Source organism: Photorhabdus australis DSM 17609, assembly GCF_000711895.1.
GTDB classification, from domain to species: domain Bacteria; phylum Pseudomonadota; class Gammaproteobacteria; order Enterobacterales; family Enterobacteriaceae; genus Photorhabdus; species Photorhabdus australis.
Genome location: NZ_JONO01000030.1, coordinates 1 through 57671 on the forward strand (window position 1 = coordinate 1; position 57671 = coordinate 57671).

The following is a 57671-nucleotide window of genomic DNA, read 5'->3' on the forward strand; positions in this document are numbered from 1 at the left end:
ATCCTGACTATCATCAAAAAATTCATCTTATTGTGGATGGGGCGGGTTACAACAAAGCGCATCTGGTGAAGGACTGGGCTTATATCAGCAATATTGAGTTACATTACCTTCCTCCCTACAGTCCCAATTTAAACCCGATAGAGCGATTATGGAAGGTCATGAATGAACAGGTTCGAAATAACCGTTATTTCGCTAATAAACAGGAATTTCGAGACAAAGTGTTCAAATTTTTCACTACAACGCTACCTGATATAGCGGACTCGCTGACATCGAGAATTAATGACCATTTTCAGGTGCTAAAAACTGCATCTTGAAGTTTCTTGGGTATATACCCAATAGATTTCAAGATGCATCGCGACGGCCAAGGAGCGAATCCCCGGGAGCATAGAGAACTATGTGACCGGGGTGAGTGAGTGCAGCCAACAAAGAAGCAACTTGAAAGATGACGGGTATAAGTATTTATCTATTAATCCAGATACAATTCCCAGTAAAAATTCATCAGGTCGTGATATCTTAATTAATCATATTTAGGTAGTTGGTCAATTTATCTTTATTAAAAACCTTGTATATTACTCAGGTATTCTGTTTCCCACATTATGCGAGGCCAGGTTTAAATAAAATTCTAATTCCATCTATGTTTTTATTTTTCTGACAAGTCAGATTTTTATTATTAATGATGATCAAGTGAAAAATAAGACAAGTACGAAAATTCATTTTAATTATAATATATTAATTTTGGTTTTCTCATTAAATACAACTAATTAGACAATATGACTAAATTCATGGCATGATATTTTACTCTGATAAGCTTGCATTAAGATAATATACGTGAGAATTTATTTACCAGCCGACACACGGTGGGTTTTAAATATCATTAAATGTGCTACAGCATATTAAGTTGTTATAAATAATAGATGTTAATTGATATCTTCGTCTATCTCATCTTGTTCGGTTATTTAATCAGGTTTGGTGCGGTTTAACGTAAGTAAGTTTGCACTTCCTGTCATATATAAAGGTAAAAAGGTGCCATGAATACTCAACGTAAGCTTGATAAAGTCAGGCCGCCCCGTGTTCAGATTACTTATGATGTCGAATTAGGTGGTGCGGTCGAGAAAAAAGAATTGCCTTTGGTTATTGGTGTGATTGGGCAATTTGCTGAGCAATCAATTCCGATGCGTGAACGTCGTTTCATGCATGTTGATAAAGATAATTTTAATGCTGTGATGGAAGGTTTATCACCTTCGTTGGAATTACAGGTTGAAAGTGCTCTGCCGGGTCAGAGTGGATTTATTAATGTCGATTTGCAATTTCAATCAATGGCTGATTTTTCCCCGGAGAATTTGGCGAAGCAAATTGAGCCACTGCGTAATTTACTGGAAATTCGCAACAAACTGAGTGATTTGAAAGGTCGTGCATTGAGTAATGAAAAATTGCGTGACCGTCTGGCGGAAATTCTTGCTGAACATGCGGATAAATTACCGCAGGTAAATGAGGAAGCGGAAATTGTGGCGGATGACGTCACCCCGGAAAATAACAATATTCCGGAAGATAACAATGCACAGTGAGGACAATATGGAACAGAGCGTTGTTGAACAGCAAGAATTGAAAGCAACGGAAACCAGCGGTGATTTTCTTGATCAGATTATTGATAACACTCAGGCCATTCGTCGGGAAACGGATCGTGATCGGGTAAAAAGCCAACTCGACCAGTTTTTGTCAGAAGTGACTTCGGGTTCGCTCGTGGTTTCTGGGGATTTGGTAAATAGTATTGAGGAGCGTATCGCCGCGATTGATGCGCTGATGTCCGCTCAACTGAGTTTGGTATTGCATCATCCGGAATTCCAGAGTCTGGAATCTTCCTGGACGGGGCTTAAAGGGTTGCTCGATCAGAGCGAAACTGACAATACTCAGATTCGCATGTTGAACGCGACAAAAACCGATTTGATTAAGGACTTTAAATCGGCTTCTGATTTCGATCAGTCAATGCTGTTTAAAAATATTTATGAACATGAGTACGGTACCTTTGGTGGTGAACCTTACTCGGCATTTGTTGGTGATTTTGACTTTGATAACAGCCCAGAAGATCTTTATTTACTGGAGCAGATTTCTCATGTGGCGGCTGCGGCACATGCACCGTTTATTAGTTCAGCCAATGCAGGCATGTTGGGGCTGAATGATTTTGGTGAATTACCGCGTCCGCGTGATTTGTCCAAGCTGTTTGACACATCCGACTATTTGCGCTGGAAACGCTTCCGGGAATCTGATGACTCCCGCTATGTTGGCCTGACTTTACCAAGAGTAATTGGTCGTTTGCCTTACGGAGCAAAAACGATTCCGATTGAGCAGTTCTGTTTCGAAGAACAAATGAGAGAAGGGGATAGCAGCAGTTATTTGTGGATTAACGCCGCTTATGCATTGGCTGGCCGTATGGTGGCTGCATTTGAACAATATGGCTGGTGTGCTGCGATTCGCGGTGTAGAAGGTGGGGGATTGGTAGAGGCATTGCCGACTCATCATTACTCCTCTGTGTCCGGCGAAAAAATGCTGCAATGTCCGACTGAAGTGGCTATTTCAGATCGCCGTGAGAAAGAATTGGCAGAATTAGGTTTTATTCCTCTGGTTTATTATAAAGGGACTGACTACGCCGCATTTTTCTCGGTGCAATCGCCAAATAAACCCAGGAAATATAATTCTGACCTGGCAAATGCCAACGCAAAATTATCAACACAATTGCAATATATTATGACGACTTCTCGCTTCGCACATTATTTGAAAATGATTGTGCGTGACAAAGTGGGTAGTTTTATGTCCCGCGGAGAATGCCAAACTTATCTACAAAGTTGGATCAACCAATATATTGTTGGTTCTGATACTGTCGGCGCAGAAATTAAAGCCAGCCATCCGTTGCGGGAGGCAAGAGTTGATGTTGTTGAAGTTCCTGGCTCACCTGGAACATATCGCGCAGTGGCTTATTTAAGGCCGCACTTCCAATTAGAGGGATTAAGTATGTCTTTGCGGTTGGTTGCTGATTTACCACCATCCTCAGCGGCTTGATTTTTCTATTTATTAATATTCTTCTTATTCATTACAACTAACTGGAGTAATTAATTATGAGTTCTTCAATTTTTTTGCAAATTGATGGTATTAAAGGCGAGAGTACTGACAGCAAACATAAAGATTGGATTGAGCTGGAGCATGTGAATTTTGGTGCGTTCAACCACGCACGTATTGCAGACAGTGGTAAACGTAAGATTACCGTTGGTGCCGCGGATTTCCGCACTATCGATTGTGTGAAGGTGATGGACATCAGTTCTATTAAGTTGTTGTCAGCAGTGGCACAAGGAACTGCGATTAAGAAAGTGAAGTTGGAAATCTGTACGATTTTCAAAGGGGAAATGCACCCTTACGCGGAAGTTGAAATGGACGAATGTATTATCTCTGATGTCCATGAAACTTGTTCACGTGGCGGCGAATTCCCACAAGAGCAATTTTCCATTACCTATTCCAAAATTAAATGGACATTCACACCACTCAGCCCAGACGGCACCAAAGGCAGCAAAGCAGGTCCAGAAGGTTGGGATCTTATCGAAAACAAGAAACAGTAGTTTTTGTTGTTTACTGCCGGCCTTTGGCCGGCGGTTTTATCCAGAAAGAGATGACTTATGATTCAGCCTTCATTTCTCCATCGCTTGAAAGATGATTATCCACAAAATGAAGAACGTGGAGTAATGCCCATTTGGTCTCGTCAGGGAGTTGTGCAAAGCCTCATGTTCGATCTGAATATGTTATTTTCATCAAGACCGATTTCTGTAGTTTCCCCCTTATTTGGTGAGTTACCGAAATCAGTTTTAAATTATGGTGTTTCTGATGTGATTAGCGTTGATATTTCGGATGATGAGCGTATTGATGCACTGAATAATAATATTTACCAGGCTATTTCCTGGTTTGAACCACGCCTGAAAGATGTCGTTATTACATTACAAAAAAATACACCGGAGAATATTACTTTTTGGGTAAGTGGAATTTTTTTCAACGAACAGATTGTATTTTCTATCTCATGGAGCAGTACCGCTTATACCTATTCAATTTCATGGGACAGATCATAATATGATGTTATTACCACAGAAAATACTGACTTATTATAACCGGGAGTTGAGTTATTTAAGGCAATATGGCGCCGCGTTTTCTCAACGTTTTCCCAAAATAGCCAAACGTCTTGGATTCGCGGAGGGCGTTTCAGAAGATCCCCATGTAGAACGGTTAGTCGAATCTTTTGCTTTTCTGACGGCCAAGATTCACCAGCGTATTGATGAAGATATGCCGGAGCTGAACAATGCAATGCTGGAAGTACTTGCGCCGCAGTTCTTACGTCAGATTCCGTCAGTATCTCTGGTACAGTTTCAGCAAGACCCGTTGGCATCGGGTGTGACTGGTGTGATGACAGTAGCACGGCATACGCCGTTAATTTCTCAGACAGTCGGTGATGTAGCTTGCCGTTTCCGCACGGTATATCCGCTGGAAATGTTACCACTGGATTTAACCCACGCAGAATTGATGCCAGATCCTTATGATCGGGATTTTATCTTAACGCTGAATTTTACGCTGTGGCCAGGGGCCAGCTTTCAGGCGCGTCATATTCGGTTGTATCTACATGGCGCGCCGATACTAGCCCATGGCTTATATGAGCTGTTATCGGCGCAGGTTAAGCAACTGGAATGTCGGTTGGGTGAGCGTGTATTCAACATGGATAGCCGAGATATTCAGGTCGTAGGTTTCGATCCGCAAGATAACCTGTGCGCTGATGATCTGATGATAAATCCGACTCATCACCTGTTCCGCGATTATTTTAGTTTTCCTGAGCGGTTCCTATTTCTGGATATTCCGTTACCTGACGCAGGTTTGATCACCAAATTAGCGGGAGAACTGCATTATCGTTTCCGGCTTAAGGATTGTGCTGCGTTGCGTCGTATTGAGCGTATGAGCGATAAAGTTGATAACGAAACTTTTCGGCTAAATTGTGTACCCGTCGTGAATCTATTTTCCCATCAAGCGGAGCCGATTATCCCATTAGAAACCGAGCACGAATATCTGGTGCAACCGGATGCGCGTCGGCCACAAAGTATGGAAGTGTATACCATCAATCGGGTTGAGATTGTCAGCCGTCAGCAAGAGCAATTAAGTTCTAGATCAATACCGCCATTATTCGGCCTTGAACATGCACAAGATAGCGAACAACCTCAGTTGTTCTGGCAGGCGTCACCGCGTCCTTCACTCAGGCACAACGAAACGGGAATGAATATGTTTATCGGTTTTGCCGATAGCAGTGGTGAACAATTAAAGCCAGAAACTGATGTGGTGGTTCTGAGTTTAACTTGTACTAATCGTGATATGCCACGACTGTTGAGCAATGGTCATCCTGATGGGGATTTTGAATCAGAAGTTGCTTTACCGGGCGTAAAAATTCTGGGACTGATCCGCCCCCGGTTGCCGGTGCGCCCACAACCGAATTGCGCATTGAACTGGCGTTTGGTGTCACAACTTAATCTGAACCAAATGTTACTGAGTGGCTCACAAGGCGTTCAGTGCCTAAAAGAGACGCTGGAACTGTACAACTTGCAGGGTGATCCGGCTATATCGCGGTTAATTGCCCAGTTACGACAGGTTGCCATTGTCCCGGTGAGTGCACGTTTGAATCCTGCCGATCCTTATTCTCTGGCGCGTGGTTTGGAAGTGACGTTGACATTCCAGACACAAGCAGGTGAGTTTGTCGATTTTTATCTTTTTTGCAGCCTACTGGAACGCTTTATTGCTATGTATGCGCCAATTAACAGTTTCACGCAGACAGTGACTCAATTGGAATCGGTCAACAATAGTATGCGTCGTTGGCCACGTCGTAGCGGGAGGCTGACATGGCTTTAGAAAATAGGATACGTCTGGCCGGTGGCCGCTTTTATCAGAATGTTCGTCGTCTGCTGAAACGCTGTCACTATCGGCGGAGTGGCGAGACAGAAATGACTCCTGATGATGTGGTGCAATTTAGCTCAGTCCTTACGCTGGATGCGCCGGAAAGTGAAGTGAATGCTTTGTTACCACCGCAGCAAGAGGGTGAGCAGTATCGTATGGCAGTGTATCACTTTGGTTTGCTGGGAACGTTTGGTGCATTACCGTTGCGCTATACCGAATGGCTGATTGATCGGCGTTATCGCTATGGCGATGAATCAGCTCAAGCGTTTATTGATATTTTTACCCATCGTCTGCTCAGTCTGCGTTTTCAGGCATGGCAGAAATACCGGTTATTTGTTAATGCAGAATTGCAAGGCCGTCAGGCGTTACCCGCGGTCATTCCGGCAGTTGCCGGGCAATTTACGGCGAATGAAACGCAACATATTCGTCCTGCCTGTGTTGGCCTGTTGGCAACCTCTGTTCGTTCAATGATGAACTTGCAACATCTGTTACAGCGGGAATTTAACATGCCAGTCAGTATTCAGCCGTTTCGGGGACGCTGGCAGTATGCAGAGCAAATGCACTGTTGCTGTCTGGGTCGCAGTTTGCTGGGTGATAACCCGATGTTGGGTCGCGCTTACTGGGATATTCAGTCGGGATTTCATATTCAGTTGGGGCCGTTTTCAGCCCAGCAGCGCGCCGATTTTATGCCAGGAAATGAACGATACCGCAGATTGACGCAGTGGGTGAGGCAATTTGCCGGTCCGTTGCTCTCTTTCTCGCTGGAATTGTGGGTAAAGCACGATGGGCGGGGCAATAGATTAAACGGCAGTCGTCAATTGGGATGGGATGGTTGTTTGGGGGATACCGGCGATACCCATATTCAGCATGTGTATCTGGGAGAATGTGTAGGTCCTTATGCGGTTTGAACAAGAAATTTAGGTGAAAAAATATGCTGTTAGGGCAAAAGAATCGTTTTTTACAGGTTATCGGCAGTCTGTCAGACATTGTGGCACTGAATAAAATCAGCGGCGAAGAGCATTTGTCTCGTCCTTACGCCTTTTCTGCCCAACTTTACTCCAACTCAGACTGGAACAAGCTGGAATCGCATATTGGTAAACCACTGGCATTTCGTATTGGTGAAGCGCCAAATCATCGGATTGTGCATGGCATATTAACGGAATTACAGCAACAAGGTTTTACCGACGGTCAGTTTTGTTATCAGGCACGCGTTGAACCGTGGCTGAAAATGTTGACGTTAACCAGTAACCTGCGTGTTTATCAACGCATCAGTGTACCGGATATGGTGTGTGATATTTTCCGTAAACGTGGGTTTAACGATGTTGAATTGGCGTTAAAAAGCCGTTATCCGAAACTTGAATATTGCATGCAATACAAGGAATCAGATTTTGATTTTGTGACGCGTCAACTGGAACAAGCGGGTATTTTTTACTTTTTCCGCCATGAAGAAGGGCGTCATGTGTTGGTACTGGCTGATCACCCTTCGACGTTTGTTAACGCCCCTCTGGCAGTATTGCCGTATCAGTCGAAGCTCGGTAGTCAGCAAGGATATGGGCTGCGTGCCTGGCAGATTCATCGCACGATGATCCCCGGCATGGCAGAAATGAGTGGCTATAACGTTAAAAATGCCTCGACAGTCAGCGCCAGTGCTAAAGCGAATAGTGGTTATTCCATCAATCCGAAGCTTTCTATCTATGACGATCGGCGTCAGGAGGAACGTAATCAGTTGGAGGCGCAGGCGGCGCTGTGCATGGAGCAATGGGAATCACAGTCGCATTATGCAAATGCAGCTAATAGTCACCCCGGTTTGCAAGTTGGGCATCAATTTACGTTGAAAGGGCATGTCAGCGCTGATGGGCGTTATGCGGTGGGCAGTCAGCAGTTAAAAGCGGAAAGTAATTTGGAGGAAGGAGGGTTGTTGTTTTCGTCGCAGGTGACGCTGTTTCCGGCGAATAAAACGTTCCGCCCACGTCCTTCAGTTACGCGGCCCTATATTGCTGGTGTGTTGTCTGCGTTGGTTGTAGGCGCTGCATCGGAGGAGATCCATACCGATGCTCATGGGCGTATCAAAATTCAATTTCACTGGGATAAAGAGCACAAAAAAAATGATGATAGCTCTTGTTGGGTACGTGTGAGCCAGTTTTGGAATGGGGCAAAATTCGGTGCTCAATTTGTGCCACGTGTGGGGAGTGAAGTGCTGGTGAGTTTTGTCGACGGCGATCCCGATAGCCCACTAGTGACCGGAACAGTTTATAACGGAGTGAAAATGCCACCGTTTGCGTTGCCGGGACAAAAAACGCAAAGTGGCATTGCTACCCGCAGCAGTGCAAAAGGTACGGTGGAGCAAGGGCACCAATTTTGTTTCGAAGATAAGAAAGGTGAAGAATTTATTTTGCTTCATTCACAAAAAGATCTGCGTCTGAAAGTGAAAAATGATTTTTCGGCGAATATCGGCCGTAATGCCTCGTGGGAAATTGAAGAAAAACGCGATACAAAAATTAAAAAAGGCAACGATACGTTAATTCTGAGTGAAGGCAATGCTGTTACTGAGGTGAAAAAAGGCGATAAGAAGCAAACGCTGGATCACGGCAATTTCACCACGACGGTCAGTGCTGGCAATTATTCGCTAGAGGTATCCAGAGGCAACGCCAAAATTAATGCTGGACAACACTGCACGATTACGGCCAATCAGGGAATTGAGCTAAAAGTGGGTGCCAGTAAATTGTCGATTACCCCGGCGGGGATCACCATCAAAGCGCCATCGGTCACGGTGGAAGGATCAGGGAAACTGGCACTGAAAAGCAACGGTGTGGCGGAATTAACGGGAACTACCGTCAAAGTACAGGGCAGTGCAATGGCACAGTTAAAAGGCGGCATTGTTCAGGTGGATGCGACCGGTATTGCGATGGTGAAAGGGATCTTGACCAAAATTGGTTAATAGTGGAATCAACGGATAATGAGAGTTTGGAACAATGGCTAAATTACGACACTGTCAGCTTTCGTCACAGGCGGAGTTGGTATTACAGCAACACGTAGCACATGAGCAGAATCTATCGGCACTTAGTCAGGAAATGTTGTGGCAGGATGCTGTGTTCTACACCATTTTCATGTTGCCTTACACTCAGGCTTTGGAATTGGCACTGACATTTATCTCTCGTGTTTACGAACGGGATCTGAGGCAGGAGCAGCGGTTGTTGTTGCAGCAAGTGCGGCACTGGCGCGCGAATGGGGGAAACCTGTTACGTTATGAACTGTTCGATCAGGCACAGACTATTGGGTTTGATAACCCTATCTCGTGTCTGGCGCTATCAGTTTTCTGGAGCGAGGGCAGTATGACATCTCCGGAGCTGGAAGATGTTTATCCGCAGCCGTGGCAGTCACTGGCGGCATTGGCAGATACGCTGTGCCTGATCCTGCATTCTTATGGTGAACAGCCGGAACAACAAATGTTATATGTCGAACAGTTTTTTCAACTGGCGCATGGGCAATTGAGACAATTGCTGCCGTCACAGGATCAGGGCCGTAAAAACTACCTGTACCATGAAGTTAAGTTATCGGGAGAAAAATGATGCCAATGCCAGCTGCTCGGGTAGGTGATATGCATATTTGTCCAATGGTATCGCCTGCGGTACCTCCGGTGCCACATGTGGGCGGGCCTATTATGCCACCAGGCGTACCAACTGTTCTAATTGGTGGTTTGCCCGCTGCGACGATGGGGTCGTTGTTGGTGTGTGTGGGACCGCCGGATACGGTGGTGATGGGAAGTCCAACGGTGTTAATTGGCGGACGGCCTGCGGCCAGACTGGGCGACTTGTGCGCCCATGGCGGCACGATCACGACAGGCTATCCGTTGGTGATTATTGCCTGAAAGGGAAGCAAGCGTGAATTTAGCACAGACAGACATCGCACGTTTTTTACATCCTATCTCTGCGGATGCTCCCGCGGGATGTGATATCGAATATGAACCTCTTTTTGAACAGATAAGCGCTGCGCGTGAAGTTGATGAGGATCTCCCACAGGATGATGAGTGGGGATATGAAACACGCCAGGCTGATTGGCCTCAGGTTTCAGTGTTGTGTCAGGAAGTCCTGGAAAAGCACAGTAAAGACTTACAGATAGCTTGTTGGTTAACTCAGGCACAGGGGAAACTGTATGGTTTGGCAGGCATTGCCGGCGGCATGACATTAATTGCCAGCCTGCTGGAAACCTTTTGGTCAGTACTGTATCCACCGTTGGATGATGAAGAGGGGAATTGTGCTGATGCTCGTCTTGGTCGGTTGAGTTGGCTGGATAAACAACTGGTAAAACAGTTGGATAACCTGACACTGACGAGTGATGGTAAATTGAGTCTGAGCGTTTGGCAGCGGGTGCAGTATTTTGAACAACGTGTCGCGGCTAATAGTGAATTACGTGCTCCCCTGATCAGTGATGGCTATTTCGGTATTGCTGAATGTGATGACAGTATTCGCGCTACGCCTGCTGAACAATTTAATCAGTTATTGGCTCAGGCTGAACAAGTCAAGCAGGCATTGGAAAAACTGCACCAAATTATGGCGGGTCTGGTACCAGATACTGGCAACAGTATGAACGCCAGCGCCCAGCGATTAAAGGAGATGATGGCGTTAATCACTCGTTTTCATGAGATTGTTGCACCGGGAGCTGCGCAACAATACCACGGTGAGGAAAAGTCATCGGGAGGAAGAGCGTCAAACGGTATTAATACGACGTTAGCAGAAGATCGGTCACATCATGAAATACGCGCTATTGCTATTGGGCAGATGATCAATATCGCCAATTATTTTCGTAAAAATGAACCCACCAGCCCAGTACCCTATTTAATGGAACGGGCCGCGCGCTGGGCAAATATGGGAATGGCTGAATGGCTGGAGGAAATGATGGAAGATAATACCTCAGCGCTACAGGAAATTATGCGCGTGATAAAAGGACCAGACAAAAATAGAGAGCAAAATGAAGAATAAGATGAATTTTTATAATATTATTAAACGTAGTTTCTCGGTATTACTAATAATTTTTTTAATCAGTGGTTGCAGTGATTCAATTTCTAATAATGAAAAACGACTACAGGCAATCGAACAAGCCAGACCTATTTATGCCAGTAATGCTATTCGTTTAAAAATGACGGCTGATCCGCAGCTGAATGTTTTTAATAATATGCCCAATAGTTGTACGATATTAATTGCTCAGGCAGAGAAACGTGAACAATTGGATAAATTATTGGCTAATCCCACGCTATTACGGAATTTATTTGCTGGAACAGGTGCAACGGAAAATATATTACAGTTGGATAATTATGTGATGATGCCAGGGCAATCTGTATCTTTACATATTGATCGAGCGGAACAGGCGCGCTATATCGTGCTGATTGCTGGTTATTATCCGGCCCCAGGCAGTGCACATGTGCGGGTATTATCGCTACCGTTGCGTCTTGAGCAAAGTGGCTGGTGGAATAAATCCTGGCGTGCTGAGTTTGTTCCTATGAATATTGATTTAATGCTGGGGCGCTATGCCATTACCCGGAGTCATGTATCTGCGGGCAATGCGGGAGATGAGGTGATTTTCCCTGAACAGGCAGCCGAATCTGATAATAGGAATCTGTTAAGGAAGTAAACGCCATGTTTGAACATAAACCGATGTATTGGTATTCAGGATTGTATTTACAACCTCAACATTTTCAGGTTCATGAATTGCAACATGAATATTGGCGAGGACGTTATCAGTTATTGACTCAGCCTTATGCTTTTGGTGTTGTGAAGCTGGTGCTTAATCTAGCCGCGCTGAGTGATGAAGTACTCAGTGTTCATAAAGCCGCATTCGTTTTTCCAGATGGTTGTTATGTTGATTGTGATGTAAATGGTGTGCTCAGTGCCCGTTCACTGCGAGACTGCTGGCCGGAACGTGAAAAACCACAGCGCATTTATGTTGGCTTGCGGACGTTTAACCATAACCAGAGTAACGTCACCGGTGTCGCGGACGCTGGCAGTGTCGGTAATATCACTAGTCGTTGGGTAACATGGCCACAAGAGCAACGGATGCGGGATGCATTCGGTGAAGGACCCGAAGCAGAAGTACAACAACTTACCTATAACTTACGTTTTTTTCTCCATGATGAGATTGCACAAGCAACGGGCTATACGCTGCTACCTGTGGGTCAATTGCATTGTACTGGTGATGGTATTGAGCTGGATCACCGCTACTTGCCGCCATGTTTGACGTTATACGCCGTGCCACAACTGGGACAGCGTATTGAGCAACTTTGTCAGGAATTGACAGGACGAGTCCATCAACTGGAAGAGCTAAAGCGCCCGCAAACATTGGAGGCGGAAGTTTATACTCAGGAGAAAAGCACATTATTGCTGGCATTACGTACTTTAGTGCGTTATGTCGTGCAGTTGCATCACTGTCAGGAGACGCGTGATGTCCATCCTTTGCAGATTTTTGGACTATTGCGTCAACTGATCAGTGAGCTTTCCTGTTTTACCGACCGCTGCTCTTTTTTAGGGGAATGGAACGGACGAGAGGAGACGTTAGAGAAATATCAACATCAGGATCTGGCTTTGACGCTCAATAGTTGTGAACGAACAATCATTGACCTGCTTAATGCACTGGTATTGGAACCGAACACGATGATCCCGCTGCAACAGGAATCAAGCGGTTATTATCATGCAGCGTTTAACGTCACAGGTACAAGTGAGCAGCAACGGATCTATTTAGTGCTGCGTTCTGACAACTTAACTCATAACGAACGTGAAATTCCTGATGATCGTTTAATTAAGCTGGCGGCAGCGGAACAGATTGACGGCATTATTAATCGTGCTTTGCCTGGAGTGCGTTTGTATTACCAGGAGATTGCACCCCATGGTTTACCTAACCGAATGAATACTCATTATTTCCGGGTAGAAAATCGGGGTGCGCTGTGGCGGCAGGTAGAAGATAGCGAACGCGTAGCGGTGCACTGGGCTGATGCACCGGACGATTTACAGATAGAAATCGTTATAGTGAGAGTGTCGTGATGCGCTTATTGGATTGTTACATTCCGGTATTTACCTGCGTGTTGCGTATGATCCAGCAACAGGTGAATCAAGCTGAAGAACTGCGGCAGACAGTGTTAGCTGCGTTGACGCAGGCGCAAAATGAAGCGCAGCGGTATGGTTATGGATCGCAAGATATTGAAGAAGCGAATTTCGCGGTGGTGGTTTGGGCCGATGAAGCTATTTTGTGCGCTGGTCAGAAAGAATTGAATGTTTGGCGACAGTCATCATTGCAGGCACAGCTTTATAATGCTGAACTTGGCGGAAATACCTTCTTTGATCGTCTGGCAGCATTAGCTACGGATAATTATCAAGTGCGATTGGTTTATGTTTTTTGCCTGCTTTCTGGATTTTATGGACGTTATGGCAGACGTGATAATTTGGAATTACACAATATTATCCAACAGGAATTAGATAATTTTCCTGATACTTTGCGTCGTTATATTGCCACAGAAAATTACAAGATAATGAACACGTGTGATAATATTATGGGAAATAAGCGACCCAATAATAAATGGCGTGGGAAGTTAATATTATTAATATTTTCTCTTATTTCGATTTATATATTTATCACAGTTTACTTATTGAATATTAGCCGATAAATTCGGAAATTAAACATGAAAAAGTTATTTTATGCCATTGGCTGGCTCAGCGTAATGGTCATCCTTTTGTTACTCAGTTTAATCATTGCTGTGGCATTTTCATGGCCAACGATTGGGGGTCTGATATTATTTCTTTGTTTATTGTTGTTATTATTGTTTTTGCGTGGTGCGATGGCATTAATACCGCAGATAGCGAATAAAATGAGTCGAATAAATAAGCTCTGGCGCCAGGGAAATAATCGTCTGGAATATTTACTGTATCAGCATTGGTGGCGGGGAGGACGTTTACAAAGTTGGCGTCGATTTCGTTCATGGTTACAACGTAACGGTTCTGTTCCTCCGTGGTTTCTGGTGGTGGGAGAACGCAGTAGCGGTAAACAGTCATTGTTAGCGCGCAGTAATGTGGTACCTATGACAGGGGGAAATCTGACGTCGTTTTCAGAGAATGCTTTTACTTGCCGTTGGTGGTTTTTCCGCCGGGCGATGTACATGGTAGTTTCTGGTCGTTATACCGAAGGGCAATCCTTGTACCGGCAGGCGTGGTTGCGTCTGATACGTTGGAGCGCACGGGTGCGCAATCCTGCGGGTGTTCTTGTTTGCCTGTCGGTGGAGCAGTTGCTAAACAGTGACAATAGAGCGCTCTATACCATGGCGCGTAATGTACGTGCGCAGTTAGAACCGTTGCAGATACGCTTAGAACGTCGTTTGCCAATTTGGTTGATTCTGACACACAGTGAAGCATTGCCGGGGTTCAGCCGTTGGTGTTCGCAATTGTCGGCAGAGCAGCGTGCTGACTTACTGGGTTGCTTTATCGATCAATATACAAATGGCAATGTTACGGATGTGCTGGATAAGAGCATACTGACAATTGTCGATTCTCTGAAAGTGATGCGCCTTAAGTTGCTCAATCAGCAACGGCAGCAACCACAAGCAGAAGTGCTGGCGTTACCGGAAACTGTTGCCCAACTGAAACCTGCATTGGATTGTTACCTAAACGCATTATTCGAGCGTGATCATTATCTGGAACATGGTCTGTTACGCGGTGTGTTTTTTACTGCGGAACATCAAACAGAACTGCAGCAAACCGAAGGTGTTTTTAGTCACCGTTTGTTGGGAGAATATCTGCCCGGCCAGATTCGACGTAATGATTCTGTTTTGCTAACCGGTTGGCGAACACTGACCAAACGTGTGTTGGTTAGTTTGTTTAGTCTGATGATGATTTACGGTGCAGGTAGCGCATTGGTTAATACCTGGCGTAGTGTCACGCAGCTTGAAAATATCCATGAAACCAGCTCACTCGAACGGAGCTACTTGCGTTATCAACATGTTGAACAATGGTTACAACAAACTGTATCGCACCTGCTGTTTTATCCTGTCATCCATACACTGGAACAGCGTATAGCACAGGAATATCAGCAGCAAGTTCCAGTTGATGTGTTCAATCCTGAGTCGATAGCCACACATTTATTAATGCGCTTCCGGGATGCGGAAACACCGCAAAAACGACTGTTGGTTTTACATTGGTCGCGTTTTATCAATATCGAGCAGGCGATGGCGCGGGGTGCTTCATTGGAGGCTTTACAACACATGCCAGCTTATTCTGCCTCACTACTAAGTGGTAAAGATGATCCTCTACGGCCAGATCAACGTGTGGCATTGCGCTTAGCACAATATCGTCAAGGTAACGCACAGCAAGCATTCGAGCAATGGCGGGATACATTGCAGACATTATTGGAGGATTCCAGCGATTGGCAGTGGCTTTTGGCGGATGAACAACCAACTGGAACGCATTCGCTAACATTGGCGGATTTCTGGCCACTGGCGGAAGATGATGCGACTAAAGCTAACGCGCGTATTCGAGGCATTTATACTCGCGCAGGTGAGCAGGATATTCAGACTACATTGGATGAATTGGCACAGGCTCTTAACCGACCGGCACTCTTTTCTCCTTTGCAGCGCTCATTCTATCAACAATATCAGCATCAGCGTCAGTCAGAATGGTTGGCATTTGCTCAAGCGATGCCACAAGCGGAAGGATTGGTACGTGGCAAGAAAAACTGGCAAACGTTGGTATTAGCAACCGGTCAGTATGGCAGTCCTTATATTGTTTTTTTGTCACGACTGGAGAATGACCTGTCCACGGTGAAGCAAGAAGATCAGCAGCTTTGGTTACAGACGCAGCATCGTTTATGGCAACTGCATGGTTATATACAAAAAGGCAGCATGATGCAGCGTGTCTCGCTGGGAAATATTTCCCTGCGCCAACGCATAATGTCATGGCTTGGCATCTCACCGCAGATCTCCGTGCGGTTGGATGACAATGCGTTAACGCGTTATCGCGATTATCGGCAGGCTATACAGTTGAATAGCCAACGTGAGTTGCTCAGTGATATGGAAACGGAATCGTTAGTCAAAAATGCGTTAAATGATGGGAAAGGGGAACTGAACGATAACGGTTTACGTACATTGTTTAATCGTTTTGCACTGTGGCGTCATGAAACGGAAAGTAAGAATGCCGGGGTAAATGAAACCTTATGGCGGCTCTATCAGGGCGATGCTCATCTGGTACTGCGTTATGCCTTATTCAGTGCCGCCAGTCGCTTGCAAACACAGTGGGAAAGTAAAGTGATCTGGCCGATGGAAAAATTAGGCGGCCAGGTGCTGTTTGATGGCCGAGAGCTGAATGCACGGTTGTATGAATACAGCAATGCATTTGTGCGGGATACGGCGGATTATGCGCTGGATATTCGTCCTGAAGGCATTAATCGCCAAGAAATTGAAGGGGTGCTCTTTCCGTTTAACGATAGTTTCATGTTCTATATCAATAACTTGATTCAACCGAATAACATGCTTTCATCTACATCTGATATTCGTCGTCGTTTGCAAGAGAAGCTCGCTCTGTTGGAAAGTGAGCGTGAATTGGCTGCGGTACAGCAGGTACCGGAACAAGAGCAATCAGCAGAAGTGGTGATTACCAGTCAGCCTGCAACGGCTAACCGGGGAGCGAGGGTGTTGCCGGTTGGTAGTTCAGTGACGCTGAGTTGTCATGATGGTGAGCAACAACTCAGAAGTATGAATTTCAATGACAGCATGACGGCACACTGGAATCCGGCATCATGCGGCAAGGTACGGATTGATGTGTATTTCCCCAGTTTCACGCTAAGCAAAAACTATGTGGGTGCTGATAGCTTGCTGCAATTTATACGCGCTTTTTCTCATGGCGAACTGACATTGACTGCGCAAGCGTTCCCACAGCGGCGCAATGAATTAGGCGCTTTGGGTATCAATGACATCACCGTGCGTTATCAGATTAGCGGAGAGAAAGCGGTTTCTTCATTGTATCAACAGTGGCAACAACGTCAGCAGCAACAAACCACACTGTTAGAACAACGTAACCGGCTGGATAGTCAGTTGTTGGATTTAAGTGAGCCGACAGTGGCGAAAGGCTCCCTTTCTACATTGCCGTTACAGATCACGACATATTGGAACGAATTAAGGAAACCTAAAAGTGAGTAATTATCTGAAACAGATCGTGGGTAAATTAACTGTAGAAGCGCGTCAGTGTCTTGATGAGGCGGCTAATTTGGCGGTACGGCGTACCCATCATGAAGTGGAAATTGAACATTTGCTACTCGCTTTGTTTGAAAAACAGATGCCGATAATGGAGCAGGTGTGTCATTACGGTGATATCGATGCTATCGCGTTACTGAATGCTTGCCAGAGGTCGCTGACGCTATTGCGTAGCGGTAATCATCGTCCGCCAGTATTTTCCACTAATTTGACAGAGTGGCTTGAACAGTCTTGGATGTACGCCAGCACTCGCTCTCACTTGGGATCGTTGCAGATTACGGCTCAGGCGTTGATTGTGGCATTGCTAGTAAACCCATCACTGCAACATTCGCTGACATCGGAACTACAACAGGCGTTACAGGGTAATACTGATGAGATAGAGCGGTGGTTGTGTACACAGGTGCGTACAGAGCCACAGCAAATAACTACTGCCAGGGATAATACGCAATCCGCACTGTCCCAGTATGCTCATCATCTGACGCAGGCGGCACGTGATAATAAACTGGACCCGGTACTGGGACGTGAACAGGAGATCCGCCAATTAATTGACGTGTTGCTGCGTCGTCGTCAAAACAATCCGTTGTTAGCCGGTGACGCGGGGGTTGGTAAGACGGCTTTGATAGAGGGACTTGCTCAACGTATTGTCGATGGCCGTGTACCGGAAGTGTTGATGCAAGCCGAATTATTCACACTTGACATGGGGCTATTGCAGGCAGGTGCGAGCGTGAAAGGCGAATTTGAAAGTCGCCTGCAAAACTTATTGGATGAGGTGAAAGAGTATCCTGCACCTGTGATTTTGTTTATTGATGAAGCACACACTCTGATTGGTGCGGGTGGTCAAGCCGGGCAAAACGATGCGGCTAATTTGTTGAAACCAGCGTTGGCCCGGGGGGAATTACGGGCTATCGCTGCAACTACCTGGGCCGAATATAAGAAATACTTTGAAAAAGACGCTGCGTTAGCACGTCGTTTTCAGGTGATTAAAGTTGAAGAGCCTTCTCTGGAACTGGCTACAGCTATGTTGCGAGCCATAACACCGGCTATGGAAAAACATCATGGCGTCAGAATACTCGCTGAAGCGGTAACAGAAGCCGTGACATTAGCTAGCCGTTATATCAGTGGGCGTCAGTTGCCGGATAAATCAGTTAGCCTGTTGGATAGCGCCTGTGCCCGCGTCTCAGTTTCACAGACTGACGAACCGGCACCTATTGAAGATCTACGTGCCATGCTGGCAAATATTGCCACTGAGCAGAAAGCATTATTACGTGAAGGTGGTCATGAAATTCAATTAAAAAAATTGGCACAACGTCAGGCTGAATTACAGGCTTCACTGGAAGAAATTTTGCCGGAATATCACGTTCAGCGTCAGTTAGTGAATGATATTCTCGCTTGTGAAGAACATGATGAACAGCTACCCAAACTGCGGGCAGAACTGCATCAACGCCATCGCCAACATGCCTATGTATTTGACTGTGTTGATGCAGCTTGCGTAGCGGATATTGTTGCCGGTTGGACGGGGATACCGCTTGGTCGGATGGTAGAAAATGAACGTGATGTACTGCGTCAACTAGAAGTGCGTCTCGGTCAGAGAATAATGGGGCAAGACCATGCGCTCAGTCAGATAGCACGTCAAATTCGGATTGCCAAAGTGCAACTGGCCGATCCGGTCAAGCCTACCGGAGTATTTATGCTGGCAGGTCCTTCTGGTGTTGGAAAAACGGAAACCGCTTTGGCATTAGCTCACGAATTGTATGGTGGTGAACATCATATGATCACGATCAACATGTCGGAATATCAGGAAGCCCATTCGGTTTCTGGCCTGAAAGGTTCTCCTCCAGGGTATGTCGGTTATGGACAAGGTGGCGTGTTGACTGAGGCGGTTCGGCGTCAGCCTTACAGTGTGGTACTACTTGATGAAGTGGAGAAAGCGCATCCTGATGTGTTGGAACTGTTCTTTCAGGTGTTTGATAAGGGCGTGATGGAAGATGCAGAAGGGCAGCAGATTAATTTCCGCAATACGTTGATTATTCTTACCACTAATGCAGCATCGGATTTGGTGATGCGGGCAGCGATGCATGGGGTAAAAGAGCAGGGCGAAAATCGCTCGGCAACACTTGAAGATATTCAGGAGGTTATCCGACCAGAACTGCAACGGATTTTTACTCCCGCATTTTTAGGTCGTTTGCAGGTTATTCCTTATTTGCCGGTACAGGGTGAAATTCTGCATGCCATTGTGCGTCATAAACTGAATAAAGTGGTCAGGCGGTATTGTCAGGCAACTCAGTGTGAACTGCACTATAGCGATGCGCTGGTGAATTTCATTGCAGAAGAGTGCCGAATTGCAGAAAGTGGAGCTCGTGAAATTGATAACTTGTTAATGCAGTTTGTTCTACCGTTGTTATCGGATCAATTGTTATTGGGCGATACGCCAGTGAATGAGGATGTTTGGTTGGATGTCATGGATAATAAAGTACAATTATTATCAGGTAAAACCGAACTATCACCATAGAGTATTATCTTCTCTGCTATTATTATCTTATGATGTAACATCAGTGTTACGGAATGAGATCCTGATGAAAATGAAAAAGATAGTGGTCTTTTGGTTTGTTTTTACGCTAGTTAATTTTGTGCTGGCACTGCTAAGTTTGCAAGTGCGTGATGTCTGGAGCCTGTCATCATTAGTGTGGTTTCCGGCGGGCTTATTACAAGGCATTTTTTGCGCTAGGGCGCCCCGGTACTGGCCTGTCTGGTTAATAACGGGGGCTTTGATTTCTTTGACAGCAAGCCAATGGTATGGGAGGCCAGTAAATGTATCGTTGATATTTTCTTGTATCAATGTCGTGATGTTAGCCGTGACTGGGCTAATCTGGCAATTTTTCTACGGTGCAATGTGGGCGCCAAAACGAACAAGGGACATCTTTAGTCTGATAATGCTTTGTTCGTTAAGCGGAATTATTGAGCGATTTATGGCTAAGTGGGTACTTCATCTATTGGATTACCCTACCGATATCTCCATTTCATTACTGCTTGTCGTAGGCTCTGTATTGAGCTATCTGCCGTTTACATTTTTTATTATTTCTTTCATCACCCATGAAAAAAGCCGAACCGGAGACAGGAAAGTCTATGGTTTATGGCTAGTGGCTTTGTTAGTTATGGCTGTATTGTTTACTAGCCCACTACCTGAAACCGGGAACATTCATTGGCAAGGAATAGTGCTGATGTTTTCCTTCAGTTTGCCGATGCTATTAGCATTAAGTGGTAATTTATTGGTATTAAGTAGTTTCTTATCCTTATGTACTCTAGGGGTCGTGAGTGCAACCATTTTTGGCCTTGGGCCATTTTCATTTCCATTAATGAATCTTCAACAGAATGTACAAATGGCGGCATGGTACAGTACCGCGTTTACTTTGCCTGCGTTACTATGTTGTAGCTATTTATATAACACAATCAATGCATTGCATCGTCGTAAAGCGCAACTTCTGTTACTGAGTGCGATGTTGGAACAAGAACAGATTAATTGCTTTCGTTTAAGTGCTGATGGGCACTTGTACTGGCATCATGATGCCGCCTGGATGCGGTGTGGAAAAGCGCCTGCTTACTGGTCGCAGTTGATGGCTTGGGTACACAAAGAAGACAGACAGAAGATTGAACAACTTAAAAGTTCAGTTTCTTTAATACCACAGGTGTTAAAAGTGCGGATTGCTGATGGCAAAGGTGAATTTAACCAGGTCATTATCGCCTTGATTATTCATATAGGGGAAAATGCCGGTTTTATTGAAGGGACTATGCGTGAAATAGCAAATAAAAAATAATATGGAGAAATAACCTATGTCAAGACGAGTTATTATTGCTGACGATCATCCTGTATTTTTATTAGGGCTGCGTACCGTATTGGCAACATTACCCGAGAATTATCAGGTTGTAGGAGAGGCGCATGATGTTACTGCGCTTTTTTCTCTACTAGAAGAAAAAGAGGTGGATATGCTAATTACGGATTTCAATATGCCAGGTGATAACCAGATTGACGGTCTGCGGATGATTAACCGGATACGTGAGCGATATCCGAGTTTGCCGATTGTGGTGATCACGATGATCAGTGACCGGAAAATAATTGCTTCGTTGATTGATTACAAAGTGAAAGCGATTTTAAACAAAAACAGTCTATCTCATGAGCTAGTGAAAGGCTTGTATAGTACAACGGGATGCCATGAGCCTTATTTGAGTGAGCAATTTCTCGAATCTCCGGGAGAGGAAGTTGTCAAGGCTCTAACCGGCAAAGAGTTAGAAGTGATTAAATTATTGGGCCAGGGGTTGAGTGTGAATGATATTGCTGCGCGTTTGTACCGTACTAAGCAGACGATTAGCGCACAAAAAATCAGCGCGATGAAAAAGCTGGGGTTAGAGAATGAAGCTGCGCTTTATAATTATTTGCATCAGGTTGGATTGGGATTGTAACAAATGAAAGGCTGGCTGAATGGGCCTCGATGGGTAGCTATCTTGTTACTTTTGTTGCCATTATCTGGCCGGAGCCTCGATCTGTTTGAATTCCATAATGCGGAAGATCTGCCGGTAGATGGACTGCCGGTGGAATTTTATTCGAATGTCGTCATTCAGGAGTTTGTTCCATTACCTGTCAAAGAACACGAGATCCTGGCCCCGCATTTCTCAACACTCAAAGTCGGCATTCTCTGCTGTATCGGGGCGCCATTGGTGTCCCATCGTTGGGATGGCAAGTTGGAAGGAATTTATGCTGATTATCTTCGTCTGATTGAAACTGTGTTAAAAAGGCCGGTGGAGGTACGTCTGTTTGGCAGCTGGACATCCGCTTATGAAGCATTGCAACGTGGAGATATTCAGCTGTTATCGCATTCTGACTCATCACAATCGGAAAATAGGCGCGATAATACTTACCCGATTCTGGTGCAACCGCTTGCTCTGATTATGCGTAAAGAACAAGTGAATATGCCATTTGATGAAATGAATATTATGGCAGCACCTGGCAGTAACCCGAATATCATTAAGCAATTGAGTAAGTACTACCGCAGCGTTTTAGTGGCAAAAAGTCAACAGGAGGCAATTCAGGCGGTGGTAGATGGTCAAGTGGATGCTTATCTGGATGGTCAAAGCCAGATTGCCTATTTACTGGCTTTTCACCCATTTAGCGAGTTGACCTATCGTCGGGAGCTTTCACAGGGAGAACGGTATAATTTTCTTGGCCGCAACGGTGATGGCATGGTTGAAGCGATCAACCTTATCCTGACCGCAATTCCCCATGAGATAAGAACTAAGGTTTATCAGCGTTGGGTTTCTGGGTTGGCTCTGGGAAACGATAACGACACAGCGATCTTTTCACCACAAGAAAAAGCCTGGATTAAAGAGAATCCTGTTGTCAATGTCGCAACCAGTCGTACTGAGCCACCTTATTCGTTCTTAGATAAAAAAGGTGAAATTACAGGGCTGGATGTCGATATTTTACGTCTGATAGGCGAAAAAAGCGGCATCACCTTTAATTTTATTCCGGCAGATGGTGTTGCGGGGGTTACAAAGCTGTTAAAAGATGGTGAAGTTCAGATGACTTCTTTGGTCAGTACACCAGATCGTAGCCGTTGGCTCTCTTTCAGTCATCCTTACGGTACTGTGGAATGGGTAATGATCACCCATAATGGGCGTAATGCACCTTATGAGTTTGAGCAACTTAAGCACCATCGGGTTGCGGTTCCGCGCGATCATGCACTAATGTCAGTATTGAGGCAGTATCCGGATATTTCCATCGTGGAAGTTGACAGCGTAACAAAAGGTATTGATATGGTACTGGCCGGAGCGGTGGATGCAACTTTTGATAGTTTGATTAGTGCTGATTATCTACAGGCGAGTCGCTATGGTTCTAATATTTCTATTCAATTCCTTAGGGATTCGTTACAACCAGAACAATACGCCATCCTACCTTCCTATCCTCAATTGGTTAGCATATTGAATAAAAGCATTGATGCATTGCCCCCAAATGAGCTGCGTGTGTTGCGCTTAAAATGGTTATCTATGGCAAATGTGACGCCTTATAATGACAATAAGATCTCTCCCTGGTTGAAGTTGTGGGGAGGCGCGTTATTTGTGATTGCACTGAGTTCGGCCTTCTGGGGCAGTTATCTTGCACACCAAATCAGACGCCGTAAAAAGGCGGAAAATAACTTACAGAATTTACTGGCATACTGGGAAACATTATTTAATAACATTCCTACGCCCATGTTTGTCTGTGATCCAACGATGTGTATTACGGCAGCAAACCTCTATTTTCGGCGTGAGATGAATCAGATTGGATCTGATGTAATTGGCCGTAGTCTTTTCTCTCTCTGTTTCTTAAACCCTGATGATGAGCAAGATATCAGTATGATTTTCTTGCACTGTTTGGAGGGGGAGTTGGCACATTTTTCTGATCGCAGCATTGTGGTTCAGGGGCAAAATAAAGATGTTTATTTATGGCTTGAAAGTTACAGCAATACCGAAGGTGTTGTTCAGGGAATTATTGGTGGTTGGTTTGATGTCACTGAGCGTAAATTGCTAGCACAAGAGCTGTGCCAGGAACGCGATAAAGCCGAACTTGCCAGTCTGGAAAAATCAGATTTCCTGGCGCACATGAGCCATGAGATCCGTACTCCTTTACAGGCGATTATCGGTATTCTCGATTTGGAAGTGAAACAACAAACTCACCCATCCACACCGTTACATATCGCATGGCATGCCGCCATGTCTTTACAGGGGATCATCGGTGATGTGCTGGATTTTTCCAAGATAGAAGCTGGGCGTATGATGCTGAATCTAAAACCAGAATCGTTGCAGGATGTTTTGGAAAGTTGTGTGGCGACTTTTAGTCATCGAGCGAAGGAGAAGGGGCTGTATTTTATCCGGCAGTTCGACCTGCCATCTGAATATTATCATCTGCTGGATGCGACACGTGTCACTCAGGTAGTTAATAACCTGCTGGGCAATGCGATTAAATTTACTGAACAGGGTGGTGTGCGGATCAGCACTAGCTATCAGCATATTGCAGACAGTAATCGAGATGAAATTACGCTGGTGGTTGCAGATACCGGTTGCGGTATCCCGGAAACCCTGTATGAGGCGGTTTTACTGCCCTACGTACAGGTAACGCAAAATAATGGTGGTAAGACTGGTACTGGGTTGGGATTACCCATTTCTGTACAGTTAGTTGAATTAATGGGAGGGAGCCTAAAAATCACGGGTGTACCTGGTGGTGGTGCGCAAGTAACCGCGGTGTTACCACTCGTGCGTAGTGAAATTGAGAGAGAGGCTGCGAGTGAAAAAACTGAAAGTATTGGCACGGAGATTAATGAACCACTGAATATCTTGGTGGTTGATGACTTACCTGCCAATTTACAGGTGCTGTCATTACAGTTAGCACCATCGGGCCATTATGTTGTACTGGCAGAAAGCGGTGAACAGGCCATGAATCTGATGGAAAATGGCTATTTCGACATTGTGCTGACAGATTGTCAGATGCCGGTGATGAATGGTTACGAGCTGACTCAGTTGCTGAGAGAATATGAGCAGCTACGTCAATTACCGCCGTTCATTATTCTGGGGTGCACCGCGAACGCATTTTCTACCGAGCAAACCCGTTGCCTGGAGGCGGGAATGAATGGTGTGTTGATTAAGCCGTTGGTGCAAAGCAAATTACTGGCAGAAATTACTCGTTATTACCGACAAGTCAATGATGAGACAACGCTCGAGTTTTATGAGATTCAAACGTTGGCTCAGCAAGATGTGACAGTAGAGCGACAATTGCTCAGTGCGATACAGAAGGGGATGGTGGAAGATATTGCAGCGCTGAGACAACAGGAAAATCAACAACGCTATGAGAAAGTTGCTCATCATGCACATCGTATGAAAGGGGCTTTTGCTCTGATGCAATATCAGCAGGGAATACGTGTCTGTCTGCGCATTGAAAAAGGTGAATGTTGTGATGAGAAAACAGTTACTGTTTTGTTGACTCGTGCGGAATATTTCCAACGGCAGATCGAGCAGCGATTGGAAATATTGCTAGAAATATGAAGTGTGAATCATAGTCGTTTAATAGGAGGTAGAAGAGCATAAAATCTGTGGGGTATTTATGCTCTCCCTCCAGTCAGGCCAGGCCAGGCACCGCTATGCTCATGGTGAGAAAAGCCTTTTCCTTCATATCTTATATCGTCTCAGTGTGTTTCTGATAGAAACTGGCTTGACTGTGAAACATCCGGGCATATTTTCCGTTCTGTGTGATAAGTTCATCATGTGTGCCTGTTTCAACAAGTCGACCCTGGTGCAATACGATAATACGGTCGACGAAGCGCGTTAAGGAAAGGCGATGACTGACAATAACGGTCGTCCGTTGCCTGGCGAGTTTGAGTATAAGTCGCATTATCTCGCCTTCAGACTCTGGATCAAGCGCTGAGGTGGGCTCATCGAAAACAAGTAGGTCGGCCTCATCAACGTGAGCCATCGCCCGCGCAATAGCCAGCCGTTGCCATTGCCCGCCAGATATATCGGCTCCACCTTCTATTTCCGTCGTTAACGGTGCGTCCAGCCGATTTTCAAGAAAATTCAGACCAACCTCCCGCAGATATTTGTTGATAGATTGCGTATCGCGGGTAACAAGATTACCACTTACGTCAAGAGGAAAACGTGCAAAGTCTTGAAATACACCAATGACGCGTGGAGGAATGTGTGATACCGACCACGTTAGTTCGCCAGTGGTTGGTGCATATAGCCCGCATAGCATTTTGAGCAGGCTTGTTTTTCCAGCGCCATTTTCACCAACGATCGCGATCGTCTGCCCATGTTGAATGTTTAAATTAATTTGCTCCAATGCAGCACATTCAGTACCTGGATAGCGCAGTTCAACATCCCGCAGCATTATATAGGGCGTGATCACCGATGATTTGGGCACGATCTGAGGCTTACGCATATCCTCACAATTTGTCTTCTGTTTAGCCGTATGAATGGAAACCAGGTTGCGATACGGACGTACGGTATATGACACTCGCAACAGGTCACCGAAATTAAAAATGACCGCTGATAGGCCGTCTTTCAGTTGAACGAGTGCACCAAGCAAAAAAGCGAGCTGAGCAATGCCGAACTTACCTAACTGAAATCCATCAACAACGACATAAAGCGGTACGCCTAAACAGATGCTCGCGAACAAGGAGGTGAGCAACAGTTTAATGGCGTTACGTGTACGTACCCGCTTGATGTGCTTAAGATAGTTATCATAAAGAGTTTGCCACCGGCTCAGCAAATGCGATTGCATACGATAAAGACGCAAATCTTTAGCAAATTCGGGCTGCGTTAATATTCGCTCTAGGATGCGTAGTTCGTTAAATGTCGCTGCATGATGTTCTTGCACATCCCAACTTTCGCTTTCCGTTCGAGCACGGTAGATTACGGTAGGCACCATGCCAACCAGCATCAGGAAAGGGATCCACCATGCGATCTGCCCTGTCAGGAAAAGAATCGGAATAATCATCAAAATTCCCGTACATACAGCGTATAGATGTGACACCATTTCACCCAATTCATCGCCGACTTTGGTCGAGAGAATAGCCATTTCACGCAGTTTGGTATCTTCATGAATGGAGAGGCCCGGGAACGTTGAGATGATTTCGTTCACCTTACGTTTCAGCAGCATGACTGCTGAGTCTCTCAATGTATCTACAATAAAGTTTGAGATAGCATTCAGTCCGTCCTGAAAACCACTGAGTATAAAGTAGGCAGACACTAATGCGATGACAACTACTGCGGCTATATTGGTGGTTAGGCTTTCTATAAGATGAGCGTTGATATAAAGTAACGCGCCAGGAATGAGGCCAATGACAAGATTAGAGACAATAGCAATAGTTAACGCGCGCGGTGCTGCTTGCCATAACAGCGACAATGCGTTACGGAGGTTTTGTATGTTATCCCAATATTTCATGACAGTAGTCTCGGCTCATTCATTAGTTCACGAAAGTACGCAAGGGTGAAAATTTCAGGTAGTTAATGACAGAAGTTCGCTCCTGCGTAAATTTCATCAGCCAGGCTTCAAGATCTATCACACCACGCAGGTAATGGTATTCAACACCAAGCTGAGTGTTGGGATCTTCTGTCGCAATGATATAGGCTATCAAATAGCGACGGAATTTGGCCTGATCAATGTACTTCCAACTATCCAAAATCATCGGTCTATCCGTCAAACGCAACATTTCTTTCGCGCTGTTATAAAACATACGACGAGCCATCAATGCGTAGCTCGTTTTGCTCTGTTTGTCGGTAACAAAATTGGGCAGTATGTTGGAATAAGCCTTTCTCGCTAGCATCTTTGAAGTTGGATATGGGTTGGCAAGATTGAGACGCTTGTAATCGTGGTTTAGATGCGGTGGACAGGACAGCGTAAATGCGGTCATCCTCGGATCCAGAAGAGGGTGGGAATATGTGCAGTAAATATTCAGCGAATCGAAATAAGTGGCCCGAGGGAAAAGCAAAGTTTTAATGTAATCATGGCCAAGGTATTTAGCCTGAGAGCGCATTATCTTTATTTTTTGTAATTTAGCTTTCTGGCTCATAGAATTATGCAGCATAGCCCCAAAGTAGTCGGGTAGCCTCTGGTTATCTAACTCCTCCTTAATCAACGCCCGTCTTCCCAAATAAGGAGAAAGAGAGGTGAGTACACGGTGAAAGTAGTCCAGAGAAAAAGGACGCACACGCAGATTCTCGGTGATATATTTATGTAACTCCCTGATTCCGTCATGTATACGAATCGAATCTAGAATCCATTGATGCATCGATTCTCCAAGAATGATATCCCCGCCTTCTCCTGTCATAATAAGCGATACATTGTTGTGCTGAAAAACGCTAGCGAAAGCCTCCTTAGCAAGTGGGTTAGCGGATGGCTCCGGTCCGTCGATGTAGGCGATTGGATCATTTGGTGCCGGCAAACGAAGAAAATCATCAGCATAAACGATATTGTGAGGAAGGTTGCAGTGATGAACTAGTGTCTCAACAATTTTATCATCTTGGCTCATTGCAAGGTCTGCATCTCTGAAGCTCATATTGGCGCAGAACATGGGAGGGTTTTCATTCAATGCGAGACTTGCACCGAGGACAGTACTTGAATCTATTCCTCCGCTTAGCAGGATCCCGTCCGCACCAGCTTTGAGGCGGTCTGCCACACAGGTATCAAAGCATTCTCGGAATGCGTGCTGAAAGTTCCCATGATAAGAGAGTGTCTTGCCATACTGAGAAGCCGCGCTTATGTTCATCGGTGCCAGTTTAAATATCCCATCTGTTCTATTGATCTTCAATACGCTGTTTATCGGTATCTTTCGTATTTCGGTAAAGAAAGTTGCGCCATCGGCCAGTTCGTTTTCTCCTACCATAACGGACTGCGTCAGGAATTCAAAGCACGACTCATGCCTTATATTAAGCGGCACATGATGGAACAACAGTAACATTCTTAAGTCATTACTGATGACCCACTGTCTATTCTTTCCCTGCCAGTAATAAACCGGATGTGTTGCATAGTGATCGGTCACTGCAAGAACATGGTCGGGCTGAATCGATATGTAGCTAAACTCACCCACTACTCTCCCCTGAGAGGGATCAAGTATCGGTGCGTTTTGGCGGAATGATGAAATAAGAAGATCGCTGTCCAAATCACGTATCCATCCGCTGTAAGATGAATGAGCAGTAGATATCTCAATGCCAGTCAACTTTCGTTCAGTATCGCAAAGGCGAATATTGGCTTCGATCATTGTTGCCCATTGATGATCCATCTTCTTCATACTATCGATTTGGATACCTGTCATGGCACTGAAGAGAGCGTTAATATATGTATCTATATCAATCGTCGTAGCGTTTATTACCACCGACCAAAGTTTCATATTGAAGTAGCCCATTCAGAGATGGCTGTATCTGGACTCATGCGCTGTAACAAACTATATCCGCTTAAGTCTACATGCCCTGGATTAACAATTTTTGTTTTGAATTTGTCGCTGCATAATTCAATCCATGCATGACCGACGATCTTCTCATCTTGTTTTTTGATGCCAATCACCATATCGCTGGGTATGCCGTGTAAAGACGCCAACAATTGAACGACAATACTCGCTGAATAGCATGATGCACTAGTAATTTCGGATGAATCGGCTTGGTAAATAAAATCACAAATTTCCTGAAAATAAGAGTGATCAATATGCTTTTTCGCATCAAAAAAGTTCCTTCGGACAGTGCATGGATATATTGATTTAAAAATACTGAGATAAGCATCTTTGATTGGTTTTTCCAGCAATATGGCTCTTACTAAACTGTGTATTAGAAATATATATGCGTTGTTACTTTTCATAAAGTATACCCAGATCCAGTAACGTAGCTATTCCATCCAGGATTAATTCAATATCTTCAGATTTTAATTGGTTATTATTGGCAATACGATCGATAAGGGTTTCTACGTGCAGGCCATTCGGCGTATCTTGGAAAACACCCATGATATCGGCAGCCACTCCAGACACCCCCAAATACTCTCCTTTGGTTTCACTATATATTATCGCTTCACCGTCCAACGAAATGTATTCAAGAGGTTTTTTCGAATAAATGAGTTTTGAGTATCTTTGCATGACGTATTTTATATATCCATTTAAAAAACATGAAGTTGAGAAGAAAAAGCACGCACCTAAAAAATTTAGGTACGTGCCAAGTACCATTATCTTCCGCCGCCTTTCACTCCGCGCCCAAAGACACCATCCCCGGGGCGGGATTTTTTAGATAGAATGACTGCTAGAAATGAACCATAAGAAACTATTTTTGTAGGCTTGATCATTTTTTTAATCTCCTAATATTAAAATTAAAAAATATTTTTTCGCTTTAGCATAAAAATAGTTTATCAAATATTTAATTAAAGCTCGCTTCGTATATGCGGGGATATAAACTAAAAGAATGCATAAAAGCTATTTGTTTTTACACTATGACGGGTAATCATGTAAAGTAAAAAATTCACATAATAGAGATAAAATACAAATTAAAATAGAAATCATGATGTTATGGTTTTAATGACCAATACACCTAGTAATTATCCACGAGAAGTATAGACGAGAAAAATATTATTGCACCTGATATTTTTTCTAGTTTTTAGAAAGTATTTATTATTATAACTCATTAAAGTGCCGGGTAATTTATTTCCATATTTTAATGATATCATTGGCGGATTACTAACGTTTTTCGCCAATGAGTCTGGTTATTTTAATTCTTCAATAACATTCTGAGGCGATAATATCCGAGTGTTGTGTATTATTTTCAGTGTAGGGAATTTGTTACGGTAAACAACGCCTGAGCCATCAAATAACTCCGTCTTTGTTTTCAGCCTTCTATTGCTGTCTTCTTTTCTCACGAACAACATCGGACAACATTTTGTCTAGTGTCGCTGATAAGCTGATCTACCTCCTCGAAATATTACATCACTTTATTACTCCCATTGGTGAGTTTTCAGGGCATTTTAGCCTTCAAATCACAACCGTCTTACAAGCAACTTACCTTGTATCCTGTTTAAGCTATACTTCATAAAAATAGATTGCATGCGATCTATTCGTATGACACCATTGTGATCATTATATCGCTCCTTGAGCTGAATCAAAAATGGCATCTGATTAACCAAACCGAGTCATGGAGTTTAAAATGAACGTTTCACAGCAGATACCTGCTCCTAATAATTATAGTGAAGAGAGAAACCGGTATTCAGTATTACTTCCTTTGTGTGCTGCGGGAATCATCATTCCTATCGTATTCACCGGGCCTGCAATTGCCACGCCTATGATTGCTCTCGAACTTGGTGGTTCTTCAATTGAGCTGGGCGGAATTGTTAACGCTTATAACGTTGCTTTTGGTAGTTGTGTGATGGCTGGTGGAACATTGGCTGATCGGTTTGGTCGTAAGCGTTGTTTTCTAAGTGGATTAATCCTGTTTTTTATCACGTCACTTCTTATTGGTTTCGCTCCCGATATTACTTCACTCAACATACTTCGAGGCATAGAAGGAATCGCCGGTGCTTTGACCCTGACGAGTTCATCAGCTCTTATCGCACAAGAATTCGATGAACATTTACGATTGCGGGCATTTAGTTTCCTCGGTACCTCTTTCGGCATTGGATTAGCATTCGGTCCTATGCTTGTCGGAACGATGATCGCTAACTTCGGTTGGCGATCGCTCTTTTTCTTTATCGCGTTGGTATCACTGCTTGTCCTTTTGTTCAGTGCCAAAAAGGTAAATGAATCAAAAGATCCTGAAGCGAAAAGTATAGATTGGCCAGGCATTATTCTTTTTACACTCGCTTTGAGTACATTAACGCTGGGAATTGTTTTTGCGCCAGAAAGAGGATGGACTGATATTTATATTATTGGATTGTTTCTTGCTAGTGCTTTGCTTTTGGTTGTTTTTATTATAGCGGAAGTTAAGTCTCGATATGCAATGCTTGATTTAAGTTTGTTCCGCTATCCGCGATTTATTGGCGTGCAATTATTGCCTATCTCAACAGGGTTCTGTTTTGTCGCGTTGTTAGTTTCTCTGCCAATCTGGTTCATCGGTATTCAGGGGTTTGATGAGGGGCGAGTGGGTCTTGCCATTCTTCCACTGACAGCACCGATGCTTATTGTTCCTTTCATTGCTGGGTATCTTTCGAAATATATCTCACCTGGGCTGATCTGTAGCATCGGGTTGTTGGTTGCCGCTGTTGGCGGGTGCTGGCTAGCTTTCAGCTTGCAAGTTGATGGAAATATAACGTCTTTAGTTGGTCCTTTATTAATGATCGGTATTGGTAGTGGATTACCATGGGGACTCATGGATGGTCTATCTATGAGTGTAGTGCCTAAAGAACGCGCAGGTATGGCAGCAGGCATATTTACAACTATGCGCGTATCTGGAGAAGCTTTAGCTATCGCTATCATTGGTGCTTTACTGGCAGCGAAGACATCAGCCATTCTGGTGTCCACCAAAGCGGATCATGCTTTTTCAAATATTGTCTCCAGCGAGTGGGGAGGAAAGATCGCGAGTGGACAAATGTCATCCATACTTGAATCGGTTGCTGATGCAGATAGGGCAAATTTGGGCAACTGGCTTGCAATGATATATCAAAGCTCATTTGGTTCAATTTTGTTGATAATAGCGACATTAACAGCGTTGAGTGCGTTAGCTTGTGCATTATTGCTACGACGTGAAAAGCAAAACACAATTCGTAATTAATTGACTTGCAAGAGCGAGGTGTCTAATGGATTTACAGCTGACAGGAAAACGAGCTTTGGTAACGGGAAGCAATAGTGGGATTGGTAGAGCGATAGCGATTTCCTTAGCGAATGAAGGTGTGCAGGTTGTTGTACATGGACGAAGGAAAAAGGAAACCGAAGAAGTCATGCAGGAAATACTTGATCATGGTGGACAAGCACATATGGTTATTGGCGATTTGACCGATGATGACCAGGCTCAGGAGGTTGCTCAGTTGGCTCAGGCTGCATTTGGCGGAATCGATATATTAGTTGCAAATGCGGGCGCTTTTCCGCCAACGCCAATTCTGGAAAGTACGGCTCAGGATTGGTTAAATCTTTACGATCAAAACGTAGGTTCTATTATTCGCTTGCTTCGTTTTATCGTTCCTTCAATGGTTGAAAGTGGATGGGGACGTGTGATCACTTTAGGGAGTATTGCCGCATCCCGTCCTTTTGCTTCTTTTGGTGCTTATGCAACAACAAAATCGGCTTGTGTGAGCCTGGCTGTCACCATTGCAAAAGAATTTGCAGGTACCGGTGTGACTGCCAATTGTATTAGTCCGGGCGATGTTATTACCCCAGCAGCAGAACAGCATTGGCGAACCGTAGCTAAGCGTAATGATTGGGCAGATGAGTGGGAAAAGATTGAATCTCATGTGGCTACTAATATTTCACCGACTTTGGTAGGCCGATTAGGACGCCCAGAAGAAATTGCTGATTTGGTGACTTTTCTGGCAAGCCCGAAATCTAATTATATCAATGGCTCTAATTTTAGGATTGACGGTGGTTTTTTAGCGAGTACGGCTTAATTCGAATAACTAGAGGGATATTATGGATACGCATTACGCTGCATTGTTTGCGCCAATGTCATTTGGTTCTCAGATGTTGAAAAATCGAATTGTCATGTCACCAATGACACGGCAATTATCTCCCAATGGTATTCCCGGGCAGGTAAATGCTGCATATTATCGACGACGAGCCGAGGGAGGTGTTGGTTTAATTATTACCGAGGGAGTCTGTATTCCGCATATCGCAGCAAATGGTTACGCTGATGTTCCGGTAATGTATGGAGATGAAGCCCTTAACGGATGGAAAACAGTTGTAAAGCAAGTGCATGAATATGGCACTTTAATCATTCCCCAACTTTGGCATGTCGGCCCAATGCGTAAGCCGGGTATTGGGCCAGATCCTTTAGTGCCTGGATATGGTCCGATGACAATAATCGATAGCGGCCAGACAATTGTAAAAGGTATCGATGAGAAGGATATCAAAGATATTATTGAAGCGTATGTTCAGGCGGCTAAGAATGCATTGGATATTGGTTTTGATGGTATTGAGATCCATGGGGCACATGAATATTTGCTAGATAGTTTTATTTGGCAGGTGACAAATCAGCGTAAAGATAAATATGGCGGAACTTTTAATAACCGTATTCGTCTGGCATCTGAGGTTGTCAGCGCGATACGAGAAGCCACGACTCCTGAATTTCCTATCGTATTCCGTTTTTCACAGTGGAAAATACGTAACTATGGCGCCAAAATAATCGAAACACCCGATCAGTTAGAAGAATTTGTGATAACGCTAGTTAAAGCTGGTGTAGATGTATTTGATGTTAGCACTCGCCGTTTTTGGGAGCCTGCATTTGAAGGGAGTCCAGACAGTCTGGCAGTTTGGACCCGACGTTTAAGCGGTAAGCCTACCATTATGGTAGGTAGTGTTGGCTTGGATAAAGCCTACGCGATTGCACAGTTGCGTGGAGATGAGAAACCAGATGCAGGTAGAGCTGATTTAGCTCCAGCAATAGAGTTGTTGGCATCAGGCTCAGTTGATTTAGTTGCTTTGGGGCGAATGTTATTAGCTGATCCAGAATGGCCGACAAAAGTTTATGAAGGAAGACTATCGGAAATTCTTCCTTTTGATAAATCATCAATGATGGCGCGTATTTAATGTTATTGACTGTGCGATCAGGAGTGTTAGAAATTCTGTGTCATTCCAATAATATGGATAAAATGGTATTTTAGTTAAACATCCCAAATATTTTAAATCAAAATAATATTTTAATGTAACTATGGAATGATAATTTAATTTAGTCTTTTAAGAAAATGATGTTGATATTTATCTTATGGTTGTTGTGTTGTTAGTAGATAATTATCAATGTCAAAAATAATTCTGTTTATACCTGTTATCTTTCAAGTTGCCTCTTTGTTGGCTGCACTCATTCACCCCGGTCACATAGTTATCTATGCTCCCGGGGATTCACTCCCTTGCCGTTGCGATCCATCTTGAAATCTATTGGGTATATGTTAATCCAAAATTATAAAAAGCTATTTATCGAGTTTTGATTTATTAATGTGTGAGAAAGTGCACTCCAATATTCACTTTTTTCTATATTAAATAAAGAATCATTCTCTAGAATGGCAGATAAATTTGGATCCTGGAGAAAGTCTTCTAAGTCTGTTATCGATGCGAATGCCAAAATTGAAATGGCATCTATATCTTTTGCTACTGGATGGAAAAATTTCTCGCCCGTCGTGATGGGACCAATATTATGTAGCTGAATATAGCGTTGAACAAACTTTTGCGCTGAAGGTTGAGAAATTATTGCTTTGGCATATTTGTGTAACAGAATTTCATGAAAATCACTGCGATTTAATTCCGTTGTACGTTGATGAATATTGACTAAAAGGATAGCGTCACTATGCATTTTGCTTGGGATTAAAACATGTTGACGACAAAGTACTGGACAAAGTTCTCGAAAGATCACTTGATCCTCAGGCAAGATGGCTTTACTGATTTCTGGGTGTTCGAATAAGGAATACAAATTATCTATATTTGGGAAGGTTAAATACGCCATGCCATCCCATTGTGGCCGATGATGGGTAGGAATATGCCCTATGATGGTATTAAACAAATGCCCGTTTTCATCAAGTGGTGGCTTATAAGGAAGAGGATTAATGCTTGAAGGTCCAGAGGAGAATCGATGGATTTGATCATAACGTAATAATGTATATTTCCCATCGGCTTCCCGTGGTAAGGCATGAATAAATCTGGGGCCATGAATTTTACGCCAATATTCAGTCCATTTTTCGAAAGCCAAATTTGCATCCTTTTCAAATGCATTCATGACTAAAGATGGTTCCACCAAAGAATTGCCCTGTTCGTCAAGCATTTGATTTGGATCTTTACGACGTTCTGTTAACGAAGAGCTGTCAGCTCTAGAGAGCAATGTGCAAAGTACGGTTGTCTGGGATGTTGATGATGAACTCACGGGAGGAACGCTAATGCAATCAGTCATATGTTACTTCCTTAGCTAAGCACTGGTGCAATAAGTTAGTGCATGACAAACGTTCGGAGTGTCCGATAAGCATGTTAGGGACAGTGAACCCAATAATGGTACCATGCGATTAGTAAGCATGTAATGGTATTTCTGTGCTGGTTATACCCTGGTACGAATTAGGAAAACAGTATAAGGTCACTGTTCGCTTAATTTTTTGGTCCTTATAACGAATAGCAATGTTATAGCTGTTTATATTTACATTAAAATTTAAAGAATATATTTGCTTATTACACGCAAACGATCTAAATTCAAAAAAGAAATAATCCCGTTCAGTTCTCATCTATCGTCTCTGTTCTCGCGTTATTCCGGAGAGCTAAAAAAATGCATCAACCTCCAAGTTTGGATTATAAAAAACCTTTGGATATCAACTTATCAATGCCAAGGAAGGTTCCCGTAGTGATTGTAGGAGCAGGATTAGTAGGATTGACTTTAGCATTAGATCTCGCTTGTAGAGGTGTGCCAAGTGTCGTACTTGAAACAAGACAGGTATTAACTGAAGGCTCTCGAGCCATTGTCTTCGCTCAGCGTTCTTTAGAAATACTTCAGCGGTTAGGATTAGGGAAACGATTGGCTGAAAAAGGGGTCAATTGGAGTTTATCCAGGGTTTATCATGGAGAACGAGAGTCTTTCAGTTTTGACTTTAAAACGGAGCCTCATTTTGGTTGCCCCGCGTTCTTGAACATTCAACAGACTTATATAGAACAATGGTTAATTGAGGATTGTTTAGCCAGTGAATGGATTGATTTGCGCTGTTTAAACACGGTTACCGCGTTAGAGTCGAATAGTGTTGGCGTTTCGGTGATGGTCACCTGCCCGGATGGTGCGTATCGACTTGATTGTGATTGGCTTATCGCATGTGATGGCGCGCGCTCATTTGTGCGTAATACGCTGAATTTACCGTTAATTGGCAGACATTTTCATGATCATTTTTTGATTGTTGATGTCGAAATGAAACCAGACTTTCCTGCTGAACGTCGTTTCTGGTTCGATCCACCGTTTCACCCAGGACATTCAGTCCTTTTACATAAACAACCTGATAACTTGTGGCGTGTTGATTTTCAACTGGGGGTAGAAGCAGACCCGGTATTTGAAAAACACCCGGCAAGAGTTACCGAACGTTTAAAGGCGATGTTAGATCCGAAAATAGCTTTCAGGATCGACTGGATAAGCATATATACCTTTAGATGCAGGCGATTGGAGAACTTTGTTCATTCGCGAGTCGTATTCGCTGGCGATAGTGCTCACGAAGTTAGCCCTTTTGGAGGAAGAGGGGGAAATGGGGGAATTCAGGATGCAGACAATTTGGCCTGGAAACTCTGTGCTGTTGTAAAACATGGAGCATCAGCAAAACTGTTGCAGTCCTATAATGAAGAACGAATTTACGCTGCCGATGAGAACATTATAAATTCGACGCGCAGTGCACAATTCATTACTCCACCAAATCACGCAATAGAAACGCTTCGTCGAGCAAGTCTTGTTTTATCTGAAACGACAGCAATGGGACGTACCTTTGTCAACTCTGGCCGTTTATCCAGTCCAGCTCGATTAAATGGAATAGGGCAATTTTTACCCGATTCCTCCGTGAAAGGAAGAATAAAACCCGGCGATGTTGCGCTGGATGCTCCGGTAAAAAATGGAGATGAAAGTAGTTGGTTATTGCATTTCATCGGTAGAAAAGGGTTCACACTTCTATGCTATCAGCAGAGTTCCCATGATAAAGGAGGAGTAAATCATATAGAAGATATCAGTAGTTCCTATCCATTAGAAATCATTACCGTCGTACCGGCTACAGTAGAACAACTTGCTGTAACCTCAACGGATGTCACTTTGGTAGACCACTATGGTTTGGTGGCTAAGCGTTATGATTTGGCTTGTGGATCAGTCGTGTTATTTAGACCGGATCAACATGTGTTAGACGTATTTTCCTCATTTAACCGTGATGACATTGAAAAAACGCTTGCTCATTCCATGCTAATAGCTACCTATGCCGAGAGAAAAATATAATGAAACCGTGCGATCACTTTTTGGCAGAATCATTAATTACCTACAGCCACTTAACAGACCCAGATGCTTGTTATGAAATGATAACAGAGGCGTGCCAGGAACTGGGGGATGAACTGGGGAATCTATTTTACGCTCAATTAGTTTTATTACTCGTTAATCATATCGGTGATTCTAATATCTTACGAGAAGCGATAACTGTTACACGTAAGGGGCTGACGACAGTCGCTAATTAAATCGCGTAATAACCTTTAAACATTATATTTCAGGGGAATTGGTATGATTCTCGATACTTCTTATCGTCTTGAATCTCGTTATCGTCGAGGTATTGATGAGCCTCAAGGCAAAATATTCATCAGTGGACAACAAGCTCTGGTGCGAATGTTATTAGCTCAATCAGCCCTTGATCGATCTGTTGGTTTAAATACTGCGGGATTTGTCAGTGGTTATCGCGGCTCACCGCTTGGTGGTGTTGATAAAGAACTTTGGGCTGCGAAAAATTTACTGGAACAAGCAAATATTCGGTTTCAACCCGGTATAAATGAGGATTTAGCCGCAACGACTCTCATTGGTACTCAACGTGTAGAAACGGATCAAATGCGTCGTGTTGACGGTGTTTTTGGGCTTTGGTATGGAAAAGGACCCGGAGTAGACCGATCTGGTGATGCGTTAAGGCATGGTAATGCATATGGTTCATCGCCACACGGAGGAGTATTAGTCGTTATTGGTGATGATCATGGATGTGTATCTTCCTCAATGTCTCATCAATCAGATCAAGCTTTAATTGCCTGGGGATTACCCGTTATTCATCCTATTAACCTTCAGGACTATGAATATTGTGGACTCTGGGGTTGGGCACTATCGCGTTTTTCAGGTTTATGGGTGGGATTTAAGGCAATTACTGAAACTGTAGAAGCGACTGCATCAGTTAACGTGTCTGAATTCCCATCGTTCAAACAACCTGAGGTAGATGTTGGGCCTGACGGATTACACTGGCGTTGGCCAGATTTACCGGGTATGCAAATTGAGCGACGCTTCGCTTATAAGTTAGAAGCGGCTCGTCGTTTTATCAGTGAAAATCCATTAGATAAAGTGGATTGTGCCCCGGCTACACCAAAATTGCTTATTGCCGCAGTGGGTAAAGCTTACCTGGATATTCGCGGAGCATTAGATGAACTGGGTATCACTCTGACTGAATTAGAGGCGGCAGGCATTGCACTATTCGGTATTCGGGTTGTTTATCCATTATCTCCTGTCTTAAAAGACTGGGCTAAACGGAGTGAGAAGGTATGGATTATCGAAGAAAAAGCAGGGATCGTTGAAAATTCGCTAAAGGCAAGCATATTTAATTCGATCCTGAATACCAGGCCATTAATTATTGGCAAGTTTGACGAAAATGGAATAAAACTTTTACCCAGTGAAGATGAATTAAGACCGTCACGTATTGTCAATGTTCTTGTCAAACAGCTTCGGGCATGCGGCCTGTCAGTGGAGGTCCCATCATTTTGGTCAATGAACCTGATAGAGCGTTCTCTGAATTGGGTAAAACGCACGCCATATTTGTGCTCCGGTTGCCCACATAATAGTTCAACAGTGATTCCAGAAGGGAGTCAGGCGAGGTTAGGCATTGGATGCCACGCTCTGGCTGCTCGTATTCCCGAACGTGCTACGACAGGCAGTGTACAAATGGGAGGGGAAGGTGTTGATTGGGTAGGTCAGATGCCGTTTGTCAGAACAGAGCACATTTTCCAGAATATGGGGGATGGAACTTTTTTTCATTCTGGATATTTGGCTATTCGGCAAGCTATCGCGGCAAAAACGAATATCACTTATAAGATTTTATATAATGACGCTGTCGCCATGACCGGCGGTCAACCGCTGGATGGTAGTTTAAATGTTGAGCAAGTGGCAACGTTAGTTTGTAGCGAAGGGGCTAAAGAAGTGGTTATTGTTGCTAAAGAGCCTGAACGTTATAAGGGCCGTTTGCCTGCACAAGTCAAAGTCTACCACCGTGATCAACTTAATGAGGTGCAACTTCGATTGCGGGCAATACCGGGTGTCACTGTATTGATTTATGATCAAGTCTGTGCCGCTGAAGATCGCAGGCGCCGTAAACGCCACCCCGTACCGGCCAAAAAGACCTATGTAACAATAAACGAGCTTGTCTGTGAAGGTTGTGGAGATTGTCAAATGCAGTCGAACTGTTTATCCGTAATACCCGTTGATACCGAGTTTGGTGCTAAACGGGCGATAGATTCTGAATCATGTAATACCGATCTTTCATGTTTAAAGGGTTTTTGCCCTAGTTTTGTGACTGTTACAGGGAAACCGCGTTTGGTGAATATGGATAAAACCAAACGGCAATTAATTATGACACGGGCGGATAAGTTACCACTGCCGCAATTACCCGATATTAATCAATGCCATGAAATACTGATAACGGGGGTTGGTGGTACTGGTGTTGTCACTATGGCTGCAACTATCGGTTTGGCGGCGCATCTACAAGATTTTTCGGTTAGTGTGCTTGATTTTACGGGGTTTACTCAAAAAGGCGGCTCTGTTTTTAGTCACATACGCATTGGCGCTAAAGATCATATATTACATCAGCATCGTATTGATCGAGGATGTGCCAACGTTTTAATCGCTGCGGATTTAACTGTCGCTTCAGAGGACGAGGCATTAAATGCTCTGCTTTCAGGGCAAACTAAAGTCATTGCCAATACTCATGAAATGCAGACAGGTTCAATGGTTCGTGATAGAAACCTCAAAATAGACACCTCTGATATTGAGAAACAATTAATAGAATTAGTTGGCAAAGATTGCTATGACGCTATAAATGCACGTTATTTTGCAACTCAATTCGTGGGGAGCATACAAACAAATATATTATTGTTGGGATATGCCTGGCAGAAAGGCGTCATCCCGTTAAGTTTGCAAGTTTTTCAGCAGGCGATTAATTTACAAGGCGGTGATGTTGCTGCTAATAAAGTCGCGTTCGCTTGTGGTCGGTTGCTAGCGACTGATCCTGCCTATGTGCAATCCTTAATTACCTCTGCCGCTAAAAGTTATCAATTTGTCAGGAGCAGCGGTGGTGAGCAGGGACTCCGTAAGATCGTTGAATCTCGCAGCCGTTATCTTACGGACTATCAGAATAAGCGCTATGCAGCAAAATATAGAGCACAGGTCGACGCGGTTGTAAAAGCGACTGCTAACTGGGGGGATTTCACACTAGCTCACGCAGTTGCTCGCAATTTATTTAAACTCATGGCTTACAAAGATGAATATGAGGTTGCTCGCCTGCATAGTTCACCGCAATTTCTTAATTCTTTGACGGAATCATATATTGGGCGTCCCAAATTAAATTTTCATCTCGCACCGCCCTTTTTGGGTAAGTGGCTGGAAAAAAATGGCTATCATCGTAAAATTACTGTATCGGGTTGGATTATTCCTTTTTTTCGCGGGCTTGCTGCTCTCCGATGCTTGCGTCACACTTTTTTCGACATCTTTGCCTGGTCTCATGAACGACGTGAAGAGAGGCTATTAATTGCGAAATATAAGGACACATTAAATGATTTATTATCAAAGGTTTCACCAGATAATCTCTCTTTGATTGTCCAGTGGGCGGAAATACCCGAAAATATTAGAGGATATGGACATATCAAGGAGCGTTCAATTGCAGCCGCTTATAAACGTCAGGATGAATTACTTAATCAAATAGCGAATGGTGGCGCCACAATATATTCAACGATACCTATTAAAGAAGTTAATTAATAAGCTCTGGATAAATAACCGAATTAAATGATAGTGCAAGGGAGCATGCACAACAATGTCACCTTTGTCGTCGGGGAGAACATCTGCTTACAAAACAATTGCTAGTAAACAGAAGTCTCCAAACTAAAGTATGGTGGTGCCTGGAGGGCTCAACAGTTTCCTAAATATCTTTAACCCCCAGACAAAATTATATACCTGGGTATACTATGATGCTGAAGTCAGCTGTGTAATAAGTCAGTTTAGCTGTGCATCAAATTAATTAACCATTGTAGTTCTTCTTTATTTTCTCTCTTATAATATATTTTTCTGTTTATCTTTATATTAAAAGGTGATGGGGGCGATATCAGTGCTAAATCATATTTTTTTATTAGTAATAGGTTTTCTTCGCAATGTGGAACAAATGATATACCTGCTCCATCTCGTAATGCCTGTAAGACATCATAGATATTTGGGATTGTAATTATACTTCTATTATAATTCAGGTTTAATAAATGTTTTTTTATCTGCTCGAATTCTTTTAAAAATAACATATTTTCTGTTTGAATTATGTTATTTGTCAATAACAGATCCATATTGCTTTTGCTATGTTTTATAATGTGCTTTGTAACGGCTAACCCTAGAAAATTCGGAGTCAATTCCATACTTTCAATGCTAGAGGGAAGATTATCTTCATTTCTTAACCCAATAAAAATATCGGCTTTCCCATGAAATATAATATCTGATATCAGATGATTGGGATAGGTTCTAACATCAACTAGAAAACTAGATTTACTTGAGCATATTTTGGAAATTATCGAGGATAGGCTAGGAAATAAGGTTCCGTCCGTTGCAATATTGATGACGTTTTTTTTGCTGTTAGAAAAGCTCTTCATTAAACGTTTTGTTGTCGAATTTACATCTTTGTAATATGGAAATAATTCTCGATATAATAGTTCTCCGTTAACTGTCAACTTAGCATTTCTCCTGGAATGCTGAAAAAGTTGAACGCCAAGTTGTTTTTCTATTTCTTTCATTCCCTTGCTGAGGGCTGAAGGTGACAAGCATAATTCATCAGCAGCTTCTTTAAAAGAACCTTTATTAGCTATCATTATGAATTGCTTAATCTTTTTTGAGAAAAACATACTTTCCTCCTGAATTGAAAGTCAATATAAGAATATTTATATATTTAATGTCATCTATTTTTTTATATCAATTTGTTTGGTTGATAAAGAAAAAAACAGTTTATAGTGTATTTTTGTATTTTTTCTATAATTTTGTATATAATTGTAAATTTTTGAACTGAACGAGATAACTGAGGTCATATATACTCCATATTATGAGTAAAAGTAGATTGAATTGGAGTAAAAAGGATTTTTATTACATTATATTTGTTTAAGGAGTAGGAATATCTGTACTGATCAATGTGAATGAGTCCTGTTGCTGACTATTTCTATTACCTGAGAAAGAGCATTACTGATTATTTTAAGGAATTATTATTGTATTTATACCCAATAGATTTCAAGATGCATCGCGACGGCAAGGGAACGAATCCCCGGGAGCATAGATAACTATGTGACCGGGGTGAGTGAGTGCAGCCAACAAAGAAGCAACTTGAAAGATGACAGGTATAGGAGGACATTGGCAAGACAGGTCAATAACAATGGCAGCCTATCATGATATCCAGCTCGTCAATCTCAACATGTAATTCGAGATAGCGCTGAGCTAGTGATTTCAATGTAATACGGTAGGCATTCTCAACATCAATCGTATCACTTTTACCCCGTTTCCTGCGCCCCATTCTGTCGGGAGCTGTGACCTCAAGACTTCAATACCTGCGGGTTGAAGATATCGCAGCAAACCTGCGCCATACGAACCGATACATTAAATCCCCACCCGGATGAGTAGCCAAAGTAATTTCAAGATAAAATAGTTTCATATCAAAATAATTAAAATGGAAATGATATGGATAATTGTGTAATAATTTTATTATAGATGTGCGAAAAAGGTGAAAAAAAGTATTTTTAAGGTGAAAAAAAAGCGTTTTTATTACCCCTGAGCATATACTAAAATTTTAAAAGATAAATATTAATATGACCTAATGACTATCTTAATTGTCTCTACATATTGTATTTTTCGTTATTTTCAGTGGAGTGTTAAACACTATTATTAATGTTTTTTTTCTGAAATATAAGACGTTCAGAAATGGCGGTAGCTTTATTAGACGAAAGATTATAATGATTAATAGCTGCTGAGAGCTTTTGAAGACGTTTTTACTTGTATTGACTAATCTGATTTTTTTCTCATTTGGATATCTAGTTCAAATTCCTTATCTAGGACAGCCCTTTGTTTTGGATAATGAAAGTTTTTGACGATTTAAATTTCATTAATCTTTTTATGATATCTTAAAGGATAATACTATGAATACAGCTCAAGAAATTATTAACAGTTTATCGGGGAGATCCGTTACGCTTGGCTGGGATGTTGTTATTGCTTATGACCGAAAAAAAATTAACGCTCTGTTAGAGCAACAATATGTTGAAAAGGTAAAAAATGGGGAAAATTTCCCGCTTATTAACTGGGAAAACCAGAGAAAAACACTTCAATTTAAAGATCTTCAATTAGGTGCTCCACTTATTTCTTTTGAGAATTCAACATTGGAAAATTCAAGGGCGCTTGCCACGATAGAGTTTATTTCAGGAGCTATTATTGAATTTAGTGACTCCGGGCAAATAATCAACTATGAGAAGATTGAACCTAGCCATGGTTATGGCATGGTGCTGACTATCGATCTCATGGCTGGTACAGGTTCAGTAGAAGAACAAGGTCGAGTGATAATAAATCTTAACGAAGGTGCCATACTCGATTTGCATGTTATCCAACAACCGCCAGCAGAAGTGATAGAATTTTTCCGCACTTGGTTGATGGCTCATAAAATAATTTATGAATTAGGCAAGTTGGATCTGAGCAGTCAAGCTGGTCTAGTACCTTATTCTTTTCGCATTCGTACTCAGCGGGCGCCTGAAAAAATTCGTAAAACGACGAGCGATGAAGGAAATGGCGCTGTTTTGTTGTTTGTTGCCACTAACTATAACCCTACAAGTGGAACTTTACCTGTCAGAGATTATCCGTGGCTAATCCCTGAGGAATATTCAGGCGCATTGCTTATCGGTAATAAATGCTTATTTAAAGATATTCTGAAACCGAATCTGGATCGGTTGTTTGATGAAGGGAAATGGACGTTAAAAGTCCATCAAACGGGCTCTGATCAACTACTGCATTATCTGGAGGCAAACTCTGCATATATAACGGATAAGCCTTATATATCAGACTTTGAAGGCGCTCGGGATGGAGTCTGGACAGGATATCATAAATTTGAGACTGGTCGGGGATATTATGAGGTGTATGAAGATGTACGCTTTCCTATCAATGGAATGTTGATGAAACCGGCTAAAACTGGATTACAGTTATCAATAGATTCACCACAAAGCCATCAATTTAATGTTGATTTCGGAATAAAATGGTTCCATTGTGCTAATATAACGTGTGGTTATTCCTGGTTTAACGAGACTTACCCATTTTATCTTGATGGAAAATCATTTTATCAAGTTCATATTGACCCTGATAAAGAGGTGATTTATTTTACTGGGCCAGATAAAGATATTAATATTGTAGGAAATTACAGCCCGCCTGCGTGGTGGCAATCTAAATGGCAAAAACATATCAGTGATGGTTTTACGGATATTTCCTCGGAAAAATTTAAGCGACTCAGTCAAATAAAATTGCCAGAAATATGCACGTTTGCCGTGAAACATTTATTATTTCCTGGTCATAATACTTTACTGTTGAAAGACGTTTATTTACCGGGTGATATGGTGATTTTCGGTGATGTTAACCCATCACTTACCGCTTTTCGGGTTACGCCATTAAAAGCAACAGTGATGGCAAAGGGAACTCAACAATTTAAAGCCATAGAAGCTAATTGATGATTAGTGTTATTTAGAAAGCTTGAATTATTATATACCCTATGGATTTCAAGATGCATCGCGATGGCAAGGGAGCGAATCCCCGGGAGCATAGAGAACTATGTGACTGGGGTAAGTGAAAGCAGCCAACAAAGCAGCAATTTGAAGGATGAAGGGTATAAAATATATTTTAATTGGATAAGTCGTTTTTATTTTAACATTATAACCTAATTCTTTTGGGATAAAATTAAAGGATTATTAACATGTCTATTACACAAGAACAAATCGCTGCTGAATATCCTATTCCTAGTTACCGTTTTATGGTTTCTATAGGAGATGTGCAAGTCCCTTTTAATAGTGTTTCGGGATTAGATAGGAAATATGAGGTTATTGAATATAAAGATGGCATTGGTAATTATTATAAAATGCCAGGACAAATACAGAGGGTTGATATTACACTTCGGAAAGGCATATTCTCTGGGAAAAATGATTTATTTAATTGGATTAATTCCATTGAACTCAATCGGGTAGAAAAAAAGGATATTACAATTAGTTTAACTAATGATACTGGCAGTGAAGTCTTAATGAGTTGGGTTGTTTCGAACGCCTTTCCGAGCTCACTGACAGCCCCTTCATTTGATGCTTCAAGTAATGAAATTGCAGTACAAGAAATTTCATTAGTTGCTGATCGGGTAACGATTCAGGTTCCCTGATAACTAAAAACTTTAAGGAAAAACAATGTCTGTACAAACAACTTATCCCGGAATTTATATTGAAGAAGATGCATCATTGTCTCTGTCTATCAATAATAGCCCAACAGCAGTCCCTGTTTTTATCGGTAAATTTTACAACTTGGATGGTTCATTACCTGAAGTGGGAATATGTTCTAGAATTACCAGTTGGTTAGATTTTACTAAAAAATTTTCGGTAGCTCCTCCTCAAACCATTTCATTGATCGCGTCGCCAATTGCTAACACACAAGAAAGTGTACCCAAAGCAGTTCAATATACTTATAAGGCCGAGTATGAAACCTCAGAAAGTCTGGCAAATGGTGCCTATGCGGTACAACACTATTTCCAAAATGGCGGTGGTATTTGCTATGTCATACCTTTAGTTAGTGTGAAAAAAGAGGATGCTGCAATTGAGTTAGCAAAATTACCTGAATTAATTGAAAGACAACAAGAGATTACGTTAATCGTCTGCCCGGAGGACGATAAGACGCTCACTGTTGATGGCAGTAAAAAATCGGATGTTTATAACAGCATCAATACATTATTGAGTAATAAAGTAGGTTATTTTCTCATTGCAGATTCAGATGATGGCAAAGCTGTTCCTAATACGTTGCCGGAAAAAACTGCGGTTTATCATCCTGGTTTAATAACTTCTTTCACACAACGCTATGCCAAACCTGCCGATTCCGCTGTCAAAGTGACCGGTATTACAAATATATCAACTCTGGCTGATATTCACACCAATTTGGCCGATGACTATCCAATAGCAAGTCAGGTTATTAATGATGTTTTGGAAAAAAATAATAAGCTAGCATCGTCTCCCATTATTTTACCTCCTAGCGCCGCTGTTGCTGGCGCTTATGCCGCTGTTGATGTGAGTCGTGGTGTTTGGAAAGCACCTGCGAATGTGATGTTAAGTAATGCCACGCCAATCATTAGTATTTCCGATGCGGAACAAGGTGTGATGAACCCATTAGGTATTAATGCTATTCGTAGTTTTACTGGTAGAGGTACTTTGATTTGGGGAGCGCGTACTCTGGATAAAACGGATAACTGGCGCTATGTTCCTGTACGTCGTTTATTCAATAGCGCAGAGCGAGATATTAAGCGCGCAATGCGTTTTGCAGTTTTTGAGCCCAACTCCCAACCAATTTGGGAAAAGGTCAAGGCTGCTATCAATAGCTATTTGCAGTCACTTTGGCAACAAGGTGCACTGCAAGGCAATAAACCCGATGAAGCCTGGTTTGTACAAATTGGTAAAGGCGTGACCATGACAGATGATGATATTAAGAACGGGAGAATGATTATCAAAATCGGTATGGCGGCAGTACGTCCGGCAGAATTCATTATTTTACAGTTTACGCAGAATATCGCCCAGTAACTGAGGTCTATTTAATATGGGCGATTTATACCCAATAGATTTCAAGATGGATCGCGGCGGCAAGGGAGCGAATCCCCAGGAGCATAGATAACTATGTGACTGGGGTGAGTGAGTGCAGCCAACAAAGAGGCAACTTGAAAGATAACAGGTATATTGCCCATTCTTGTGAAAGGAAATGAGTTATGTCGCCAACGCTACCCGGTGTAACAATTACTCAGGCGCAGATAACAGCGTTCGGTGTCAGTACATTAAATATGCCCGTATTCATCGGGTATTGTACGAGATTGCCTGCCTTTTCAGCGCCTGTAAAAGTAAGCAGTTTAGCTGAAACAGAACAAATAATAGGGAAAGAAGGGCGTTTGTATGCTCTATTGCGCCACTTTTTCGATAACGATGGGATACAAGCTTTTATTCTGTCGTTAGGCGCTGAACCTGCTGGGGAAAATGCTAATAGTTGGCTTGAGGCATTACAACAACCCGATTTGTATGCGGCTGTTGCAGCAGAGCCGCTAATTACACTTTTAGCCGTCGTTGAGGCAAGTGAACTGAACCAAAAAGAAGGTAATGAGGCTGTGGAAGCTTGGCGACAGTACTGGAAAGCAGTACTAGCGCTATGTCAGGCACGCAGTGACTTGTTTGCCATATTGGAGGCACCAGATGATACCGCATTAATCAAGCGTAGTTTGCAGGGTTTTCATCATGAGGCACGTCAGTTTGGCGCTCTCTACTGGCCAAGGCTGGAAACATCTTATCAATTCTCTCAGTTAAAATTTTTGTCTCCTATTGGTGCGGTAGCGGCGGTTATTCAAAGTAATGATGCCCGGCGAGGGGTAGGACATGCACCTGCCAATATAGCGTTAAAACAGACGATCCGCCCGATAAAGCCCCGCCTGGAAGTAGAAGAGTTGTATGAAGAATCGGATGGTTCACTGAATCTGATTTGTAGTTTTCCAGCTCGTGGTACTCGTATTTGGGGATGCCGTACGTTGGCGGGTGTTGATTCACCTTGGCGTTATATTCAAACCCGATTATTGACTTCACACGTGGAAAGGCAACTCAGCCAGTTAGGGCGCATGTTGATGTTTGAACCTAATAACGCAGTCACCTGGATGAAGTTTAAAGGCCATGCTGGAAATCTATTAAGGCAGCTTTGGTTACAAGGGGTACTGTATGGGCAACGTGAAGATGAAGCCTTTTCCGTTGAAATAGATGAAAACGAAACGATGACTCGCCAGGATATTGATGAAGGCAGAATGATTGCTCGTATTCATTTGGCATTGTTAGCGCCGGCTGAATTTATCGCTGTGACTTTGAATTTTGACACTCGCTCGGGCATTGCGACGAGTACATAATAAATCGGAATATCGCCATGACACTACCTGAAGAGCTTTATACCCCAGCGGTTTCGCATCGTTTTATTGTTAATTTTCTTTTTAAAGGTTTACTTCCTTCTCCAGTGGATATTCGATTTCAACGTGTTTCCGGTTTAGGGCGTGAGTTACAGGTCGAACAGCGTCATCAGGGGGGAGAAAACGCACGGAATCATTGGTTGGCTGAACGTGTACAGCATAATAGCTTGATATTAGAAAGAGGGGTTATGGTCGTGACTCCTTTAACTCTGATGTTTGATCAGGTGATGCGGGGAGAAACTCTTAATTGGGCAGATGTAGTAATTATTTTGCTCGATCGGGCTCAACGTCCGATAACAAGCTGGACATTGAGTAATGCGCTACCGGTTCGCTGGCAAACGGGAGATTTAGATGCCAACAGTAACCAGGTGCTGATTAACACCTTAGAGCTGCGTTATGAAGATATGCGCATTATAGGGGTAAAATTATGACTATCGAAATCCGTGAGCTCATTGTTCAGGCCCGTGTTGTCGGGACTGATACCAAAACAACACGAACCGTTCCTTTATCTATTGGGCAAATGGAAACGCTGATAGAGCAACGTTTGGTTGAAAAAGTGAAGCGGGAGATATTAGATGTACTCCGGGAAGAACAAGGTGGTGGATTATGAGCTTGCTTGAACGAGGTCTGGCTAAACTCACGATTACGGGTTGGAAGGAGCGTGAGCGTAAGCATCAGATTGGTAAACTAGAAGCAATGTATAACCCGGAAACACTTCAACTGGATTATCAAACTGATTATCTCCCTGATGTTAGCAATAATCAGGTAACAGTGAGTAACCGCTATGTTTTGTCAAAGCCCGCAGGGTTAACACTATCCTTGTTATTTGATGCCAATATGGCTGGTCTTACGACAACCGTCGAGTCCCAACTCACTGCCCTCAAATCGCTTTGTTTAGTTAATGCAAGTACTGATGAGCCTAATTTTTTGGAAATTAATTGGGGGGCAATGCGTTGGGAAAATAAAAATTATTTTGTTGGTCGGGCTAGCGGATTGTCTCTGACTTATTTGCGCTTTGATCGTAATGCGACGCCATTGCGTGTGAGTGCGCAGCTCACATTAGTCGCAGATGAGAGCTTTGTGCTCCAGGATAACCAAGCCAGGTTAGATGCGCCGCCGGTATCAGTAGTCAATGTCCCAGATCTGACTTCATTACCTGCACTGGCGAATATCGCTAGCGTAACCACCATGTTGGGAGTGGATTATTTGATGTTGGCCCGCACCAATGATATGGATAATTTGGATGATATGCAGCCAGGTCAGACATTGCGAACACCGGAGGCATCATGAGTTTTTTAGATAACAGTAACTTCAAGCCATCAGATATCAAACTGTTCGTTAACATTCAGGGAGAGGAGAAGGAACTCAACGAACTGATAGTAAGCGAATTGAAGATCTCCCGACGTATCAATGCCATTCCACAGGCAGTTGTAAAGCTAAGAGCGAAAAATAGTGAAAATGGTGTATATCAGTCTGATGTACAGCGGATGTTGAAGAGTTGCCGTCCGGGAGTAAAGGCAGAGCTTCGTATTTTGAATACCCGGCTATTCAGTGGCGATATTGTGCAGCAAAAAACGGAGTTAGTGTATGCGAAAACACACACTATCAAATTGGTGCTACGCCATGACTTACAGCGTATCACCGGTAATTTTCGTACCAGAGTGTTTGCGAATACCCGTGATCGTAAAGTGATAGCCGATCTATTGAATACTGCAACATTAAAGCCAGCATTTTCGGGGACATCACATTGGGATATAGATCATGAGCAACTGGTTCAGTATCGTTGCAGTGATTGGCAATTTTTGTTGCAACGGCTCTATGCTACGAATAGCTGGTTGTTAGCTGAAGAAGATAAAGATAACACTCAGGGGAAAGTGACCATTATTGCTCCAAATTCTTTGCCCCTGAATGAGCGTTGGACACTGCAACATCAGGCTGATCATCAGGCTATCCGGCTTTACAGCACGGAGCTGATGTTGGACAACCGGTTTGATACAGCGGAGGCTGTTGTTAGTGCTTGGGATATTGATGATCAGGCATTACTCGTGGCATGGAAAGAAACCCTTAGTCAAGTTGGCAAAGATGCGTTAGCGTCAGATAATTTTAGCCAGGCAAATAAAGATTCGAGTGAACTGTTATTAAGTTGTCCGCTCTCTACAAAAGAAGTTCAATTTCTAACGCGTAGCCAATTAGTCATGCGGCGCTTGACGGCCGTTCGTGGTTCACTGAAGGTTGAAGGCAGTACTAAGTACCGTTTAGGGCATGAACTGATGTTGTCAGGTTTTGGTGAAAATATGGATGGCTCACAAATACTGACGGGAGTGGATCATTTAATAACGACAGAAGAAAGTTGGAAAACGACCTTACATATAGGATTAGAACTGCCGTTAAAGGCAGAATATGTCACTCAGGTTAACGGTGTTCATATCGGCAAGGTTGCTGATTATCAATCAGATAGCAAAAAATGGGATCGTATTCCTGTTTTGATCCCTGCATTTGGAACGAATATTCCCTTGTTTGCCCGATTGGGAAAACCCTACGCCAGCCACCAAAGTGGATTTTGTTTCTATCCTGAAACGGGTGATGAAGTCATTCTCAGTTTTTTGGAAGGGGACCCTCGTTATCCTGTCATTATTGATTCTCTACATAATCCGAAACAACAGACTCCGCTGCAAATCAGCAAAGAAAATAATCTCAAGACCTTAATTATTAAGCAGAATGATAAAGATGAACAACAGTTGTTGTTTGATAGCCAGAAACAAACGGTCGCGTTAATTGGTGAGAAAAATGTCAAGGTTAAAGGTGAGTATATCAACCTGACTAAATCAAAGGGGACTCGATAATGGCAAATACGCTTATTGGCCAGGTATATGGTCAGGGATGGGCTTTTCCCATTAAATTTATTCCTGATAATAAAGAAACCGCAGATCAAACAGCGGGTATTGTTATGGCTCAAGGGATTGAAGATGTCAGTCAATCGCTGGAAATATTATTTCTTACCGAGCCTGGCGAACGAATTATGCGTGAAGATTTTGGTTGTGGTTTACAAGATTTTGTTTTCGCAAATATTAGCGATACGCTAATTTCTGCCATCAAAAATCGTATTCAGCAAGCAATATTACGTTATGAACCTCGCGCATATTTATTGAATGTTGATATTCAAACCAAAGAAAACCAACCTGGACATCTGCTCATTCAGATTAATTGGAAATTACGTGGTAGTGATATATCTCAGCGTTTAGACGGAGTGCTTAGACTCCATTCAGGTCAAGCATTGGAACTGTTATGACCAATTACATTATTGTCGACGGGGATCTCATTCAAATAAATCCCAAATTTGAGGGTGATCGAACTCTTACGATTAATGGTACTCCTAAAATAAGTGGGAGTGGAGATGCGCAAATTGAAGGAAAAAATATTTGTGTGTCAGGTGATCACTTAAATGTCTCCATTCCAGCCATTTATATAACCTCCAGACATCCTGTTGCAGGTAGTGGAAAAGTGAAAATTACAAATTTATCTGACGATCAACTAGCAGAATTTTGTGTTAGTGGTGATATTGTGATTATTGAAGGCAGTCAGTTTGAAGCTCAGTTTACACCTGATAAGCCGGCCACTAATCCAGGTAACCAGGATACAGATAATCCTGCGCCTTCGAATGGGGATGGGAGATTTATACACTCACAGAGCTTCGTTACGGCAGAAAAATAAAAAATTTTGCCGAAGCGGTTAATAAGTATGAATAAGCGGGGCGGATAAAAACATGGATCTTACTGAATTAAATAATACGTTGATGAATGACTTGCCAACGACGAATTTTAAGTTAGAGACAAAGGACCCATTAACGCAATTAAAGTGGTTACAGCGTTATACAGAAAATATTCGTTTTTATGCGAATGATGATTATTTCTGGAATAAATTCTGGTTCTTAAAAAATCACACACCAGAAGAGCTTTTTACTCGTTTGGAAGATGAAACGTTGGCTGATGGAGAATTACCTCCTCATCAAGCGCTATTGCTGGCCCTTTTACAACAACTTAAAACGCCAGGAATCATGCTTGATACTTTTTCAACCCGTCATCGGCAATTGTATTATCAGGAATTACTAGGGATAACGCAGAAAGATGCACAACCTGATCATGTAGCGCTTGGAGTGGTATTAAGTACTGGTATTGCAGAATATTTATTACCGGCAGGCACATTAGTGGATGGCGGGCAAGACAGCAGCGGAAATTCACTGCAATATGCGTTGGATACCGATTTGTTAGTTAATCCGGGACAATTAACCGATGTTCGCTACAGCTATTTGGATCATGAGGGTTATAAAATCTCCATTTTGCAAGATGATAAAGCGAATATTAGCTGGCCCTCTTCAGGCGCTCGTTTATTTGTAGCACCTGAGGACAACGGACAGGAAAAAGCACCTGAACAAAAGTTGGAACTTTACCTGGGATTTGATGATATACAGCCAGGGCAAACTGTTTCTTTATTTTGGCAATTCATTGCATCAACTCCCCTGACATTAAAATGGTTTTATCAGAACAAGATAAATGACTGGGTGAAACTAGATAGTGTCAGAGATAACACAGATGGTTTTTTTATCAGTGGATTATGGCACGCGATATTACCTGATGATGCGGGGAAAATGTATTTTCCGGGGACGACTTCTGCAAAACGCTACTGGATTAAAGCTGAGGTGGAATCGCTTACTGAATCTGGCGATTTATGGCAACCGCTATTAGAAGGCATCTTGTATAACGCTCAAACAGCAACGCTGGTTGATGCAGACAACACAGATGAAAAGCACTTTCATGATGGGCTGATACCTTTTAGCGTGCAGCATTTAGTCAACACCGTTTCAGAGGTAAAAAAAATTGAGCAGCCCTGGTCTTCCTGGGGAGGAACGCCACAGGAAGACCCTGCTGATTTCTTCCCTCGGGCGGCAACACGTCTTCAGCATCGCCAGCGTGCGTTAACCTGGGATAACCAAATTGCCATGTTGAAGGCTGAATTTCCGCAGATTTATGATGTAATCTCACCAAATATCACATGGATGAACCAGCTTCAGACATCAAACACGCAAACGTTGATCGTTATTCCTGATGTGAACTACAGCGACAACAAAGATCGCTTACGACCACAATTCAGCCCTGCTAGCTTGCGACAAATGAGTGACTGGTTACAGATTCACACTAGCGCATGGGCGAATCCACAAGTGAAAAATCCAATTTATGTTGATGTCTCTGTGACCTATGAGGTGCAATTTAGTGCGAGTGTGAATCCTGATTATGCTCTCCGGCAATTACAACAATGGTTAAGTTCAATTTATATGCCATGGTATCACGCAGATAAAAAAGGTGTTGCCGCTGGCGATCAAATCGATTTTTACCAACTGCTTGCGGATATTCAGCGAGTACCTTACGTGGAACATGTCAAGACATTGACATTGACCACAAAAGACACCCTATTAACCAATAGCGGGGTTATTAAGGCACAGCAAAATGAAGTGCTGGTGTTGGTATGGCAGCAAGGAAAACAAGTTAGGCAGGGAGGATCGAAATGAGGCAGCATAATGAGTTATTTCCTGTAGTAAAAGACGCGATAAGCTTTGAAAACCTGCAAGCTCAGGGTGAGAAGGTTATTAGTGATCAGTCCGGTAACATATGGAGCGATAAGGATAAACATGATCCTGGTATAACGTTACTAGACTCTTTAAGTTATGGTGTTTCGGATTTAGCGTATCGGCACTCATTACCTTTAACAGATTTATTAACCATTGAAGGAAAAGATACGCTTTTTCCAGCCGAATTCGGGCCACAGCAGACGCTAACTTGTGGCCCTGTAACACTAGATGATTACCGGCGTGCATTACTTGATTTACATGGTAATGATGCACTTAAAATATCAGCCAGTGACCCCAGAGACTTTTTGTTTCAGGATATACAGTTAATTTGTGAGCCAAAAAGTCAGCGTTATAAATACTATTTCAATCCCGAAACGCTTGAATATACATTCACGCCACCTTCAGGGGATAAATTTAAAACTTTAACACTACGAGGGAATTATTGGCTTTATTGGATGCCAACCCGTTGGGCAGGTAAATCAGCTAATTTGCCGTTAGTTGAGCGGGTGATGGAAGATTTTCTCCGTGAAAATCGAAACTTGGGGGAAAGTGTTGTTCAAGTAACACGGGTGATATCGGCGCCTATTTATCCTGAGCTGGTCATTGAGCTGGCGGATGATATCACAGATGCAGCGCCGGTATTGGCATCAATCTATATGCTATTAGAACAGTGGGCGATGCCGATGCCTGCTCGCTTTACTACCGAAGCATTAAGGGCCAAAGGACTAACAAACGAAGAGATCTTTGATGGGCCGTGGTTACGCCATGGTTGGATACCTCAGTTACCGACCTCTCAAAACTACCATACAGGTATGGTTCTGAAGATGAATTATCTGATCAACCAATTGCTGGCGGTTGAAGGTATAAAGCGCGTAGTTAGCCTGACGTTGCCAGAAACAGAATATTTGCATCAGATAAAAGATGATAATTGGTCCTGGCAATTAGATGTTGGTTATTGTCCATTATTATGGGGAGCTAATCCACTAGAGGTAATTACAGAGAAAAATAACAATTATGTCAAATTGTTCGCAAAAGGTGGGGTACGATTACAACCTGATCAGAAAAGTGTTGAGCGGTTATTATCACAGGAATCACTCATTAATAATGCTGCATCCACGTTACCGGCTGGTAAGGTGCGTGATCTCAAAGCCTATACACCTATAAGCCGCAGGTTGCCTGCCTGTTATGGTTTGCAGAATACTTTACAAAAGTTAAAACCTGAACAACGACACTTATATCAGTTCCTATTACCATTGGAGCAAATGCTTGCTGATGGATGTGCGCGGCTTGCATTTTTGCCACATTTGTTAGCATTTAGGGACCGAAGCGAAAATATCAGTGATACACTCTGGCCTTTCAAGAATACAGAGGACACGATTGCCCAACAGGTTCATCAGGAATATGCCGGTACATTAAAAGCCTTTCAACAGCAGGAAATTAGCCTGTTTGATGATAAAAATAGACCGCATCATGGCAATATCAATCGGGAATTAGATATTCTTGATTATCTGCTAGGGTATTTTGGTACACAACGTGCAAAGCGTCCATTAACGCAGGATATTCATGATTTTCTGCAAACCCAGCGAGGTTATTTGGCACAGCAGCCGGAGTTGGGTTATCAGCGTGATAATATCCGTATTGATCGAGTTTCAGCTTTACAAAAACGTATAGCAGCCAGAATTGGGCTAGATAGTACTATTTTCAAAGAATCGGTTGATTTAAGTAAGTTACCTTTTTATTTGATTGAGCATCGTCAGCTTTTACCAAATTTACCTCATCCTGACTTTCAACATGATCAAACTCCCCAATTTTTTGTGATTTCCGACAACATTGTTAAAGTGAAACAAGCGGAAATAGCAGACAAAATCGCTCGTGGACAGCTTATTGATTTTGTAGATATTGAAAGCAAATTTACCGTTCGTGCCCAAATGATTGTCGCTGTAGAGGAAGATGAATTTTCTCTGGATACAAAAAATAGTATTCAACTTGAAAAGAATTTGCAGTTATTACAGTCAGCGTCTGAAAAAAACAATTTACGATGGCGAAATAGCACGGCGTGGTTAGAGGATATGACGTATCGTATCAATTATACTGATGATCAGGTTATAGACGATAAAACAAAACAATGCCGTTTGCGAAGTAATACTGAATCGCCTTTTCCAGCCTTAATTGCACCAAAAAATAAGATTACGATTATTAAGCAATCCTCTCCACTCTCCAGTATTGCTGAATTTACTGATGAACCAGAATTCAAATTGGTTGCAACGGTGACTGAAATTGATCGGATTGAAGGGATATTGACTATCGAACGGGATGACAACCAACCTTCTTTCCCAGCTAAAGAAGAGAGTAATCAATATGTATGGTACATATCTGATGAAAACTATATTTCAAGTGATCGTTTCTCTTTTGTGGTGAGTGTCGTGCTGAATCGTGGTTTGGTTGAAAGGGAAGATATTGATCAATATAAGCTAGAGGAATGGATAGAGCGTGAAACACTTGCAGAATTTCCTGCACATATTTCGTTAATTACTCATTGGCTGGCAACTGAAAATTTCGATGATTTTGCGAAGACATATCAACGTTGGCAAAACAATGGGGCACAGTTAGGGGATGAATCCTACATCATTTTGAAAAAACTGACATTGGGGCATTTACCAATAGGACTTACTGGCATTAGTAATATGTTTATTGCTACAGAAGCTCAGCGTCTAGAAGTTGTTGGCGAGAGTGGTAATGAGTGGAATACCCAGGCAATTATTAACAACGAACTATTCTATGTTCCCTAACAGAATAGTTAATACAGAGTGTTGTGATCAACTTTTATTATAAGCCGGAGGATAAATGGACAACAAAAATAACCAACCTACTGATCAAGAAATTCTAAAAACATCACGGGCTGCTGACAAAATTCCTTCAGCGGATAATTTGAAAAATCGTTTTAAAGCTCGTTCAATTCCATTAGAGACGGATTTTGCTAATCTCATTGACCTTGCTGAAGTTGGACGATTGGCTAT

45 protein-coding genes and 1 pseudogene (1 of these 46 running past the window's edge) are annotated in these 57671 nt (G+C 42.8%); 38 read left to right on the top strand and 8 right to left on the bottom strand.

Features of this window, described 5'->3' with window-relative positions; genetic code table 11:
- The 19 genes from BO26_RS10040 to BO26_RS10130 form a co-directional block, all read left to right on the top strand.
- The coding region (locus BO26_RS10040; RefSeq protein WP_036771144.1) for an IS630 family transposase at positions 1–314 on the top strand (314 nt) is incomplete at its 5' end.
- 714 nt (positions 315–1028) lie between these two features.
- Positions 1029–1565 carry a type VI secretion system contractile sheath small subunit gene (gene tssB / locus BO26_RS10045; RefSeq protein WP_036771145.1) on the top strand — a complete coding sequence of 179 codons (537 nt, stop codon included), beginning with the start codon at positions 1029–1031 and terminating at the stop codon, positions 1563–1565.
- 7 nt (positions 1566–1572) lie between these two features.
- Positions 1573–3054 carry a type VI secretion system contractile sheath large subunit gene (tssC, locus tag BO26_RS10050; protein ID WP_036771186.1) on the top strand — a complete coding sequence of 494 codons (1482 nt, stop codon included), beginning with the start codon at positions 1573–1575 and terminating at the stop codon, positions 3052–3054.
- 56 nt (positions 3055–3110) lie between these two features.
- Positions 3111–3605, top strand: coding sequence for an Hcp family type VI secretion system effector (locus BO26_RS10055; protein WP_036771146.1), 495 nt, complete (start codon positions 3111–3113; stop codon positions 3603–3605).
- 57 nt (positions 3606–3662) lie between these two features.
- Positions 3663–4106 (top strand): type VI secretion system baseplate subunit TssE, encoded by a 444-nt coding sequence (gene tssE / locus BO26_RS10060; protein ID WP_036771147.1) that lies wholly within the window; start codon positions 3663–3665, stop codon positions 4104–4106.
- 1 nt (position 4107) lies between these two features.
- Positions 4108–5919, top strand: a complete 1812-nt coding sequence (gene tssF, locus BO26_RS10065; protein WP_036771148.1) for a type VI secretion system baseplate subunit TssF — start codon at positions 4108–4110, stop codon at positions 5917–5919.
- The gene (tssG, locus tag BO26_RS10070) at positions 5910–6872 is read left to right on the top strand and encodes a type VI secretion system baseplate subunit TssG (RefSeq protein WP_036771149.1); all 963 of its coding nucleotides are present in this window, start codon (positions 5910–5912) and stop codon (positions 6870–6872) included. Before tssF ends, tssG begins: the two co-directional genes overlap by 10 nt.
- Before the next feature lie 23 nt (positions 6873–6895).
- Entirely contained in the window at positions 6896–8902 is a 2007-nt protein-coding gene (locus BO26_RS10075) for a type VI secretion system Vgr family protein (RefSeq protein ID WP_036771150.1), read from the top strand.
- 34 nt (positions 8903–8936) lie between these two features.
- Positions 8937–9533, top strand: a complete 597-nt coding sequence (locus BO26_RS10080) for a DUF6931 family protein (protein WP_036771151.1) — start codon at positions 8937–8939, stop codon at positions 9531–9533.
- Entirely contained in the window at positions 9533–9832 is a 300-nt protein-coding gene (locus BO26_RS10085; protein ID WP_197535172.1) for a PAAR domain-containing protein, read from the top strand. Before BO26_RS10080 ends, BO26_RS10085 begins: the two co-directional genes overlap by 1 nt.
- Positions 9833–9845: 13 nt before the next feature.
- Positions 9846–10943, top strand: coding sequence for a type VI secretion system protein TssA (gene tssA, locus BO26_RS10090; RefSeq protein ID WP_236637421.1), 1098 nt, complete (start codon positions 9846–9848; stop codon positions 10941–10943).
- 1 nt (position 10944) lies between these two features.
- Positions 10945–11592, top strand: a complete 648-nt coding sequence (locus BO26_RS10095; protein WP_236637422.1) for a type VI secretion lipoprotein TssJ — start codon at positions 10945–10947, stop codon at positions 11590–11592.
- 5 nt (positions 11593–11597) lie between these two features.
- Positions 11598–12995 (top strand): type VI secretion system baseplate subunit TssK, encoded by a 1398-nt coding sequence (gene tssK, locus BO26_RS10100; protein WP_036771154.1) that lies wholly within the window; start codon positions 11598–11600, stop codon positions 12993–12995.
- Positions 12995–13615, top strand: a complete 621-nt coding sequence (locus BO26_RS10105; RefSeq protein WP_036771155.1) for a DotU family type IV/VI secretion system protein — start codon at positions 12995–12997, stop codon at positions 13613–13615. The genes tssK and BO26_RS10105 overlap by 1 nt, the downstream gene beginning before the upstream one ends.
- Positions 13616–13630: 15 nt before the next feature.
- The gene (locus tag BO26_RS10110; protein ID WP_036771156.1) at positions 13631–17131 is read left to right on the top strand and encodes a type VI secretion protein IcmF/TssM N-terminal domain-containing protein; all 3501 of its coding nucleotides are present in this window, start codon (positions 13631–13633) and stop codon (positions 17129–17131) included.
- Entirely contained in the window at positions 17124–19694 is a 2571-nt protein-coding gene (gene tssH, locus BO26_RS10115) for a type VI secretion system ATPase TssH (RefSeq protein WP_036771157.1), read from the top strand. The genes BO26_RS10110 and tssH overlap by 8 nt, the downstream gene beginning before the upstream one ends.
- A gap of 64 nt (positions 19695–19758) precedes the next feature.
- The gene (locus BO26_RS10120) at positions 19759–20997 is read left to right on the top strand and encodes a hypothetical protein (protein ID WP_236637423.1); all 1239 of its coding nucleotides are present in this window, start codon (positions 19759–19761) and stop codon (positions 20995–20997) included.
- A 16-nt stretch (positions 20998–21013) separates the two neighbouring features.
- On the top strand, positions 21014–21640 hold the full coding sequence (locus BO26_RS10125; RefSeq protein ID WP_036771158.1) for a response regulator: 627 nt from the start codon (positions 21014–21016) through the stop codon (positions 21638–21640).
- Between the two features lie 3 nt (positions 21641–21643).
- Positions 21644–25252 carry a transporter substrate-binding domain-containing protein gene (locus BO26_RS10130; protein WP_051690937.1) on the top strand — a complete coding sequence of 1203 codons (3609 nt, stop codon included), beginning with the start codon at positions 21644–21646 and terminating at the stop codon, positions 25250–25252.
- Positions 25253–25382: 130 nt separating this feature from the next.
- Here the strand turns inward: BO26_RS10130 and BO26_RS21555 are convergent, their stop codons facing one another.
- Genes BO26_RS21555 through BO26_RS24855 form a run of 5 tightly spaced genes read right to left on the bottom strand, consistent with a single transcriptional unit; the run spans position 25383 to position 30029 of the window.
- A complete protein-coding gene (locus tag BO26_RS21555; RefSeq protein WP_051690938.1) occupies positions 25383–27149 on the bottom strand; it encodes an ATP-binding cassette domain-containing protein in 1767 nt (588 codons plus the stop codon).
- Between the two features lie 22 nt (positions 27150–27171).
- Entirely contained in the window at positions 27172–29094 is a 1923-nt protein-coding gene (locus BO26_RS10140; RefSeq protein ID WP_036771159.1) for an asparagine synthase C-terminal domain-containing protein, read from the bottom strand.
- Positions 29091–29555: a lasso peptide biosynthesis B2 protein gene (locus BO26_RS10145; protein ID WP_036771160.1), complete on the bottom strand. Its 465-nt coding sequence runs from the start codon at positions 29553–29555 to the stop codon at positions 29091–29093. The genes BO26_RS10140 and BO26_RS10145 overlap by 4 nt, the downstream gene beginning before the upstream one ends.
- Positions 29545–29913 carry a hypothetical protein gene (locus tag BO26_RS10150; protein ID WP_036771161.1) on the bottom strand — a complete coding sequence of 123 codons (369 nt, stop codon included), beginning with the start codon at positions 29911–29913 and terminating at the stop codon, positions 29545–29547. Before BO26_RS10150 ends, BO26_RS10145 begins: the two co-directional genes overlap by 11 nt.
- Positions 29913–30029: a lariocidin family lasso peptide gene (locus BO26_RS24855; RefSeq protein ID WP_015834396.1), complete on the bottom strand. Its 117-nt coding sequence runs from the start codon at positions 30027–30029 to the stop codon at positions 29913–29915. Before BO26_RS24855 ends, BO26_RS10150 begins: the two co-directional genes overlap by 1 nt.
- Before the next feature lie 851 nt (positions 30030–30880).
- Here BO26_RS24855 and BO26_RS10155 point away from each other — a divergent pair.
- The 3 genes from BO26_RS10155 to BO26_RS10165 are packed head-to-tail and all read left to right on the top strand — an operon-like array spanning position 30881 to position 34407.
- Complete coding sequence (locus BO26_RS10155; RefSeq protein ID WP_036771162.1) at positions 30881–32440, top strand: MFS transporter; 1560 nt, start codon at positions 30881–30883, stop codon at positions 32438–32440.
- Between the two features lie 25 nt (positions 32441–32465).
- Complete coding sequence (locus BO26_RS10160) at positions 32466–33269, top strand: SDR family NAD(P)-dependent oxidoreductase (RefSeq protein WP_036771163.1); 804 nt, start codon at positions 32466–32468, stop codon at positions 33267–33269.
- A gap of 22 nt (positions 33270–33291) precedes the next feature.
- A complete protein-coding gene (locus tag BO26_RS10165) occupies positions 33292–34407 on the top strand; it encodes an NADH:flavin oxidoreductase (RefSeq protein ID WP_036771164.1) in 1116 nt (371 codons plus the stop codon).
- 367 nt (positions 34408–34774) lie between these two features.
- Here the strand turns inward: BO26_RS10165 and BO26_RS10170 are convergent, their stop codons facing one another.
- A complete protein-coding gene (locus tag BO26_RS10170; RefSeq protein ID WP_036771165.1) occupies positions 34775–35755 on the bottom strand; it encodes an EthD domain-containing protein in 981 nt (326 codons plus the stop codon).
- Between the two features lie 363 nt (positions 35756–36118).
- On the opposite strand from BO26_RS10170, the gene BO26_RS10175 reads away from it, so the two are divergent.
- Genes BO26_RS10175 through BO26_RS10185 form a run of 3 tightly spaced genes read left to right on the top strand, consistent with a single transcriptional unit; the run spans position 36119 to position 41569 of the window.
- Entirely contained in the window at positions 36119–37801 is a 1683-nt protein-coding gene (locus BO26_RS10175; RefSeq protein WP_036771166.1) for an FAD-dependent monooxygenase, read from the top strand.
- Positions 37801–38034 (top strand): DUF2783 domain-containing protein, encoded by a 234-nt coding sequence (locus BO26_RS10180; RefSeq protein ID WP_036771167.1) that lies wholly within the window; start codon positions 37801–37803, stop codon positions 38032–38034. Before BO26_RS10175 ends, BO26_RS10180 begins: the two co-directional genes overlap by 1 nt.
- A gap of 43 nt (positions 38035–38077) precedes the next feature.
- On the top strand, positions 38078–41569 hold the full coding sequence (locus tag BO26_RS10185; RefSeq protein ID WP_051690940.1) for an indolepyruvate ferredoxin oxidoreductase family protein: 3492 nt from the start codon (positions 38078–38080) through the stop codon (positions 41567–41569).
- 239 nt (positions 41570–41808) lie between these two features.
- Here the strand turns inward: BO26_RS10185 and BO26_RS10190 are convergent, their stop codons facing one another.
- On the bottom strand, positions 41809–42690 hold the full coding sequence (locus BO26_RS10190) for a LysR family transcriptional regulator (RefSeq protein ID WP_036771168.1): 882 nt from the start codon (positions 42688–42690) through the stop codon (positions 41809–41811).
- A gap of 527 nt (positions 42691–43217) precedes the next feature.
- A pseudogene (locus BO26_RS22725) lies at positions 43218–43429 on the bottom strand (hypothetical protein); the annotation flags it as partial.
- A 536-nt stretch (positions 43430–43965) separates the two neighbouring features.
- Here BO26_RS22725 and BO26_RS10195 point away from each other — a divergent pair.
- The 13 genes from BO26_RS10195 to BO26_RS10255 all read left to right on the top strand — a co-directional run.
- Entirely contained in the window at positions 43966–45531 is a 1566-nt protein-coding gene (locus tag BO26_RS10195) for a hypothetical protein (protein WP_036771169.1), read from the top strand.
- Positions 45532–45773: 242 nt separating this feature from the next.
- Complete coding sequence (locus BO26_RS10200; protein ID WP_036771170.1) at positions 45774–46223, top strand: phage tail protein; 450 nt, start codon at positions 45774–45776, stop codon at positions 46221–46223.
- A gap of 25 nt (positions 46224–46248) precedes the next feature.
- On the top strand, positions 46249–47622 hold the full coding sequence (locus BO26_RS10205; RefSeq protein ID WP_036771171.1) for a phage tail sheath family protein: 1374 nt from the start codon (positions 46249–46251) through the stop codon (positions 47620–47622).
- 182 nt (positions 47623–47804) lie between these two features.
- Positions 47805–48974: a phage tail sheath C-terminal domain-containing protein gene (locus tag BO26_RS10210; RefSeq protein WP_036771172.1), complete on the top strand. Its 1170-nt coding sequence runs from the start codon at positions 47805–47807 to the stop codon at positions 48972–48974.
- A 17-nt stretch (positions 48975–48991) separates the two neighbouring features.
- Entirely contained in the window at positions 48992–49462 is a 471-nt protein-coding gene (locus BO26_RS10215) for a phage tail protein (RefSeq protein ID WP_036771173.1), read from the top strand.
- Positions 49459–49641, top strand: coding sequence for a DUF5908 family protein (locus tag BO26_RS10220; RefSeq protein WP_036771174.1), 183 nt, complete (start codon positions 49459–49461; stop codon positions 49639–49641). Before BO26_RS10215 ends, BO26_RS10220 begins: the two co-directional genes overlap by 4 nt.
- Complete coding sequence (locus BO26_RS10225) at positions 49638–50321, top strand: CIS tube protein (protein ID WP_036771175.1); 684 nt, start codon at positions 49638–49640, stop codon at positions 50319–50321. Before BO26_RS10220 ends, BO26_RS10225 begins: the two co-directional genes overlap by 4 nt.
- Positions 50318–51874 (top strand): phage baseplate assembly protein V, encoded by a 1557-nt coding sequence (locus BO26_RS10230; RefSeq protein ID WP_036771176.1) that lies wholly within the window; start codon positions 50318–50320, stop codon positions 51872–51874. Before BO26_RS10225 ends, BO26_RS10230 begins: the two co-directional genes overlap by 4 nt.
- Entirely contained in the window at positions 51874–52320 is a 447-nt protein-coding gene (locus BO26_RS10235) for a GPW/gp25 family protein (RefSeq protein WP_036771177.1), read from the top strand. The genes BO26_RS10230 and BO26_RS10235 overlap by 1 nt, the downstream gene beginning before the upstream one ends.
- The gene (locus tag BO26_RS10240) at positions 52317–52742 is read left to right on the top strand and encodes a hypothetical protein (protein ID WP_036771178.1); all 426 of its coding nucleotides are present in this window, start codon (positions 52317–52319) and stop codon (positions 52740–52742) included. Before BO26_RS10235 ends, BO26_RS10240 begins: the two co-directional genes overlap by 4 nt.
- 52 nt (positions 52743–52794) lie before the next feature.
- Positions 52795–54594, top strand: a complete 1800-nt coding sequence (locus BO26_RS10245) for a baseplate J/gp47 family protein (protein WP_036771179.1) — start codon at positions 52795–52797, stop codon at positions 54592–54594.
- A complete protein-coding gene (locus BO26_RS10250) occupies positions 54591–57443 on the top strand; it encodes a hypothetical protein (protein ID WP_036771180.1) in 2853 nt (950 codons plus the stop codon). The genes BO26_RS10245 and BO26_RS10250 overlap by 4 nt, the downstream gene beginning before the upstream one ends.
- A gap of 55 nt (positions 57444–57498) precedes the next feature.
- Positions 57499–57671: the 5' end (the start) of a hypothetical protein gene (locus BO26_RS10255; RefSeq protein ID WP_036771181.1), read on the top strand. It continues 436 nt past the right edge of the window; the window shows 173 of its 609 coding nt (coding positions 1–173); the start codon lies at positions 57499–57501; its stop codon lies beyond the right edge, outside the window.

Excerpts from the sequence above, each read along its gene's own strand:
- BO26_RS10180 (WP_036771167.1), top strand. The coding sequence starts at position 37,801 with ATGAAACCGTGCGATCACTTTTTGGCAGAATCATTAATTACCTACAGC.
- BO26_RS10170 (WP_036771165.1), bottom strand. The coding sequence starts at position 35,755 with ATGACTGATTGCATTAGCGTTCCTCCCGTGAGTTCATCATCAACATCC.
- BO26_RS10215 (WP_036771173.1), top strand. The coding sequence starts at position 48,992 with ATGACACTACCTGAAGAGCTTTATACCCCAGCGGTTTCGCATCGTTTT.
- BO26_RS10165 (WP_036771164.1), top strand. The coding sequence starts at position 33,292 with ATGGATACGCATTACGCTGCATTGTTTGCGCCAATGTCATTTGGTTCT.
- BO26_RS24855 (WP_015834396.1), bottom strand. The coding sequence starts at position 30,029 with ATGATCAAGCCTACAAAAATAGTTTCTTATGGTTCATTTCTAGCAGTC.
- BO26_RS10195 (WP_036771169.1), top strand. The coding sequence starts at position 43,966 with ATGAATACAGCTCAAGAAATTATTAACAGTTTATCGGGGAGATCCGTT.
- tssF (WP_036771148.1), top strand. The coding sequence starts at position 4,108 with ATGATGTTATTACCACAGAAAATACTGACTTATTATAACCGGGAGTTG.
- BO26_RS10240 (WP_036771178.1), top strand. The coding sequence starts at position 52,317 with ATGACCAATTACATTATTGTCGACGGGGATCTCATTCAAATAAATCCC.
- BO26_RS10130 (WP_051690937.1), top strand. The coding sequence starts at position 21,644 with ATGAAAGGCTGGCTGAATGGGCCTCGATGGGTAGCTATCTTGTTACTT.
- BO26_RS10175 (WP_036771166.1), top strand. The coding sequence starts at position 36,119 with ATGCATCAACCTCCAAGTTTGGATTATAAAAAACCTTTGGATATCAAC.
- BO26_RS10205 (WP_036771171.1), top strand. The coding sequence starts at position 46,249 with ATGTCTGTACAAACAACTTATCCCGGAATTTATATTGAAGAAGATGCA.
- BO26_RS10235 (WP_036771177.1), top strand. The coding sequence starts at position 51,874 with ATGGCAAATACGCTTATTGGCCAGGTATATGGTCAGGGATGGGCTTTT.
- BO26_RS10095 (WP_236637422.1), top strand. The coding sequence starts at position 10,945 with ATGAATTTTTATAATATTATTAAACGTAGTTTCTCGGTATTACTAATA.
- BO26_RS10210 (WP_036771172.1), top strand. The coding sequence starts at position 47,805 with ATGTCGCCAACGCTACCCGGTGTAACAATTACTCAGGCGCAGATAACA.
- BO26_RS10145 (WP_036771160.1), bottom strand. The coding sequence starts at position 29,555 with ATGAAAAGTAACAACGCATATATATTTCTAATACACAGTTTAGTAAGA.
- BO26_RS10225 (WP_036771175.1), top strand. The coding sequence starts at position 49,638 with ATGAGCTTGCTTGAACGAGGTCTGGCTAAACTCACGATTACGGGTTGG.
- BO26_RS10155 (WP_036771162.1), top strand. The coding sequence starts at position 30,881 with ATGAACGTTTCACAGCAGATACCTGCTCCTAATAATTATAGTGAAGAG.
- BO26_RS10055 (WP_036771146.1), top strand. The coding sequence starts at position 3,111 with ATGAGTTCTTCAATTTTTTTGCAAATTGATGGTATTAAAGGCGAGAGT.
- BO26_RS10085 (WP_197535172.1), top strand. The coding sequence starts at position 9,533 with ATGCCAATGCCAGCTGCTCGGGTAGGTGATATGCATATTTGTCCAATG.
- tssG (WP_036771149.1), top strand. The coding sequence starts at position 5,910 with ATGGCTTTAGAAAATAGGATACGTCTGGCCGGTGGCCGCTTTTATCAG.
- BO26_RS10190 (WP_036771168.1), bottom strand. The coding sequence starts at position 42,690 with ATGTTTTTCTCAAAAAAGATTAAGCAATTCATAATGATAGCTAATAAA.
- BO26_RS10080 (WP_036771151.1), top strand. The coding sequence starts at position 8,937 with ATGGCTAAATTACGACACTGTCAGCTTTCGTCACAGGCGGAGTTGGTA.
- BO26_RS10125 (WP_036771158.1), top strand. The coding sequence starts at position 21,014 with ATGTCAAGACGAGTTATTATTGCTGACGATCATCCTGTATTTTTATTA.
- BO26_RS10200 (WP_036771170.1), top strand. The coding sequence starts at position 45,774 with ATGTCTATTACACAAGAACAAATCGCTGCTGAATATCCTATTCCTAGT.
- BO26_RS10250 (WP_036771180.1), top strand. The coding sequence starts at position 54,591 with ATGAGGCAGCATAATGAGTTATTTCCTGTAGTAAAAGACGCGATAAGC.
- tssE (WP_036771147.1), top strand. The coding sequence starts at position 3,663 with ATGATTCAGCCTTCATTTCTCCATCGCTTGAAAGATGATTATCCACAA.
- BO26_RS21555 (WP_051690938.1), bottom strand. The coding sequence starts at position 27,149 with ATGAAATATTGGGATAACATACAAAACCTCCGTAACGCATTGTCGCTG.
- tssK (WP_036771154.1), top strand. The coding sequence starts at position 11,598 with ATGTTTGAACATAAACCGATGTATTGGTATTCAGGATTGTATTTACAA.
- BO26_RS10120 (WP_236637423.1), top strand. The coding sequence starts at position 19,759 with ATGAAAATGAAAAAGATAGTGGTCTTTTGGTTTGTTTTTACGCTAGTT.
- BO26_RS10185 (WP_051690940.1), top strand. The coding sequence starts at position 38,078 with ATGATTCTCGATACTTCTTATCGTCTTGAATCTCGTTATCGTCGAGGT.
- BO26_RS10230 (WP_036771176.1), top strand. The coding sequence starts at position 50,318 with ATGAGTTTTTTAGATAACAGTAACTTCAAGCCATCAGATATCAAACTG.
- BO26_RS10160 (WP_036771163.1), top strand. The coding sequence starts at position 32,466 with ATGGATTTACAGCTGACAGGAAAACGAGCTTTGGTAACGGGAAGCAAT.
- BO26_RS10150 (WP_036771161.1), bottom strand. The coding sequence starts at position 29,913 with ATGGTACTTGGCACGTACCTAAATTTTTTAGGTGCGTGCTTTTTCTTC.
- tssC (WP_036771186.1), top strand. The coding sequence starts at position 1,573 with ATGGAACAGAGCGTTGTTGAACAGCAAGAATTGAAAGCAACGGAAACC.
- BO26_RS10245 (WP_036771179.1), top strand. The coding sequence starts at position 52,795 with ATGGATCTTACTGAATTAAATAATACGTTGATGAATGACTTGCCAACG.
- BO26_RS10075 (WP_036771150.1), top strand. The coding sequence starts at position 6,896 with ATGCTGTTAGGGCAAAAGAATCGTTTTTTACAGGTTATCGGCAGTCTG.
- tssB (WP_036771145.1), top strand. The coding sequence starts at position 1,029 with ATGAATACTCAACGTAAGCTTGATAAAGTCAGGCCGCCCCGTGTTCAG.
- BO26_RS10140 (WP_036771159.1), bottom strand. The coding sequence starts at position 29,094 with ATGAAACTTTGGTCGGTGGTAATAAACGCTACGACGATTGATATAGAT.
- BO26_RS10105 (WP_036771155.1), top strand. The coding sequence starts at position 12,995 with ATGCGCTTATTGGATTGTTACATTCCGGTATTTACCTGCGTGTTGCGT.
- BO26_RS10220 (WP_036771174.1), top strand. The coding sequence starts at position 49,459 with ATGACTATCGAAATCCGTGAGCTCATTGTTCAGGCCCGTGTTGTCGGG.
- BO26_RS10110 (WP_036771156.1), top strand. The coding sequence starts at position 13,631 with ATGAAAAAGTTATTTTATGCCATTGGCTGGCTCAGCGTAATGGTCATC.